Annotated in this window: 64 protein-coding genes, 3 tRNA genes, 2 rRNA genes and 5 pseudogenes (2 of these 74 only partly in view); 17 read left to right on the top strand and 57 right to left on the bottom strand. The window is 34.0% G+C overall.

What is annotated here, in order from left to right; all coding sequences use genetic code 11:
• Both OPR42_RS02225 and OPR42_RS02230 read right to left on the bottom strand, forming a co-directional pair.
• Window positions 1–184, bottom strand: the 5' portion of a protein-coding gene (locus OPR42_RS02225) for a hypothetical protein (protein WP_010405208.1). Its footprint begins 83 nt before the window's first position; the window shows 184 of its 267 coding nt (coding positions 1–184); it begins with the start codon at window positions 182–184; its stop codon lies off the left edge, out of view.
• Window positions 185–344: 160 nt separating this feature from the next.
• Window positions 345–668, bottom strand: coding sequence for a hypothetical protein (locus tag OPR42_RS02230; protein ID WP_139686411.1), 324 nt, complete (start codon window positions 666–668; stop codon window positions 345–347).
• 449 nt (window positions 669–1,117) lie between these two features.
• On the opposite strand from OPR42_RS02230, the gene OPR42_RS02235 reads away from it, so the two are divergent.
• The 3 genes from OPR42_RS02235 to OPR42_RS02245 all read left to right on the top strand — a co-directional run bounded on the left by OPR42_RS02235 (window position 1,118) and on the right by OPR42_RS02245 (window position 3,159).
• On the top strand, window positions 1,118–2,071 hold the full coding sequence (locus OPR42_RS02235; RefSeq protein ID WP_039833309.1) for a D-alanine--D-alanine ligase: 954 nt from the start codon (window positions 1,118–1,120) through the stop codon (window positions 2,069–2,071).
• On the top strand, window positions 2,052–2,810 hold the full coding sequence (locus tag OPR42_RS02240) for a cell division protein FtsQ/DivIB (protein WP_010401947.1): 759 nt from the start codon (window positions 2,052–2,054) through the stop codon (window positions 2,808–2,810). Before OPR42_RS02235 ends, OPR42_RS02240 begins: the two co-directional genes overlap by 20 nt.
• Before the next feature lie 226 nt (window positions 2,811–3,036).
• Window positions 3,037–3,159 carry a hypothetical protein gene (locus tag OPR42_RS02245; protein ID WP_264375462.1) on the top strand — a complete coding sequence of 41 codons (123 nt, stop codon included), beginning with the start codon at window positions 3,037–3,039 and terminating at the stop codon, window positions 3,157–3,159.
• A gap of 123 nt (window positions 3,160–3,282) precedes the next feature.
• Here OPR42_RS02245 and OPR42_RS02250 read toward each other — a convergent pair whose 3' ends face one another.
• Window positions 3,283–4,305 carry an IS110 family RNA-guided transposase gene (locus tag OPR42_RS02250; RefSeq protein WP_264375440.1) on the bottom strand — a complete coding sequence of 341 codons (1,023 nt, stop codon included), beginning with the start codon at window positions 4,303–4,305 and terminating at the stop codon, window positions 3,283–3,285.
• Window positions 4,306–4,524: 219 nt separating this feature from the next.
• On the opposite strand from OPR42_RS02250, the pseudogene OPR42_RS02255 reads away from it, so the two are divergent.
• Window positions 4,525–5,060 (top strand): annotated as a pseudogene (locus OPR42_RS02255) (transposase); the annotation flags it as partial.
• Window positions 5,061–5,141: 81 nt separating this feature from the next.
• Window positions 5,142–5,953: pseudogene (locus OPR42_RS02260) on the top strand (IS630 family transposase).
• Between the two features lie 50 nt (window positions 5,954–6,003).
• Here the strand turns inward: OPR42_RS02260 and OPR42_RS02265 are convergent.
• The 3 genes from OPR42_RS02265 to ppdK form a co-directional block, all read right to left on the bottom strand.
• Entirely contained in the window at window positions 6,004–7,038 is a 1,035-nt protein-coding gene (locus OPR42_RS02265; protein WP_264375907.1) for an efflux RND transporter periplasmic adaptor subunit, read from the bottom strand.
• A gap of 257 nt (window positions 7,039–7,295) precedes the next feature.
• Complete coding sequence (locus tag OPR42_RS02270) at window positions 7,296–8,666, bottom strand: hypothetical protein (protein ID WP_264375908.1); 1,371 nt, start codon at window positions 8,664–8,666, stop codon at window positions 7,296–7,298.
• 184 nt (window positions 8,667–8,850) lie between these two features.
• A complete protein-coding gene (ppdK, locus tag OPR42_RS02275; RefSeq protein ID WP_265042356.1) occupies window positions 8,851–11,505 on the bottom strand; it encodes a pyruvate, phosphate dikinase in 2,655 nt (884 codons plus the stop codon).
• A gap of 547 nt (window positions 11,506–12,052) precedes the next feature.
• Here ppdK and fabG point away from each other — a divergent pair.
• On the top strand, window positions 12,053–12,787 hold the full coding sequence (fabG, locus tag OPR42_RS02280) for a 3-oxoacyl-[acyl-carrier-protein] reductase (protein WP_264375910.1): 735 nt from the start codon (window positions 12,053–12,055) through the stop codon (window positions 12,785–12,787).
• 95 nt (window positions 12,788–12,882) lie between these two features.
• Window positions 12,883–13,218, top strand: coding sequence for a TrbC/VirB2 family protein (locus OPR42_RS02285; RefSeq protein ID WP_265041683.1), 336 nt, complete (start codon window positions 12,883–12,885; stop codon window positions 13,216–13,218).
• 1 nt (window position 13,219) lies between these two features.
• Here OPR42_RS02285 and OPR42_RS02290 read toward each other — a convergent pair whose 3' ends face one another.
• The 36 genes from OPR42_RS02290 to carA form a co-directional block, all read right to left on the bottom strand.
• Complete coding sequence (locus tag OPR42_RS02290; RefSeq protein WP_265041684.1) at window positions 13,220–14,509, bottom strand: M48 family metalloprotease; 1,290 nt, start codon at window positions 14,507–14,509, stop codon at window positions 13,220–13,222.
• 71 nt (window positions 14,510–14,580) lie between these two features.
• Entirely contained in the window at window positions 14,581–15,225 is a 645-nt protein-coding gene (gene ribB, locus OPR42_RS02295; protein ID WP_007302560.1) for a 3,4-dihydroxy-2-butanone-4-phosphate synthase, read from the bottom strand.
• Between the two features lie 3 nt (window positions 15,226–15,228).
• Window positions 15,229–15,723: a transcription elongation factor GreA gene (gene greA, locus OPR42_RS02300; RefSeq protein WP_007302559.1), complete on the bottom strand. Its 495-nt coding sequence runs from the start codon at window positions 15,721–15,723 to the stop codon at window positions 15,229–15,231.
• 9 nt (window positions 15,724–15,732) lie between these two features.
• Complete coding sequence (atpA, locus tag OPR42_RS02305) at window positions 15,733–17,274, bottom strand: F0F1 ATP synthase subunit alpha (protein ID WP_007302558.1); 1,542 nt, start codon at window positions 17,272–17,274, stop codon at window positions 15,733–15,735.
• Window positions 17,271–17,819, bottom strand: coding sequence for an ATP synthase F1 subunit delta (atpH, locus tag OPR42_RS02310; protein WP_265041685.1), 549 nt, complete (start codon window positions 17,817–17,819; stop codon window positions 17,271–17,273). Before atpH ends, atpA begins: the two co-directional genes overlap by 4 nt.
• Window positions 17,820–17,857: 38 nt before the next feature.
• Entirely contained in the window at window positions 17,858–18,211 is a 354-nt protein-coding gene (locus OPR42_RS02315; protein ID WP_127464124.1) for a YraN family protein, read from the bottom strand.
• 11 nt (window positions 18,212–18,222) lie between these two features.
• Window positions 18,223–18,651, bottom strand: a complete 429-nt coding sequence (gene rplQ / locus OPR42_RS02320) for a 50S ribosomal protein L17 (RefSeq protein ID WP_010404731.1) — start codon at window positions 18,649–18,651, stop codon at window positions 18,223–18,225.
• Between the two features lie 7 nt (window positions 18,652–18,658).
• A complete protein-coding gene (locus tag OPR42_RS02325) occupies window positions 18,659–19,726 on the bottom strand; it encodes a DNA-directed RNA polymerase subunit alpha (RefSeq protein WP_264375913.1) in 1,068 nt (355 codons plus the stop codon).
• Window positions 19,727–19,746: 20 nt separating this feature from the next.
• Window positions 19,747–20,133, bottom strand: a complete 387-nt coding sequence (rpsK, locus tag OPR42_RS02330; protein ID WP_006012273.1) for a 30S ribosomal protein S11 — start codon at window positions 20,131–20,133, stop codon at window positions 19,747–19,749.
• A gap of 24 nt (window positions 20,134–20,157) precedes the next feature.
• Window positions 20,158–20,526: a 30S ribosomal protein S13 gene (gene rpsM, locus OPR42_RS02335; RefSeq protein ID WP_010404723.1), complete on the bottom strand. Its 369-nt coding sequence runs from the start codon at window positions 20,524–20,526 to the stop codon at window positions 20,158–20,160.
• 59 nt (window positions 20,527–20,585) lie between these two features.
• A complete protein-coding gene (locus OPR42_RS02340) occupies window positions 20,586–21,227 on the bottom strand; it encodes an adenylate kinase family protein (RefSeq protein WP_264374634.1) in 642 nt (213 codons plus the stop codon).
• The gene (gene secY, locus OPR42_RS02345) at window positions 21,224–22,552 is read right to left on the bottom strand and encodes a preprotein translocase subunit SecY (protein ID WP_265041686.1); all 1,329 of its coding nucleotides are present in this window, start codon (window positions 22,550–22,552) and stop codon (window positions 21,224–21,226) included. The genes OPR42_RS02340 and secY overlap by 4 nt, the downstream gene beginning before the upstream one ends.
• A gap of 3 nt (window positions 22,553–22,555) precedes the next feature.
• Window positions 22,556–23,026, bottom strand: a complete 471-nt coding sequence (gene rplO, locus OPR42_RS02350) for a 50S ribosomal protein L15 (RefSeq protein WP_006012263.1) — start codon at window positions 23,024–23,026, stop codon at window positions 22,556–22,558.
• A 3-nt stretch (window positions 23,027–23,029) separates the two neighbouring features.
• A complete protein-coding gene (gene rpsE, locus OPR42_RS02355) occupies window positions 23,030–23,542 on the bottom strand; it encodes a 30S ribosomal protein S5 (protein ID WP_010404712.1) in 513 nt (170 codons plus the stop codon).
• A gap of 12 nt (window positions 23,543–23,554) precedes the next feature.
• Entirely contained in the window at window positions 23,555–23,926 is a 372-nt protein-coding gene (gene rplR, locus OPR42_RS02360; RefSeq protein WP_052265059.1) for a 50S ribosomal protein L18, read from the bottom strand.
• Between the two features lie 5 nt (window positions 23,927–23,931).
• Window positions 23,932–24,477: a 50S ribosomal protein L6 gene (rplF, locus tag OPR42_RS02365; protein ID WP_010404706.1), complete on the bottom strand. Its 546-nt coding sequence runs from the start codon at window positions 24,475–24,477 to the stop codon at window positions 23,932–23,934.
• 16 nt (window positions 24,478–24,493) lie between these two features.
• Window positions 24,494–24,889, bottom strand: coding sequence for a 30S ribosomal protein S8 (rpsH, locus tag OPR42_RS02370; RefSeq protein ID WP_007302546.1), 396 nt, complete (start codon window positions 24,887–24,889; stop codon window positions 24,494–24,496).
• A 22-nt stretch (window positions 24,890–24,911) separates the two neighbouring features.
• Complete coding sequence (rpsN, locus tag OPR42_RS02375; RefSeq protein ID WP_007302545.1) at window positions 24,912–25,220, bottom strand: 30S ribosomal protein S14; 309 nt, start codon at window positions 25,218–25,220, stop codon at window positions 24,912–24,914.
• Between the two features lie 12 nt (window positions 25,221–25,232).
• On the bottom strand, window positions 25,233–25,769 hold the full coding sequence (gene rplE, locus OPR42_RS02380) for a 50S ribosomal protein L5 (RefSeq protein WP_052265060.1): 537 nt from the start codon (window positions 25,767–25,769) through the stop codon (window positions 25,233–25,235).
• Window positions 25,770–25,775: 6 nt separating this feature from the next.
• Window positions 25,776–26,093 carry a 50S ribosomal protein L24 gene (gene rplX / locus OPR42_RS02385; RefSeq protein WP_010404700.1) on the bottom strand — a complete coding sequence of 106 codons (318 nt, stop codon included), beginning with the start codon at window positions 26,091–26,093 and terminating at the stop codon, window positions 25,776–25,778.
• The gene (rplN, locus tag OPR42_RS02390) at window positions 26,093–26,452 is read right to left on the bottom strand and encodes a 50S ribosomal protein L14 (protein WP_007302542.1); all 360 of its coding nucleotides are present in this window, start codon (window positions 26,450–26,452) and stop codon (window positions 26,093–26,095) included. Before rplN ends, rplX begins: the two co-directional genes overlap by 1 nt.
• 18 nt (window positions 26,453–26,470) lie before the next feature.
• A complete protein-coding gene (gene rpsQ, locus OPR42_RS02395; protein WP_265041687.1) occupies window positions 26,471–26,701 on the bottom strand; it encodes a 30S ribosomal protein S17 in 231 nt (76 codons plus the stop codon).
• A complete protein-coding gene (rpmC, locus tag OPR42_RS02400; protein WP_007302540.1) occupies window positions 26,694–26,897 on the bottom strand; it encodes a 50S ribosomal protein L29 in 204 nt (67 codons plus the stop codon). Before rpmC ends, rpsQ begins: the two co-directional genes overlap by 8 nt.
• Before the next feature lie 11 nt (window positions 26,898–26,908).
• Window positions 26,909–27,322: a 50S ribosomal protein L16 gene (gene rplP, locus OPR42_RS02405; protein WP_006012233.1), complete on the bottom strand. Its 414-nt coding sequence runs from the start codon at window positions 27,320–27,322 to the stop codon at window positions 26,909–26,911.
• Between the two features lie 11 nt (window positions 27,323–27,333).
• Complete coding sequence (gene rpsC, locus OPR42_RS02410) at window positions 27,334–27,954, bottom strand: 30S ribosomal protein S3 (RefSeq protein WP_265041688.1); 621 nt, start codon at window positions 27,952–27,954, stop codon at window positions 27,334–27,336.
• Window positions 27,955–27,993: 39 nt separating this feature from the next.
• On the bottom strand, window positions 27,994–28,344 hold the full coding sequence (rplV, locus tag OPR42_RS02415; RefSeq protein WP_007302537.1) for a 50S ribosomal protein L22: 351 nt from the start codon (window positions 28,342–28,344) through the stop codon (window positions 27,994–27,996).
• Between the two features lie 9 nt (window positions 28,345–28,353).
• Complete coding sequence (gene rpsS / locus OPR42_RS02420; protein WP_010404687.1) at window positions 28,354–28,638, bottom strand: 30S ribosomal protein S19; 285 nt, start codon at window positions 28,636–28,638, stop codon at window positions 28,354–28,356.
• Window positions 28,639–28,641: 3 nt separating this feature from the next.
• Window positions 28,642–29,466, bottom strand: a complete 825-nt coding sequence (gene rplB, locus OPR42_RS02425; protein ID WP_264682342.1) for a 50S ribosomal protein L2 — start codon at window positions 29,464–29,466, stop codon at window positions 28,642–28,644.
• Window position 29,467: 1 nt separating this feature from the next.
• The gene (locus OPR42_RS02430) at window positions 29,468–29,755 is read right to left on the bottom strand and encodes a 50S ribosomal protein L23 (RefSeq protein WP_015588346.1); all 288 of its coding nucleotides are present in this window, start codon (window positions 29,753–29,755) and stop codon (window positions 29,468–29,470) included.
• Entirely contained in the window at window positions 29,752–30,366 is a 615-nt protein-coding gene (gene rplD / locus OPR42_RS02435; RefSeq protein ID WP_006012216.1) for a 50S ribosomal protein L4, read from the bottom strand. Before rplD ends, OPR42_RS02430 begins: the two co-directional genes overlap by 4 nt.
• 2 nt (window positions 30,367–30,368) lie before the next feature.
• Complete coding sequence (gene rplC, locus OPR42_RS02440) at window positions 30,369–31,091, bottom strand: 50S ribosomal protein L3 (RefSeq protein ID WP_265041689.1); 723 nt, start codon at window positions 31,089–31,091, stop codon at window positions 30,369–30,371.
• A gap of 9 nt (window positions 31,092–31,100) precedes the next feature.
• The gene (rpsJ, locus tag OPR42_RS02445; protein ID WP_012482004.1) at window positions 31,101–31,421 is read right to left on the bottom strand and encodes a 30S ribosomal protein S10; all 321 of its coding nucleotides are present in this window, start codon (window positions 31,419–31,421) and stop codon (window positions 31,101–31,103) included.
• A 14-nt stretch (window positions 31,422–31,435) separates the two neighbouring features.
• The gene (tuf, locus tag OPR42_RS02450) at window positions 31,436–32,608 is read right to left on the bottom strand and encodes an elongation factor Tu (protein WP_265041690.1); all 1,173 of its coding nucleotides are present in this window, start codon (window positions 32,606–32,608) and stop codon (window positions 31,436–31,438) included.
• 77 nt (window positions 32,609–32,685) lie between these two features.
• Window positions 32,686–32,756 (bottom strand) — tRNA-Gly (locus OPR42_RS02455).
• Window positions 32,757–32,760: 4 nt separating this feature from the next.
• Window positions 32,761–32,842: transfer RNA gene (locus OPR42_RS02460), tRNA-Tyr, on the bottom strand.
• A gap of 109 nt (window positions 32,843–32,951) precedes the next feature.
• A complete protein-coding gene (carA, locus tag OPR42_RS02465; RefSeq protein WP_265041691.1) occupies window positions 32,952–34,040 on the bottom strand; it encodes a glutamine-hydrolyzing carbamoyl-phosphate synthase small subunit in 1,089 nt (362 codons plus the stop codon).
• Window positions 34,041–34,242: 202 nt separating this feature from the next.
• On the opposite strand from carA, the gene OPR42_RS02470 reads away from it, so the two are divergent.
• Window positions 34,243–34,959 carry an SDR family NAD(P)-dependent oxidoreductase gene (locus tag OPR42_RS02470; RefSeq protein ID WP_265041692.1) on the top strand — a complete coding sequence of 239 codons (717 nt, stop codon included), beginning with the start codon at window positions 34,243–34,245 and terminating at the stop codon, window positions 34,957–34,959.
• A 132-nt stretch (window positions 34,960–35,091) separates the two neighbouring features.
• Window positions 35,092–35,559, top strand: coding sequence for a hypothetical protein (locus OPR42_RS02475; RefSeq protein ID WP_265041693.1), 468 nt, complete (start codon window positions 35,092–35,094; stop codon window positions 35,557–35,559).
• Window positions 35,560–36,333: 774 nt separating this feature from the next.
• Here OPR42_RS02475 and fsa read toward each other — a convergent pair.
• Window positions 36,334–36,978, bottom strand: coding sequence for a fructose-6-phosphate aldolase (gene fsa / locus OPR42_RS02480; RefSeq protein WP_007302527.1), 645 nt, complete (start codon window positions 36,976–36,978; stop codon window positions 36,334–36,336).
• 408 nt (window positions 36,979–37,386) lie between these two features.
• On the opposite strand from fsa, the gene OPR42_RS02485 reads away from it, so the two are divergent.
• Window positions 37,387–39,669, top strand: coding sequence for a coiled-coil domain-containing protein (locus OPR42_RS02485; protein WP_265041695.1), 2,283 nt, complete (start codon window positions 37,387–37,389; stop codon window positions 39,667–39,669).
• Window positions 39,670–40,007: 338 nt separating this feature from the next.
• On the opposite strand, the gene OPR42_RS02490 is transcribed toward OPR42_RS02485, so the two are convergent.
• From OPR42_RS02490 to pstC, 3 genes are all read right to left on the bottom strand, one after another.
• Window positions 40,008–40,349: a F0F1 ATP synthase subunit epsilon gene (locus tag OPR42_RS02490; protein WP_012482002.1), complete on the bottom strand. Its 342-nt coding sequence runs from the start codon at window positions 40,347–40,349 to the stop codon at window positions 40,008–40,010.
• 5 nt (window positions 40,350–40,354) lie between these two features.
• Window positions 40,355–41,791, bottom strand: coding sequence for a F0F1 ATP synthase subunit beta (gene atpD, locus OPR42_RS02495; protein WP_265042358.1), 1,437 nt, complete (start codon window positions 41,789–41,791; stop codon window positions 40,355–40,357).
• Window positions 41,792–41,885: 94 nt separating this feature from the next.
• Window positions 41,886–42,974, bottom strand: coding sequence for a phosphate ABC transporter permease subunit PstC (gene pstC, locus OPR42_RS02500; RefSeq protein ID WP_265041697.1), 1,089 nt, complete (start codon window positions 42,972–42,974; stop codon window positions 41,886–41,888).
• 107 nt (window positions 42,975–43,081) lie between these two features.
• On the opposite strand from pstC, the gene rpmH reads away from it, so the two are divergent.
• From rpmH to OPR42_RS02515, 3 genes are all read left to right on the top strand, one after another.
• Complete coding sequence (gene rpmH, locus OPR42_RS02505; protein WP_010404613.1) at window positions 43,082–43,216, top strand: 50S ribosomal protein L34; 135 nt, start codon at window positions 43,082–43,084, stop codon at window positions 43,214–43,216.
• Window positions 43,200–43,577 (top strand): ribonuclease P protein component, encoded by a 378-nt coding sequence (gene rnpA / locus OPR42_RS02510; RefSeq protein ID WP_080589533.1) that lies wholly within the window; start codon window positions 43,200–43,202, stop codon window positions 43,575–43,577. Before rpmH ends, rnpA begins: the two co-directional genes overlap by 17 nt.
• A gap of 73 nt (window positions 43,578–43,650) precedes the next feature.
• Window positions 43,651–43,860: a hypothetical protein gene (locus OPR42_RS02515; protein ID WP_264686664.1), complete on the top strand. Its 210-nt coding sequence runs from the start codon at window positions 43,651–43,653 to the stop codon at window positions 43,858–43,860.
• A 32-nt stretch (window positions 43,861–43,892) separates the two neighbouring features.
• On the opposite strand, the pseudogene OPR42_RS02520 reads toward OPR42_RS02515, so the two are convergent.
• From OPR42_RS02520 to OPR42_RS02530, 3 genes and pseudogenes are all read right to left on the bottom strand, one after another.
• Window positions 43,893–44,703: pseudogene (locus OPR42_RS02520) on the bottom strand (IS66 family transposase); the annotation flags it as partial.
• Between the two features lie 190 nt (window positions 44,704–44,893).
• Window positions 44,894–45,000: ribosomal RNA gene (gene rrf / locus OPR42_RS02525) — 5S ribosomal RNA — on the bottom strand.
• 67 nt (window positions 45,001–45,067) lie between these two features.
• Window positions 45,068–47,832 (bottom strand): 23S ribosomal RNA (locus OPR42_RS02530).
• A 331-nt stretch (window positions 47,833–48,163) separates the two neighbouring features.
• Between OPR42_RS02530 and OPR42_RS02535 the strand changes: the two genes are divergently transcribed.
• The 3 genes from OPR42_RS02535 to ruvX are packed head-to-tail and all read left to right on the top strand — an operon-like array spanning window position 48,164 to window position 51,592.
• Entirely contained in the window at window positions 48,164–49,234 is a 1,071-nt protein-coding gene (locus OPR42_RS02535) for a class I SAM-dependent DNA methyltransferase (RefSeq protein ID WP_264375925.1), read from the top strand.
• A 48-nt stretch (window positions 49,235–49,282) separates the two neighbouring features.
• Window positions 49,283–51,067 (top strand): ribonucleoside-diphosphate reductase subunit alpha, encoded by a 1,785-nt coding sequence (locus tag OPR42_RS02540; RefSeq protein ID WP_264336922.1) that lies wholly within the window; start codon window positions 49,283–49,285, stop codon window positions 51,065–51,067.
• A gap of 57 nt (window positions 51,068–51,124) precedes the next feature.
• Window positions 51,125–51,592, top strand: a complete 468-nt coding sequence (gene ruvX, locus OPR42_RS02545) for a Holliday junction resolvase RuvX (RefSeq protein WP_265041701.1) — start codon at window positions 51,125–51,127, stop codon at window positions 51,590–51,592.
• A gap of 25 nt (window positions 51,593–51,617) precedes the next feature.
• Here ruvX and ruvC read toward each other — a convergent pair whose 3' ends face one another.
• The 5 genes and pseudogenes from ruvC to OPR42_RS02570 all read right to left on the bottom strand — a co-directional run.
• Window positions 51,618–52,106: a crossover junction endodeoxyribonuclease RuvC gene (ruvC, locus tag OPR42_RS02550; protein WP_264336920.1), complete on the bottom strand. Its 489-nt coding sequence runs from the start codon at window positions 52,104–52,106 to the stop codon at window positions 51,618–51,620.
• Window positions 52,107–52,934: a cytochrome c oxidase subunit 3 gene (locus OPR42_RS02555; RefSeq protein WP_265041702.1), complete on the bottom strand. Its 828-nt coding sequence runs from the start codon at window positions 52,932–52,934 to the stop codon at window positions 52,107–52,109. It abuts the gene before it with no gap.
• 47 nt (window positions 52,935–52,981) lie between these two features.
• A complete protein-coding gene (locus OPR42_RS02560; protein ID WP_265041704.1) occupies window positions 52,982–53,641 on the bottom strand; it encodes a TenA family protein in 660 nt (219 codons plus the stop codon).
• A gap of 15 nt (window positions 53,642–53,656) precedes the next feature.
• Window positions 53,657–54,358 (bottom strand): TenA family protein, encoded by a 702-nt coding sequence (locus OPR42_RS02565; RefSeq protein WP_265041705.1) that lies wholly within the window; start codon window positions 54,356–54,358, stop codon window positions 53,657–53,659.
• A gap of 110 nt (window positions 54,359–54,468) precedes the next feature.
• Window positions 54,469–54,954: pseudogene (locus tag OPR42_RS02570) on the bottom strand (methionine adenosyltransferase domain-containing protein); the annotation flags it as partial.
• Window positions 54,955–55,177: 223 nt separating this feature from the next.
• Between OPR42_RS02570 and OPR42_RS02575 the strand changes: the two are divergent.
• Entirely contained in the window at window positions 55,178–56,122 is a 945-nt protein-coding gene (locus OPR42_RS02575) for an IS110 family RNA-guided transposase (protein WP_264336326.1), read from the top strand.
• Window positions 56,123–56,369: 247 nt separating this feature from the next.
• Here the strand turns inward: OPR42_RS02575 and OPR42_RS02580 are convergent.
• From OPR42_RS02580 to rpmA, 3 genes and pseudogenes are all read right to left on the bottom strand, one after another.
• Window positions 56,370–57,050 (bottom strand): annotated as a pseudogene (locus OPR42_RS02580) (S-adenosylmethionine synthetase N-terminal domain-containing protein); the annotation flags it as partial.
• A 39-nt stretch (window positions 57,051–57,089) separates the two neighbouring features.
• Window positions 57,090–57,166, bottom strand: a tRNA-Ile gene (locus OPR42_RS02585).
• A gap of 8 nt (window positions 57,167–57,174) precedes the next feature.
• Window positions 57,175–57,281, bottom strand: the end of a protein-coding gene (rpmA, locus tag OPR42_RS02590) for a 50S ribosomal protein L27 (RefSeq protein WP_006012184.1). Its footprint extends 163 nt past the window's final position; 107 of the gene's 270 nt are visible here — the last part of the coding sequence; the start codon falls outside the window, past its right edge — the gene reads right to left on this strand; it ends in the stop codon at window positions 57,175–57,177.

Consider the following 57,281-nt stretch of genomic DNA (forward strand, 5'->3'; position numbering starts at 1 on the left):
TGTCTATTAATTTCTCACTAATTTGTGAACGAAGTTCAGGCACTGGAAAGAAAGTATCACATCTAGCCTTGCACAGAGGTTTGTCTGTTTCATTGAACGCCTCTTCACAGTTTTTATGGCAAATATGAGATAGGTTGCGTGCCTGAAACGTTAATGAATTCGAGTTTTGTGTAGACATAACCATAATATACTCCTAAATTAAAAAACTAACTCCACGGTAGCATTTATGTGTTAATAAAATTGTAATATTTATATTAGCATAATTACTTTTCAGATACGTTTATTACTTTATTGAAAAGTTCAGAATAAATAGAGAGTACAAAAGAAGCCTCACATCTTTTTGGTTAAATAGACATTGAATCGTAAATGTGCGTTTCATCAGAAAATATATCAGCAGATGATATATTACTATCAATATTGTCTGGTTTAAGTTCATTGTTCAGATTCTCGAAATCTTTTTGAATTGTTTCAATTGTCTTCTTTAAATTACCATACTCTCCCCATAACTTGGTATTGGTTAAATGAATATTATTGCTTAGATTCTTGAAATCTTCTTTAATTGTTTCAATTGTCTTCTTTGAGTTATAATGCGCTCCCCATAACGGTCCAGTGATTGATTTAATACAAACTTCACTTAATGAACATTGATTATTATCTTTTTCTGACATAATATTCTCCTTAATTAATATTATATTTAATATAGTATAAAAGTATTAATACTATATTAAATATGGAATCAAAAGTAAATAAAGCAATACAGGAACGTCTTACAGTTGATTCAGTGAATCTTGCACCATAGCTTTAAAGGGTTTAGAAGACTAAGAGTTGGCGATGTGTATTATACAGACACCAAAAACATGAAGTAACTATCGTTACAATAGGATATAGGGACACCATTTACGTTTGAAGGAAATATGTTTTGCAATAACCCTATTCTATAATGCAAAACCCAATGTATTACTTGCAATCTGGTGTCTGATCACAAAGGAACCAGTTTACATAAAACTACTTGCCACCTGCAAATTGCAATATCTGTACAGCTGTGGAATTTTTCAAAGCGTTTTTTCTATTGAAGATAAAAGTATCTTTTATATATGATATATAGCAAAATATTAGGGTGCTTATGGTTCCAACTATAGCAATTTTAAGTGGTGGATTTTCTTGCGAAAGAGAAATATCGCTTATGAGCGGAAAAGCAGTAAAGAAGGCGCTTGATAGCCTTTCATATAATGCAATAGAAATAGATGTTGATAGCAACATTGCTCAAAAGCTTAAAAAAACTAATCCCGCTCTTGCTTTTATTGCTCTACATGGACCTTATGGTGAAGATGGCTGTATTCAAGGTTTACTGGAGATTTTAGGTATAAAATATACACACTCAGAAGTTATGGCTTCGGCTGTTGCTATGAATAAAGTGATGTCAAAGCATATATTCCATTCTCTTAATATCGACACTCCAAGAGGTTATGTAATTAGTCGAGAAGATGTGCTAAAAAATAATATTAAAGTTGATTATCCGTACGTCTTAAAACCGATTAACGAAGGCTCAAGCATTGGAGTACACATGATTTTCTCACATGAGGATTACTTAGAGCTGAAAAATAACAGTTCTACTATAATGGAAAAGATGATCATAGAAGAATACATACCGGGTATAGAGTTACATACTGCTGTGTTGCTGAATGAAGCAATTGGCACTATGGAAATACGACCAAAAAATAAATTCTATGATTATGAAGCAAAGTATACAGATGGATTTGCAGAACATATATTTCCTGCTAAAATTCCTGACAACATATATAGAATGACCTTGGAACACGCACTAAAAGTTCATCAATTTTTAGGATGCAAAACTGTTTCCCGCTCAGACTTCCGTTATAATCCCCAAAATAACACTTTAAAAATGCTTGAGATTAATACACATCCTGGCTTTACTGAATTATCGTTAGTACCAGAAATTGCAAAATTGACAAAAGGAATTGATTTTAATGAATTAATTAAAATTATTGTCAAAGACAGTTTACACCACAAGAATATTAGAGATCAAGCCGATGTTGAACAATGTTACTAGAAGCCAAAGGAGTTTTTTGCGCAAGTGTGCTTTCATGATTATAACTGCACTTTTCCTTACACTAGTACTTTATAGTTCACTTGATAAAATAACAAATCGATTCAATTACTACTTTACTTGGTGTAACGATCGCTTATCGAGCTTATTAATTAGCAATGGATTTTCAATCGACAAAGTAACCGTTACTGGAAACAAATTTACAAATGAACAGGACATTCTAAGTTTAGTAGATAGAACACAACCTATCATGTATGTATCACTCTCAAAACTAACAGATAATATACAATCTGTAAGCGAATGGATAAAACATGTAAGAATTTATAGGATTTTACCCAACACCTTACGCATTGATGTAAATGAACACAAACCTTTTGCTCTTTGGAAAGATGATAACAGAACTTCAGTAATTGACTCTGAAGGTAAAGTAATCGTAGATGATTACCAGATAGATAACCTCGTTATAATCAAAGGACAAAATTCGTTATCAAGCCTAAAATTCATTAAAGATATACTAGAGAGGAAAACTCAATTAAGTGATCATATTTCTTCTTGTGTTTATGTAGGCAATAGAAGATGGAATATCATACTCGATAACAGTGCCACAGTAAAATTGCCTGAAGATAATCCTTATAGCGCATGGGATTATTTAAGCCACTTGCAAAATACAACCGACTTTACTTTTAGCAATTGGAGCATAATTGATATGCGTGTTGCTGATAAGATCTTTGTGAAGAAGTGATCTGCTCGGTGCTCCTTTTCATTTCATGCAAGTAGCCCTTTCTCTGTCATACGAGTAGCTTAAAACTGGAATCCAGATTGCAAGTAATTGATTGGGTTGGGTGAGTATGGGTTTTGCATTATAGAAGGAAGCATTAACCATTACTAAACAAAAAGGGGAGTGTTAAATAAACTGTGTCAAACCGAGAAGTAAAGTAATAAATTGATAAAAAAATGGAGGTTTGACAATGAGTCAAGCAAACACAACTACCGGTTTGGTAGACTATAAAGAATTAGAAACAAATATCTTATCATCTATACGAGAAGGAAGATACCGTCTTGTCAGTCAACAAGAAAATTATAGAAATTGAATCTTAAGCTGTATTACGAAATCAAAAAATACTTTCTATCAACATATACACTAACCAACTACATTAAATAAATTTGTGTAAAATGCTATTTTACATAAGATAGAAAGTACGCATTTTTTGATTTTAAAGTACTAAATTCTCCTCCAACCGCTTTGCCCTGTAATTCTTGATATGGTCAGGATTAAAAGCACTTTTGGATTTTAGAACACCGAAAATGATATGGAGTAGCTTACGCATTGCAGCACCAACGATAGCCATATTATGCTTACCCTTTTCCTTTAATCTCTGGCAAAAACTAATAATGATAGGATTGTGATTCTTAGCTACTATAGCAGGAAAGAAAAGTGCTTTACGTAATGTTTGTGAACCGGATTTACTTAATCTGGGTTTGGCATATACAGAGGAACCTGACGTCATATTTCGTGGTATAACTCCTGTATATGCTGCCAATTGCCTGGCATCTCTAAAAACCTCTATGTCAGGAACTTCAGCTAAAATAGCTATTGCTGATTCTTCTCCTATTCCTGGAATAGTCAATAGAAGTTGAAAATTTTCCAACAATTCTTTATGTTGATTTAATAGTTCACGTACGGAGTTTTTTATTGTTTCTATTTTTTGAGCTATATTCATTGCAAGGTCTTCCCAAGCACTTGCAACTTCTTTAAGCAGTCTCTCTTTTTTTTCTAAGTGGTTATTTACTAATGTTAACTCATCTTTTAACGCAACTGAGCAACGATAAAGATGTTTTAATTTTTTCATTTCAGGAGAAGGTGGTGTCCAACTAGAAGGTTCCTGTCTTTGGCAATAATCAGCAATAACTTCTGCATCGGTCTGATCATTCTTTTGTCGTATCAGCTTACTCCTTGCATAAGATTTTATGCAATAAGGATTTACAACACTAACAGAATGTCCAGCGTTGTGCAGAAACTCAGCCAAAGCTTCGCTATAACAACCAGTAGCCTCCATGCAGGCTTTTACTTCTTCTACATTATGTTTTTGTAGAAAGCTAAGTAAACCTTGAAACCCAGAATCCTCGTTTTTAAAACTCCTTTTTCTAGTTTCACATCTTCCTTTTTTGCTTATGAACGAGAGAAAAACATCAAAGCGATCTTTCGATACATCTATACCTAAAAAGTTGTTGATCATATATAACCCCATGCGTTACCATTAAAAATGAAAAGTAAGGCTAGTCTTGTGAATACAGAATTAGAACCATTTAGGTTTTTCTACGATACCGTCCAGCCTGTACTCTTGAGAAGAGAACTCTTATCTACCTTACAGATTTTATATCTAAGACCACTGACAGAGTTCTTCTCTTCTCCATCTAATGCTTAAGCTTAAAACATTAGATGCTTTTTACAAGATACAAGACCATTGACGGAAAGAGATGGTGCATTAACGCCATTTGTAAAAAGGCTACTTGAAGCAAGCTTGGAGGGTGAAATAGAACATCATTTATCTACTGAAAGCGAAGAAAACAATCGTAGAAACGGAAGGAATGGAAAAACTTTGAAAACAAGTGCAGGTTCATTTGAACTATTGACACCAAGAGACAGAGAGGGAAGTTTTGAACCACAGATAGTGAAAAAAAGGCAAACAACAGAACTTGAAACAAAGATTTTGAGCATGTTTGCCAGCGGTATGGGATATAGAGACATAATGTCACACGTCGAAGAAATTTATGACCATAAAATATCTGCAGCAGAGATATCAAGTATTACTGACAAATTGTTACCGGTAATCAACGAATGGCGCAGTCGTCCGCTGCAATCTGTATATCCAATAGTGTTCATGGTTTTTTAAGGTCAAGGAGGACGGGCATTGTGTAAGCAAATGTATGTATAACATATTAGCAAAATGGCAGAAAAGAAGTTTTGGGTTTTTATTTGGCTGAAAGTGAAGTTCTGGTTGGGAGTACTATAGCCCTTCTCATAATAGTCCAAAAAGAGTAAGATATGGATTGATAGTAGTGGAAGGTAAGGATGCCAGTAGCATATAGTTATAAAAAAGCAATGGAAGCACTAGAAGAAGGAGAAAGCAGGGAAACGGTGGCAGCAAGATTTAAAATTGGAAGAAGTACGTTATGGGAGTGGCAGCAAAGAAGAAAAGAAACAGGAGATTTTCAGTCAAAAAAGCCTGGAAGCGTGGCATAAAATTACCGACTGGAATTCATTTGCCGAATTTGCAAATGAGCAAGGTGGCAAAACTCAGTCAGAGATGCTGGGGCAATATTAGTAGACAAACAATTCATCGAGCACTTAAAAATATAGGATTCACAAGAAAAAAAAGACCTACGGATATAAAGAAAGAAATGAAGAAAAGCGAGCTCAATTTTCAAAGGTTATAGCAACAAAAGAACCTAAAGAATTAGTGTATATAGATGAGTCTGGACACTGAACCTATGGGTATTGCCAGAAAGGACAGCGGTTTTATGCCCTAAAACCTGGGAAGAAAACTCAACGAATTAGCATGGTTGCAGCCTTAAGTGGAAGAAAAATAATTGCTCCGTTAACCTTTGAAGGCCACTGCAATATGGATATCTTTAATAAATGGTTTGAGCAGTTTCTGACACCTATTTTGGAACCTGGACAAACTGTTATCCTTGATAATGCTACTTTTCATAAGTCTAATAAGATTTGCTAAAGGAGTTGGTGCAGAAATTTTATATCTTCCTCCATATTCTCCAGATTTTAACAAAATTGAACATTATTGGTTTGCTATAAAAAACAGAACCAGGAAAAACATTCCTTTATTCAAATCTTTTCGTCATGCTGTCGATTCTTCTTTCTTATGACCTTTTTGGACTATTATGGGAAGGGCTATAACTGATACTGAAGTTATGTCTTAAACCTTATCACCAGGCTTAACAAATAGATGGCCCAATGTTATTAACTTTATAGGCTTATCTTCGTTATTTACCACCACCCAAACACCATCGTTTTCATGATCAACAATTTCTATTGGTGTAAATACTACATAATTATTGTCATCAACAATCTTTATTCCAAGAACACCATCGTCACTTAAGCTCAAGGCTGAAGAAGGAATTTTATATGCAAATTTTTCACCTGAAGGTAGGCTTACACTAGCAGTCAGTCCTTGCAAGGATATAATTTCATTATCAGTTACCTTGACCTCCACTCTATAAGATCCAGTTTTAGGCTCAGCAATTTTACTAATAAAACTCACTTCACCTACTAATTCCCTTCCGTCTAGCAAATTAATTTGCGCTGCACTACCCAGTTTTATTTTATTTACTTCATTTTCTGAAACATACAACACTACAAGAACCTGATCAAAATTAACTATGTCAGTTATCTTATGTCCAAGATTAACAAAATCCCCTTCATTTACGTTGATCTTATCTATATAACCATCAATAGGAGATTTAATCGCAGTGTTTTCTAAATCCAATTCTAGCCTTTTTAGGTCAGCTTTTGCACTCTGCAATGCAGTAAAAGCTGATTCCACTCTTATCTGTGCTCCATAGCCTTTTTTATTCAATTTTCGAGAGGAATCATACTCAATTTCACGCTGATTTAATAAAGCTTTGGCTTTCTCAACTTGTGCAACTCTGTCATAATCTTCTATCTTTAAAATTACATCGCCTCTTTTTACTTTTTCACCATCAGACAAATAAATAGCAATAACTTGACCACTTGTTCTTGAGACAAGGCTGACCCTATGCAAGGGATTTACCGTACCAGAAAAATTTAAATATACAGTGCGATTTTGTGGAGTATAATCCTGAGTTTTTACTGAAAAACTACTAATTGGATTATCACTATGAACCGCCTGATCTTTTTTTAAAAATGTACTGTTGATAAAAAACAGTAGAATAAGAGCAATACCAGAAACGATGATTACTTTGTTTCTCATCCTTAAACAGTAAAATTTATTGACCAATCTTGTTAGAAATAACTGCATAAGTTTTCGAATCAGAAGTGTAAGTATAACACAGCTATTGTCACTCTATAAATAGTTTTATATGAGCAAGTTTTCTTACAATAAATAAGTTTTTATTGCAAAAATGCAATTTTTAATCAAATAAAAAAGTTGTGCATAAAATTTCCATCATATTATATGATGAAAATAAGAATATTGTAACAAAACTAAATATATATTTAAACAGAGCTTTAGCCCATCACTAAACCAACACCCAATTGCTCAACACTATCAATTTTAATTTGTAAAGTGCCCTTTATAAATTTATTAGCCTGGTCTGTACTCATAAAAACTGTATGTTTATTGGGCATTAATTTTTCCATATCTGCTCTATTTTTTTTATCTTGCAAATGAGGTTCGCAAATATAGCTATACTTTTTAAAATCTAGAAGTTTAGCAAAGCCATCACGATCATTCTCATGGTGAAAAGCAACATTTATACCTACTATTTCGTCCGTTTCTTGCAGCTTTCCATCTTTATCTATTACCTGTGCCTTAGCAAGCGCAACTGTAGGCTTATGGCCATAATTTGCTCCAATAACCCTTCTTATTGAATGTTCTATTGCTATTTTTTGCACTTCAGGACTTTCATCAAACTCTTTCAAAAAATTAAGGTGTAAGTTAATATATTCAGAGTATTTCAATCTGTGTTTTTTATGTATAGTTGGTTTGTAGGACAGTTCATTTGTAGGTGACTTATAGTTTGCAAGAAGCAATTTTTGTTCATATTGCTCATTAAATTTCTTTATCTTTTCAAAATGTCTTTCATATTGAGTCAATCCATCTTTCCCTTTTTTCTCCATCCTTTTCAAGAATTCCTCTACTGGCTCTCGTTTGGCTAGATTAATTTTGCGTGTAAGCGGAATTTGTTTTTTCAAGCTAATCCAATATGGTAAGCAAACAACTTTCGCATCTTTCGAAAATAGACCTTCTAACTTTTTCACTGCATTGTATAAGTTTGCTGATTCTGGTTTATAATGCCCGCTATTATTGTCTATATAAGTTATTTTACCATTTACCACTTTCATTAAACCAGAACATAAAATCGGCTTACCGCCTGCAAGAGTTGAATGACGATAAGCCCATTCGCTTTTGTTAACATTAATATGTTCATGAGTTACTAATTTTCCATCAAGCGTGATAACATAAGCTACACAACCTTTTTTACCCTTACTAATTTTATCAGTTGTATCATATAATTTGCCCTCTAAGTTGTATAACTTAAGTTCCCCATCTTGCTCGCCAATAAATTTTCTTTGATCAAATTGTTCATCAGAGTTAAAATACTTAACCCTTGTATTAGTTCCAGGAATTTTTCTTCCTTCAACTCCAACTTCTGGAAACAAATTATATCGTGGAAAAAAATAAGTAAAATTATTCTCTATCCAATACAGAATCTTATTTATGATACCAAAAACTTTTCTATTACCTAAATCAATAGAGAGTTGCTGTTCCTTTGGTACTGCTAGATGATTGGACTTTGTACCAGACTTGCCAAATTCTTTGGCAGCATATTTAAACTTTTCTAGTAAATATTCCTTACGTTCTTTTGATATTGACATTTTTACCTCACTCACTATTATTTTATCCTATATTATTTTAGACAAAAAGTCAATCTTTCTTAAGATATTAAGAAAAGAAAAAGCAGCAGCAAAATAGCTAAACTGACTTAGATTTATCGACAATTTGAAAAATCATCATTCCGCTACTTGTTAGCGGAATCTATGTTCGCACAGTTAGTTATCGCTATTTACCCAACAAACTTATGCTAAGCTGTGCTGCCACTAATTTTGCAACCAGTACTCTATAAGGCGAGCATGACACATAATCAACCCCTGATTTGATGAAAAACTCTATGGACTGTGGATTCGCTCCATGCTCTCCACATATACCAAGTTTAATTTCTTTTCTGGTTTTTTTGCCCCTTTCGATAGCTATTCTGATTAATTCCCCTACCCCTTCGACATCTAGCACCTCAAAGGGATCGTTTTTGAATATGTTGCTTTCCTTATAAGAATCGAGAAAATTAACTGAATCATCTCGTGAAAGTCCCATAGTTGTTTGTGTTAAATCATTAGTGCCAAAACTAAAAAATTCTGCGTGTTTTGCGAGTTTGTCAGCAATAAGTGCTGCTCTTGGCAGTTCTATCATCGTTCCAATTGAATAGTTCACATCGAAATTTTCGGCTTCTTTCTTTATTAACTCGCATATCAGAATAAACTCTTTCTCACTCATGATAAAAGGAATCATGATTTCAGGTTTCACTTCTATCTTCTTTTCTTTCCTTAATTCACTTGCAGCACTGAGTATTGCCCTAATCTGCATTTTATATATTTCAGGATGAGAAATAGCAAGTCTACAACCTCGATGGCCAAGCATTGGATTTTTTTCTGATAACTGTGCTATTTTATTTTTTACTGATTCAACTGACTTATTCAGTGATTTGGCAATTTTCTCTATAATAGATTGATTGTGGGGCAAAAACTCATGTAGAGGTGGATCAAGTAAACGTATAGTAACCTCCCTGCCCTCCATAATAGAAAATATTTCTTTGAAATCAGACTTTTGCATTTCTTCGAGTTTATTTAATGCATTTGTCCTTTCATTTTCATCATCAGCTATTATCAACTTTTGAATGAATTCGATTCTATCACTAGCAAAAAACATATGTTCTGTGCGACATAATCCTATACCTTCTGAACCGAATTCTTTTGCAATTTTTGCATCTTTTGGAGTATCAGCATTCGCTCTCACCTTCACTGTTTTGATTTCATCTACCCAGTTAATTATCGTTTTGAATTCTTGAGATAATTCAGGCAAAATTGTAGGAAGAATACCAAGCATAACCTCTCCTGTTCCTCCATTGATGGTGATTGATTCACCTTTATTTACTTTTATATCCCCTATAGAAAGAAATTTTTCATCTTTATCAATATAAAGTCCATTTAGACTACAAATGCATGGTTTACCCATTCCACGAGTTACAACAGCGGCATGCGAGGTCATACCTCCTCGCGCTGTTACTATTCCACTTGCAGCATTCATTCCATTAATATCTTCAGGGCTCGTCTCTGATCTTACCAAAATTACTTTTTTACCCTGCTCTGCAGCTTTTTTAGCATCACTTGCACTGAATACTACATATCCAGAAGCAACACCTGGAGAAGCTGGCAGTCCTTTGCCTATTACTTCTTGATCGATTTTAACATCAAGAACTGGATGCAATAAATTGTCAAAAGTTTTTGGATCAATTCTCAATATTCCTTCCTCTTTTGTAATCACTCCTTCGTTTACCATATCAACTATTATGCGAATAGCAGCTTCGGCTGTGCGCTTGCCAGACCTAGTCTGCAAAATCCATAACTTACCGTCCTGTACAGTAAATTCGATATCCTGCATGTCCTTATTATGACTTTCAAGTTTTTCACATACCGCGCATAATTCTCGGTAGACACTTGGTAGCAACTTCTCCATGGTACTTTCTTGCTCCCCGTCAATTGGCATAGGAGTATAAACACCAGAAACCACATCCTCACCCTGAGCATTAACTAAAAACTCACCAAAAAGCTTTTTTTCTCCAGTTGAAGGATTACGTGTAAATATCACGCCGGTTGCAGAATTATCATTTAAATTACCAAAAACCATTGCTTGCACGTTGACCGCTGTTCCAAGGTTTTCAGGAATATTATGTATTCTTCTATAGGAAACAGCCCTATCATTTTTCCAAGAGGCAAATACTGCATTAACTGAGTTTAACAATTGCTCTTCAACGTTCTGCGGGAAATTTTTTCCTATTTTCTCACATACTATCTCTTTAAAATCATTAACAATTTTCTTTAAAACATTAACATCAAGATCAGCTAAGCTTTTTACTCCACTCTTTTGCTGCTCATTATCAATAACATCTTGAAATAGGTGATGATCAAGCTGTAGTACAACATTGGAGTACATCATGATGAAACGGCAGTAGCTATCGTAAGAAAAACGTTCGCCACTTTTTTTTGCAAGCCCAACAACGGTTTCATCATTTAGACCAACATTTAAAATAGTATCAAGCATGCCCGGCATTGAATTCACACTACCAGAGCGTATGGAAACTAATAAAGGATTATTTGAATCCCCGAATTTACAACCGATGTCACTTTCGAGCATCGCCATGTAGTTTTTTATCTCGTTACGTAGATCACAAGACAATTCATTATCTTGACAATAGGCCTGACAAACAGCAGTGGAAATTGTAAAACCAAGTGGAACAGGAATGCCAATGTTACACATCTCTGCCAGATTTGCTCCCTTCCCTCCTAGTAGATTTCTCATTGCTGCATTACCTTCACAGTTGCTTTGGCTAAAGTAATATATTAACTTTTCTTGCATTTTTTTCGGATTTTCACTAATAAACATACTATACATACTATTCTAATAAATTTGTCAGGCAGGAGTAATAAATTTTGTAAAATTCAGCACAATTAAATAGCCTCTTTTCCTTTCATTCTAGTGTCCCTATTGTCATTCAAGTATTCTTTCCTGTCATCTCAATGACCTCTATGATGTCATTCCTGTTGGAGTATGAATGTAGCCTTATCTCACACTCCTGTCATCCCAGTGCCCAGACACTGGGATCCAGAAGACTGATCAAGTAATAAGAACTAGTCACGCGCTGGCTCTCTTAAATTACTTTAGCTATAAGTGTTAAGAAATTTACCAGTCAAAAAAAGGCAAAAGAATCCACATGGTGCTGATTTTATTACTGTAATTGATAATGTGCTAACGCTTAAACGAAGCGTGTTTAGGCTGAATAGAAAAAAATAAAAAAAGGCATGCAGCCGCCATAATTTCGCCAATAAACACAAGATTTGTCAAGAATCTTCTATTAAATGAAAGTTATGAAAAAAATCTATTGCAAGTCTTTTAATATTCTGTTAAGAGCTGGGATAATATAAAAATTATCATGTTCGGATTAGAAGACAGGAAATTTCTGATTACTGGTGCATCAGGCGGAATAGGGCAGGCAATTGTAGAGGTTATGCATAAAGCCGGAGCAACTTTATGTATCTCTGGCACAAAAAAAGAAGTACTAGAAGAAGTTGCTAAAAAATATGAAAAAAACATTCATGTACTTCCTTGCGACTTATCAAATCCTGAAGAGGTAAATCAACTAATAAATAAAGCAAGTGAGTTGATGAAAGGCTTTGATGGGCTCATATGCAATGCAGGCATTACACAAGACAGTTTATTACTGAGAATGACAGATGAATCATGGCAAAAGGTGATTGATATTAATTTGAGCTCTACATTTACACTAAATAGAGAAGCATGCAGGAAATTAATTAAAAATAGCTGGGGAAGAATTATAAATGTTTCCTCAATAGTAGGTTTAACAGGCAATGCCGGGCAAGCAAATTATGCAGCTTCTAAAGCTGGGATAATAGCCATGAGTAAATCTATAGCAAAAGAAGTTGCAAGTCGCGGTGTAACAGTAAATTGCATTGCTCCTGGGTTTATAGATACTAAGATGACTGAAGTTTTAAATGAAAAACAAAAAGAAAAAATATTAGATAATATTCCAATGCAAAGAATGGGAACAGGGAAAGAAATAGCAGCAGGGGTATTGTTTTTAGCAAGCGACGAAGCAAGATATATAACGGGGCATGTGCTTAACATCAATGGTGGGCTATTTATGTAGCAACACTTATTTATGGACAAACTATGAGTTTTACCTTAAAATAAATATATATATAAATTTAGATTCACACTAGTTTATTACTTGGAGGCAAAACAATGAGCTATATAATAAAAAAATTTTTTAATGCTTTATGTATAGTGCTGTTTCTCTCTTTTTCAGATTACGCAAATGCTGCTACTGATATAGATGATACAACTGCCCAAGTAATATGCAATATTATTGGTTATATTTGGGGAATAGGTGGGCCACTTATGACTGTAGTCATAATAGGTGCAGCTTTGCTTGCAATATTTGGTAGAATGCCATGGCCAGCTCTCTTTGCCCTAGGTATGTTTTGTGGTGTATTTTTTGGTGCCAAAGCGATTATAATGAAAATTATACCCGATAGCATTAAACAAGGTAGTATGTTGAGCAAGTGTGGGGAAAAATAACTTAAAAATCAGGATATTTTTGTGTGTATTGTTCCTTCATGTCTTCAATCTGTAACAAATAATGACTGTCTTTCGGTAAAGTTTTAACAGCTACCTCAGCGTATTTCATAAATTTCTCTAAATCACCTTCAATACAAGCCTTCTTTGTCAAAGCAAAGTAATACATTGCCATATCAGCGCTACGTTTATATGCAATACTTAAATACTTCCAGACAAAAGCGTTATTTGCTTCTACGCTTGCAATCTGCTCCAGGTAAAAAATTGCCTTCTCTACGTCACCGTATAACAATAAAGTATGAGATAATGCAAGTTTCACTAAATAGTTATTCTTCTCAGATAAATATCTAAGTGATTCTTCATACATTTTTATTGCTTCACTTAAATTTCCAGCTTTGTATAACATCTCCGCTTTTAATTCATATAAATAAGGATCATTGCGTGACTCTTGAATCAATGAATTAACTTTAGTAATAGCCTCTTCTATCTTTCCTTGCCTATAGTGAATTACAGCATTTACATACTTAGAACTACCTTCATATTTATTAGATAACACATGAATAGGAGCAAAGAAAGAGTCTAGCTTTGCAACCATACGCTCAAACTTCAGCAATTTATCTGCAAGGATTGGTTTTATATTGTTTTTAACCTTATAATTCTGTACAGCAAATATACGCTTATCACTAAGTGGGTGAGTGCGGAAATACTCTTCAGTGTTTTCATGCTCAATACTCTTAAAATAGTCAAAAATCTCTTTCATACCTAAATTATCATAGCCAGATTCATCTAGGTATCTTAAAGCATAGCTATCTGCTACACTCTCTTGCTCTTGAGAATAGTTAAAAAACAACCTTGAACTAAGCGTTACACCACTAAGCAAGATTGCACTCGCAACCTGAGGGTTAATGACAATACTAGAAACTAATCCTACCATATAACTAATCATTGCTATTGATTGAAAATAACCTACAGCACTACTCATTTGTAATACATGACCAGCAGATATATGAGCAATTTCATGTGCTAATATACCAAGTAAGACATAAGGTTCAGTCGAATATTGTAAAAGCCCTAAATGAATGAAAATGCTATTATTGTTAATTACAAAAGCATTAATCGATCTATCATCAACTATAAAAACTTTTATTTTATCATTATCAATACCCGCAGCAGAAAATAAAGGTTGCGCTAGATCCTTAACTACCGCTTCCACTTCACTATCTCTAATAATACTAACAGAGTAAGCGCTATTACAGTATACGAAAAAAAATAGTAAAACAAAAAGCTTAGACATGGAAATTCCTTGTTTGTATAACTTTGAGGAATTTTATATTTTAACACTTAAACTATACGAATCTATAAACGCTAGTTTAAATTTTGAACGTAACTGATAAGTTTATCAATGGTAGTTAACTTAATATTATGTTGTTCAGCAAATTCAAGCAACTGGGGTAAGCGCATCATAGAGCCATCATCATTCACTAATTCACAAATAACTGCAGAATGATTACATCCCACTAACTTAGCTATCTCAACACTTGCTTCAGTATGACCAGCACGTTGCTCTACTCCACCCTCATGTGCAATCACAGGAAAAATATGACCGGGAGTTATAATGTCATCCTGAGTTCTATTTTTATCAATAGCAACATGTATAGTTTTTGTTCTATCCTCAGCTGAAACACCCGTAGTAATACCATAACGTGCATCAATTGATGTAGTAAAAGCAGTATGATTTTCACCAACATTTTTTTTTTCCATGAAACTAAGGCCTAACCTTTTCATGTGAACTTTAGTCATTGCTAAACAAACAATCCCTGTACCGTATCTAACCATAAAAGCCACATGTTCTGGCTCTAATTTCTCAGCTAATACAATCAGATCACCTTCATTCTCTCTGTTTTCATCGTCAACTAAAATGAATAATTTACCAGAACTAGCATCCCTCAATACATCTTCCACAGAAGAAATACCGGGTAGACTAATTGAAGGATAAGTTACTTGTACCATGATTTACTTAAACTCAATCTTAACTATTTTATACAATTTCTCTCCATTTGGCACTATCACTTCCACATACTCACCAACTTTTTTGCCAATTAAAGCACTACCTAGTGGTGAATCCGTAGAGATCAACTGCTTTGAAGCATCAGCTTCATACCCACCTACAATCTTATAAACATATTCTATTTCACTGTTATCATCACCGAGCATGCTTACCGTAACAGTTGCACCAAACATTACTGTATCACCAGACAAATTTTTTACTTCTATCACTTCTGCATGTGAAAGTTTACTCTCTACCTCAATTATGCGGCCTTCAATAAAACTTAATCTTTCCCGTGCTGCATGGTATTCTGCATTTTCAGATAAATCGCCTTGATCACGAGCATCAGAAATAGCCTGTATGATAGAAGGTTTTTCTTCCTTTAATTTCTCAAGTTCGACTTGCATACTCTCAAAACCTTCCCTTGTAATAGGAAACTTGTTAACAATGGATGAAGTCATAATCACCGCCTAAACGCAATTGAATTGAGTGACAAAATCACTCACAATACCAAGAATATCATCTTTTATATCATCATTCATGTCACCTGACAACTTTTTTAAAACTCCAGGGTGAACAGTTTGAAAATAATTGATAAGATCACACTCGAACCTATTGATGTTGCTCACCTGTACCTTATTTAATTGACCATACAGATTAGAAAAGATATACATAAGCAATACTTGCTCTTCTATTTGCATAGGTGAATACTGTTTTTGCTTTAATAATTCAATAAGGTATTTACCTTTGTTTAAGGACAATTGAACAGTAGCATCAAGATCAGAACCAAATTTAGCAAAGTCTTCCAGTTCTCTATATTGGGCCAAACTCAGCTTTATAGAACCAGCAACTTTTTTCACAGATTTCAATTGTGCAGCAGAGCCAACCCGAGAAACCGATAAACCTATATTCACTGCAGGGCGAAATCCTTTGTGAAATAATTCAGACTCAAGAAAAATTTGTCCATCGGTAATTGAAATCACATTAGTTGGAACATATGCAGATACATCACCAGCCTGAGTCTCAATAATCGGCAAAGCAGTCAAAGATCCCTGTCCTTTTTCATCAGACATTTTGGCAGCTCTTTCAAGCAAGCGAGAGTGTACATAGAATATATCTCCAGGATAAGCTTCACGACCAGGAGGACGTCTGAGCAATAAGGACATCTGCCTATATGCCACAGCATGCTTAGATAAATCATCATATACCACCAAGCAATGCATTCCATTATCACGGAAAAATTCTCCAATAGTGCAACCGGTATAAGGTGCTAAAAATTGCATAGGCGCGCAGTCAGATGCGCTAGCCACAACTACGGTTGTATACTCTAATGCTCCACTTTCTTTTAGCTTATTCACCACTTTTGCTACTGTCGAAATTTTTTGTCCAATAGCAACATAAACACAGTAAATTTTTTGATTTTCGTTTACCTCATCATTAATCTTCTTCTGATTGATAATAGTATCAATCGCAATAGTGGTTTTACCAATTTGTCTATCGCCAATAATTAATTCACGTTGCCCTCTACCTATAGGAATCAACAAATCTATAATTTTAATTCCTGTCTGCAGAGGTTCATGCACAGATTTACGGTCAATAATACCTGGCGCTTTAGATTCTATATACATTTTGTTCTTGGCTCTAATTTCTCCACCATCGTCTATAGGATCGCCTAATGCATTTACAACTCTCCCTAATAATTCATGACCTACAGGCACCTGTACAACATCACCACTACATTTTACAACGTCCCCTTCTTTTACATCACGGTCATTGCCAAGCACAACTATTCCAGCTGTATCATGATCTAAATCAAGAACTATTCCTTCTACACCGCTTGCAAAAGATACCTTTTCACCAAACTTTGCTTTTTCCAGCCCATAGACCAATGTGATACCATCCGTTACTGAAATTACTTCACCTATATTTTCTCGTTTTATAGGATTATCAAATGTCTCAACCTTCTCTTTTATTATGTTTACTACTTCAGAGGCATTTATGCTATTCTTCATATACAATTCCTTATTTTCAACATTTCCATTTTACTCAAATCAACCAATCTATCCAAATAACTCTTAAGCGAAGCATCAATCAAGTTAAAACCATACCTAACTACAAAGCCACCTAGTATAGAAGGATCAACCACATGACTGACTTTTATTATTTTACCAAGAAAGTTCAAAGATTCAGTAATTATTTTTATATCAGGTTCCTTTAAAACCTCTGCTGATTTTATAGTAATTTCCAATTCATTTTCACTTTCCCTTACAAGATTTAAGAATTTTTCTAATATAAGGATTAATAAACGGGAGCGCTTGTTTGCAAGTGTAACCATAATAAATTTGACTAAGTTTTCACTCAAGTTCTCCTTTATAGAAAGTATCGCTTCTTTTTTGTGCAAAAGAGAAACCATAGGATGAGATAGATACACAAAAACATCTTGATCTTTAAAAAAAGCTAACAAAAATTCTACTTCTTTTCTTATAATACCTAATCTGCTTCCTGAGACATGAAACAGTGCTCTAGCATAAGATGAAACTAAATTATTGTTTTTCATATTCAATTACCTGTTCTAGTAAATCTAAATTATTTTAGCTACCATTGTTCAATCCAAGCATTTTTTATATAAATAGGTCTTCTCCTTAAGGAAAGAAAACATAAATCATATCTGACTGAATAATCTAAAAAATCAAGATTTTTACTTAAGAAATATTTAGAAGAATTTATAATAGACTGACACTGAAAATGAGATATCGGTACTTCTTTTCCAAATAAACTTGTTTTAACTTCTATAAAAATCAGCTCCCTTTTTTTAGATACAATTAAGTCAATTTCACCCAACTTACAACGGAAGCGACGTTTTATAACATTATAGAATTTCAGCTTTAAATATATCGAAACTAACAATTCTCCAAAGTAACCTACAAAATAGCGTAACCTACTTATCATAAAAAGAATAATTAGCTTTGTGTAACTACTTTGCTTCCTTTTTTATTTTTACTATAAATCTCACCTTTTGCTGAAATATCTCTATCAACTAGCTCTATCACTGCCATTGGAGCGCAATCACCCTTTCGAGTACCAAATTTTATTATTCTAGAATATCCACCTTTACGGTCTTGATAACGATTAGCTAGAACGCTTAATAATTTATCAACTACTAACTTACTATTATGAAGACGTGAAAGCAAAAGCCTTCTACCATGTAAAGAATCGTTATTCTTAGCAATTGTAATAAACTTTTCCACATATGGACGAAGTGCTTTAGCCTTTGGTAAAGTAGTTACAATCTGCTCATGATTAATTAACGAGATAGATAGATTCTTTAACATTGATAACCTATGCTCGGTACAACGAGACAGTTTATTTTTCTTTATTCCATGTTTCATATACTACCTAATCCTCATCAGTATGTTGTTTAGCCAGTTCATCTATATCCTTAGGCGGCCAATTTGGTATATTCATACCCAAAGACAAACCTGAATTATTTAAAATTGCCTTGATTTCATTCAAAGACTTTCGGCCAAAATTAGCAGTTCTTAACATTTCAACTTCCGTCTTTTGCACAAGATCACCTATATAAGTGATATTTTCATTTTTCAGACAGTTATGAGATCTAACAGATAATTCCATTTCATCTACTTTACGCAATAGAACAGGATCATAGCCCAAATCTTTAGCACCACTAGACAAAGAAACCTGCGATTTTTTATAACTCATATCAGAACTAATAAAAGGCTGAAATTGCTCCTGTAATATTCTTGCAGCATAGTCAACAGCTTGACTTGGAGAGATTGTACCATCAGTTTCAATTGACAATATTAGCTTATCTTTATCAGTAACTTGACCAACACGACTATTCTCTACTCTATACGAAACCCTCTCGACAGGACTATATAAAGCATTAACTGGAATGAAACCAATTAAATCTTGTTCATTCATAAGCTTTAAAAATTCATTTTCTTTATATTTATTTACAGGAAGATAACCTTTTCCGCTAGCAACATATATAGTAATGTTAAGCTCCACATCTTGACCTAGTGTACATATCACCAAATCTTTATTAACAATAGAGCATTGGTCATCAGTTTCTATCATTCCAGCTAATACTTGACAAGGCCCTTTAGCGCTCAAATTTAAGCACTTATTAGACGTGTTATTTAGCTTACATCTCAACATGCCCATATTTAATGCTATATCAGTTATGTCTTCCCTAACTCCTTGGATCGAAGTAAATTCATGATTCACGCCTTCAATTTTTATTCCATAAACAGCACTACCGCGAAGAGAAGACAACATTACACGCCTTAATGCATGACCCAACGTTAAAGCAAAACCACTTTCCAAAGGTTCTAGAACTATATCACCTTTTTTACTTGAATCACCTGATATTACCTTAATCGCATTAGGCTTAGTTAATCTATCTAAATTTCCACAGAAAGAGACATTATCACTATAATACATACAAAAACCTTCCAAATATCCTATACTCTTCTTTTTTTCCTTAGTCTACACCCATTATGAGGTATCGCCGTTTTATCTGCAATTGAAGTGACAGTCAATCCACAATTCCTAAGTGCTTTAACTGCAGCTTCTGCACCAAAACCAGGACCACGAATTATTACAGAAACAACCTTCATACCAAATCTCTCTATTACTTTCTTCGCAGCAGAATCGGCAACCTTACCTGCAGCATAAGGTGTGGATTTTCTCGAACCAGAAAAACCACATGCACCAACAGAAGTCTGGTAAAGCGTATTACCACAAACATCAGTCACATTTACAAAAGTATTATTAAAAGTTGCACGAATATGGACAATACCAGTAATAAACCTTTTTGTATTCTTACCAACCGTTTTAACTTTTTTCATAAAAACTCACGATAATAACAAATTTTATTTTTTTCCAGCAATAGGCAATTTAGATCTGCCTTTACGAGTTTTAGCATTAGTATGGGTTCTTTGTCCCCTCACAGGCAAACCTTTTCTATGCCTTAATCCTCTATAGCAACCGATTTCTATTAAAGATTTTATATCCATAGCCACTTTTTTTCTGAGCTCACCCTCTATGACATATTTTTGCCTAATAAAACTACTAATTTTCTCTATATCTTCATCTTGTAATTCTGAAACACGCTTACGCTCATCAATTTTACAGCTACGACAAATTATATTCGCAGTAGTAATACCTATACCATGTATATAAGTTAATGCAAAAGGAATACACTTCTTCACCGGAACATTTATGCCTGCAATACGTGCCACTGATACCTCGATACTTTATTAATAATAACTCTTAATTTATACCATAAAACAACTTATAGTCAAATCAAATTACAAGAAATTTTACTTTCAATCTCTTGCATTACTCTATCAACACTCAAATTAGCGTTAATTGTTAACAACTTGCCCTTATAATACTCGCGCAAACCCTTTATCTGAGAATGATATTCTCTTATCCTCTTATTAATTGCAAGCATATTAGCATCATCAATTCTCTTCTCCAATCTCGTACTTTTACATTTAGCACAAGTAGTATTCTTAAAAGAAGATATACTATATATACTTTTACAATCCAAACAAGTAAGACGATCTTTTAATCTATCAATTGCAATATTATCGTCAAGCTGCAACTCAATTACAAGATCAACATCCCTATTGCATCTTTTTTGCAAAACTTGAGTTAAAAAATGAGCTTGATTTAAATTTCTTGGAAAACCATCTAACAAAAAATCACCATCTATTAATGCAAGCTGGTCACACAATAATTTACATATAACTTCATCTTGAATTAAATTACCAGATTCAACAGTATCCTTTATTCCTTTACCTAATTTACTCCCACTAGATATAATATTCCTTAATAAATCTCCTACTGAAACTAATTTAAAATTATACTTTGCTATTAACAAACTGGACTGAGTACCCTTACCAGAGCCAGGAGGACCAAAAATTGTAATAATCACTTTAGTCTCCTTGTTTTAGACTCATATTTCTTTATCCAACTATCGTACCTATTTGAAAAAACATAAGATTGTACTTGCATAATAGTATCAGTAATAACGTTAACTATAATCAGCAAGCTCGTCCCACCAAAAATAAATGGTATATCATAATGATACCTCATAATTTCAGGTATAGTACATATTACCACCAAATACGCAGACCCAATAAATGTTAATTTAAAAACTATATCTTGAAGATAATCAGAAGTATGTTTTCCAGGCCCTCTACCAGGAATAAAACCACCATTTTTCCTAAGAAAATCAGCATTTTCCTCTGGATTAAATATAAAATTGGTATAGAAAAAATTAAAAAGTACTATGAGTATTAAGTAAGTTATAATGTACATCACTTTATTTGCCATAAAGTAGTTTAAAATAAAATCAGCAATGGCATGACCTTTATAGAAATTTGCAATTGAAATAGGCGTTAATAGAATTGCGTTAGCAAAAATAGTTGGTATTACACCAGATAAATTGATCTTCAATGGAATGTAAGTAAAATCATCATTATGTAATTTTTTAAACTGTTTTTTGGGATATTGAACAATTACCTTTCTATAAGAAGATTCTGTAAAAATGACTAAAAGGAGCAGTAAAAAAAACAATGCTATAACAAAAAGGGTAATGAAAAACGACATACTACCATTTTTATTTAATGTTAGCAGAGATGATAAAGCATTATGTAATTCAGATGTTATGCCAGTAAAAATGATTAATGAGATACCATTGCCTATACCGCTCACACTGATCCGCTCACCAAGCCATATTAAAAATATAGTTCCACCTAAAAGGCTAAAGACACCTATAGTACGAAACATAATACCAGGTTCAATTACAACTAATACCCCTTCCCTATTCATTCTTTCTAACCCTATTAAGATCGTAATTGATTGAAAGATACAAAACACTATAGTCATATAGCGTATATAAGAGTTCATCTTTCGACGTCCTAACTCTCCTTCATTTTTAATTTCATTGATTCCTTTAACGGCAGAAGATAATAATTGCATAACTATGGATGCAACTATGTATGGCATAACGTTTAACGCCAAGATCGTCATTCTAGCTAAAGCGCCACCAGAAAATAAATTAAATACTCCAAAAACACCAGAACTCTCTTTTGGAAATATATCATTGATTATATCAAAATTAACTCCAGGAATAGGAACATAAGTGCCTAAACGATAACAAACTAAAGCCATTAGCGTAAAAAATATACGCTTTAGTAAATCACTTTTATATAACAACGTAGAATCCAAACTATTAAATGCAAATTTACTGCTCATGATTTACGATAGTATTTCTACACTACCACCAACTGAAGCTACAGATCTTTTTGCAGCTTCTGATGCAAAATCAACATGAAACACAAATTTTTCGCTTAATTTACCCTTATTAAGAAGTTTGATTTTACTTTTAACAGATCTGATAAAACCTAATTTATGCAGTAGCTCCTTATCTATGATAGAATCCTTGACTATTTTTTTAGCTTCCATTAAGCACTGTACATCACCAACATTAAATATAGAGTATAAGTTTTTGCGTATAGGCTTAAAACCTCTTTTAGGTAAACGAGTATATATAGACTGCTGTCCACCTTCAAAACCATTTATAGAAACGCCACTTCTCGCTTTTTGCCCTTTATGCCCCCTACCGGATGTTTTACCTTTACCACAACCAATACCTCTACCTAATAATTTAGGCTTCTTTTTCTTAGATAATTTGGTAAACACAGAATTTAATTTTACAGCATCATTCATACTTTACCTATTTCCAACTATCTCACTAATCTTTTTACCCCTCTTACCTGCCACTTGGCGAGGAGATAACATAACATCAAAAGCCTTAAATACTGCACATATAATATTATGGGGATCATTTGATCTAGTAGACTTAGCTACCACATCCTTTATACCTAATACCTCAAAAACCGACCTCATTGCTCCACCAGCAATAATACCTGTTCCAGTTCTTGCAGCTCTTAAAACTATCTCACCAGAACAAAATTTAGCTTTAATATCATGATGTAAAGTTCTACCTTCACGTAAGTACACCCTAATCATCGACTTCTTTGCAGCATTTACAGCTTTCACTCTTGCTTCAGCAACCTCTGCGTGTTTACCTATTCCACATCCTACCCTACCCTTACCATCACCAACAACAACTAAAGTTGAAAATGAAAATCTTCTACCACCTTTAGTAACCGTTGTTACCCTTCGCACTGAAACCAAAAGTTCTGATAAATCATTATTATTTTGTAAATTCTTTACAGCCATATTTAAAACCTTCTAAAATTTAAATCCAGAGCTTCTTAAAGCCTCAGCAAATTGAGAAATCAATCCTGTATACTTATATGCTCCACGATCAAAGACGAACCGCTGCTGCAATTTTGTACTAGGCAGACGCTCAATCAATAAAGAAGAAACCTGTTTTATAGTTTCAGCATTGACCCTACCTTTACATACATTCCTAATTTTATCATCCAAAGTAGAAGCAGAAGCTAGGGTTATTCCTTTTGCATCGTTAATCAACTGAACGTAAAAATGTTTATTAGACTTAAATACGGATATACGTAAACGTCCAGCGCTCTTATCGAGCTTCGCTCTATTACGAAGTTTCCTTTTTTCATAGCTACTTAAAAAATTATACAATCTTTTCATTTTAATTACTTCTTTTTATTTACAACCTTACGCAGCATAAATTTGCCTTTTATTACAATACCCTTACCTTTATAAGGATCATATTTTCTAATTTTGCATATATCAGAAGCCACCATATAGACTTTTTGCTTATCCATACCGCGAATCACTAAATGAGTTGGCTTTATACACTTAATCTCAACGTCTTTAGGCACTTTATACTTAATATTATGACTATAACCAAGATATAAAGTCAAATACTTATCATCACATTCTGCTTTATACCCCACACCATTAATCTCAAGATCAACAGAAAAATCATTAACCATACCGTTAATCATGTTATTAATATTACTTCTATAAGTGCCCCATATAGATTTTATTTTATCATAATCATCCCTGCCTTGATCAACAGAAAGTAACAATTGATTATCAACTATCTGACACAGAATGCCACTACACAGGTTCAGCTCTTTTTCTGCCCTAACACTTCTTATTAATACCCTACCATCATTATATTCAACTGAAAGATCAGCAGGAATATTGATAGGTGCGGCACCTATACGAGACATACATTTCTCCTATCATTTAAAATACACGACACAAAACTTCTCCACCAACTTTTAATCTACGTGCATTATAATCGGTCATCACTCCTTTCGGTGTAGATATAATAAAAATTCCAAGACCATTATATGCTTTAGAAATGTCCTTACACTTAGAATAATAACGACAACCGGGCTTTGATACCCTAGCTATATCATTAATCACAGGTGATTTATCATAATACTTCAACTGCACAACAAGCGAAGGGATACTATCACTCTCTTGCTTTTCATAATTAAGAATATACCCTTCCTCTTTTAAGATCTTCAATATAGAAGAATTCACTTTAGAGAATAGGACTCTTGTTTCCCTATGCATTGCCAATTGAGCATTACGTATTCTTGTTAAAAAATCACCAATACCATCAGATAACGACACTATTACACTCCTTATATCACATTTACCAACTAGATTTTGTAACCCCTGGAACTTGTCCAAAAGAACACAAATCACGTAAAACAATCCTACATAAACCAAATTTTCTATATACTCCTCTCGGCCTACCAGTTAAAGCGCATCTATTCCTAATTCTGATTTTAGAAGAATCTCTAGGCAATTTTTTAATCAGCTTACTTTGAGCTGCAAACCTTTTTGCAATAGATAAATCCTTATTATTCATTATAGATTTTAATTCTTCCCTTCTCTCCCTATATTGATCGCATAACTTTATTCTACGAAGATTCTTCTGTATCATGGATTTTTTTGCCATATATATTTTCTCTCAATTATCAAAAAAAGGGAATTTAAGAGCCAGTAATAATTCCTTTGCTTCCTTATCACTAACTGCACTTGTTATAATATTAATATCCATACCTCTAATTTTACTTATTTTATCATAGTCTATTTCTAAAAATGATATATGCTCCTTGATACCAAGGGAAAAATTACCATGACCATCAAATTGCTTCACACTAAACCCTCTAAAATCTTTTTCCCTTGGCAAAGCAATATATATTAATCTTTCTAAGAATTCATACATTTTATTTCTACGCAAAGTCACTTTACAACCTACAGTTGCACCTTTTCTAATTTTGAAACCAGAAATAGATTTTTTTGCAAAGGTTAACACAGGCTTTTGCCCAGTAATCAAATGTAGATTATCAAATGGCTCATTTATCGCTTTATTGTCCGTAGCAGCATCTCCAACGCCCATATTGATACACACCTTGACAAGTTTAGGCACTTGCATTACATTGCCGTAATTAAACTTATCCTTTAAGGATTTTACTATATTATCTTTATACAATTGTTTAAACATATCAACCTAATCTATCACTTCTCCAGAAACTTTTGCAAAACGCACTTTTCTACCATCTATAATCTTAAATCCTACTTTAGTTGGAGTTTTACACTTAGGATCCAATATTGCAACATTGGATACATCAATAGCTAACTCTTTATTCAATATACCACCACCACTACCAGCTCTTGGTTTAGTATGTCTCTTACACACATTTACGCCAGAAACAACTACTTTCTTTTTAGCATCACGTATTATAACTTTGATTACCTTACCAATTTTTCTCTTATCTTTACCAGTTAAAACTATAATATCATCACCACTTTTTATTTTAGCACTCATTATAAAACCTCATCAGCTAATGACATTATTTTCATAAAAGAACCAGATAACAACTTTTTTACTGGACCAAACACCCGAGTGCCAAGTGGTTCACCTTGATCATTAATTAAAACCACAGCATTGCTAGAAAAACGAATTACAGAACCATCAGATTTCTTAACACTATTTTTTACTCTAACAACAACTGCTTTATATACTTTTCCTTTTTCAACTTTACCTTTTGGGTTAATAGACTTAGTAGATATAATAATCGTATCACCTACAGATGCAGATTTCCTACCACCTAACAAGCCAATACAAAGCACTGCACGCGCACCAGAATTATCAGCTACTTCTAACAATGTATTTTTTTGAATCATATAAATACCTATTCCTTTTTAGCTATTGATAACAACCCATTTTTTAGTAACAGAAATAGGCTTATGTTCCTGTATTAAAACCCTATCTCCCTTTTTGGAACTATTATTCTCATCATGTGCTGTATACTTCTTGTATTTTTTAATAACTTTTTTATACAGCCTATCCTTATACACTTGTAACACCGAAACCTTTACAGTCTTATCAGACTCAGCATTAGTTACGACACCACAAAAAACCTTCTTAGGCATTTTTTCCCTCTCTCTTTCTTCTATTTAATACAGTTAGACTACGAGCTATGCTCTTTCTTATTAAGCTAAAACGCGAAAAATTGTTGCACTGGCCCAGCTTTTTTTGAAAAGCCAAATTAACAAATTCTTTCCTCAAATTCACAAGAAGTTCATGTAATCCTTGTGAAGATTCTGATTCAAATTTAACTATATCCATTGCAACTCCATTCAATTATGATTAGATATAAATTTACACTTCATAGGAAGCTTAGCAGTCGCTTTTTCAAGCGCCAATCTTGCTAAATGCATGGGAACATCACTACTAATTTCAAACAAAACCCTACCGGGCTTAGCTTTAAATACCCAAAATTCAACACTACCTTTCCCTTTACCCATACGTACATCTGCTGGCTTTTTACTAACCGGGGTATCAGGAAAAATTCTTATCCACACTTTACCAGAGCGTTTTAACGTTCTAGATATTACGCGCCTTGCAGTTTCAATATGCTTAGACTGAACCTTACCTACTTCCATAGCTTTTAATCCATAATCTCCAAAAGACAGTGTGCTACCACCCTTAGCATTACCCTTGATTCTCCCCTTAAATACCTTTTTATATTTACTCTTTTTGGGAACAAACATTTCAATATACCTTAACTACCAACATAAACCCAAACTTTAACTCCTATAATACCACATATAGTCTTCGCTTCACAAAAAGCATAATCTATATTAGCACGCAAAGTGTGTAAAGGCAAACGACCTTCTTTGTACCATTCAGTACGAGCTATTTCAGCTCCGCCAAGACGCCCAGAGCAACTTACTTTAATACCCTCAGCACCCATCTTCAAACAATTTTGAATAGCTTTTTTCATCGCTCTTCTACATGAAATCCTTTTTTCTAGCTGATGTGTAATACTCCTTGATATTAAAACTGCATCTATTTCAGACTTTTTAACTCCTACTACATTCACTTCGACACTACTTTCTACTTTTTTAGCTATTTTTTGCTTTATCTTCTCAACATCCAAACCTTTCTTACCTATTATAACTCCAGGCTTAGAAGAATGTATTATTACAGACACTAAATTAACTGTACGCTCTACAGTTACTTTAGAAATACCAGCATGCTTAAAGGATTCATTTATATAACTGCGAATAAATAGATCTTGATGCAATTTCTGTTTATAATCGTCCGTAGCACACCAAACAGAATCCCAGGTATTACTATTTATTTGCAATCTAAATACTTTAGGATTAACCTTCTGTCCCATATTTTTACACTTTCCTTATTAATTTTCCATTTCTATAAATCATACAATTTCTTTCAATTTTATAGTTATATTACTATAAAATTTGCTCATTCTATTAGCCCTACCCATAGCTTTTGGATATACTCTACGCAAAGTAAGTGACTTACCTATTAAAATTTCCTTTATATATAAATTATCAACGTTCAATCCATAATTATTTTGAGCATTAGCAATTGCAGAATTCAACACCTTCATTATAAAACCGGCAGCCTTTTTTTCACAAAATCTTAATTGTACATTAGCAAAAGAAACTTTTTTATTACGCACTAAATCAGCAACCAAATTTAATTTGCGAGGAGTTGATCTTAAAACCTTAGAACCAGCCTCAACTATTATATCCCTATTTTTCATATCAATTGCCTACCTTCTTGTTGCCTTTTTATCACCACCATGCCCAGTAAATTTACGAGTAGGTGAAAATTCACCAAATTTATGACCTATCATATTCTGATTATCAACACTAACAGGAATGTAATCTTTACCATTATAAACAGCAAACTTTAAACCCAAACAATTAGGAAGAATTACAGAAGCCCTGGAATGAATTTTTATCACCTTATTAATAGAACCCTCTTTTAAAGCTCTCTGAACTAATCTTAGTACAGATGGATGTAAAAAAGGTGGTTTCCATACAGATCTACTCATAAATTAACCTTTCAATTTTTTTATATACTTATCACTAGATTTATTTTTTTTCCTAGTTTTCTTTCCTTTTGTTGCAACACCCCAAGGAGTAACAGGATGACGACCGCCAGAAGTTTTTCCCTCTCCACCTCCATGAGGATGGTCAACCGGATTCATTGCAACTCCACGTACAGTAGGTCTAATCCCAAGCCACCTACTTCTCCCAGCTTTACCCAACTTTCTATTCTTATGGTCAGGGTTAGATACTACACCAATAGTAGCCTTGCAAGAAGATAAAATCAACCTAATTTGACCAGACCTGAGTCGTAATAAAACATATTGGCCATCACGACCAACGATTTGTGCATAACAACCAGCAGCTCTAGCAATCGCAGCACCATTACCTGGCTTCAGCTCAATATTATGAACGAAAGAACCAACAGGTATATGCTTGAGTAATAAACAATTCCCTGGCAAAATATCAGCATCATCTCCAGCTATCACAACATCACCAGGCTTCATACCTTGAGGAGCTAATATATAAGATTTAGCATCATCTTCCTTATATGATACTAATGCTAAAAACCCACTTCTATTTGGATCATACTCTATTTTCTCAACTATACCCTGATCACTTCTATTACGTTTGAAATCTATAACTCTATACTTCTTCTTGTGACCACCACCTCTATGACGAGTTGTAATTCTACCATGATTATTTCTTCCACCACTGGATTTTTTACCAAATACAAGAGACTTCTCCGGCTTATCTTTTGATAAACCAACTTTACTTATTAATACAGTCCCACGAGAAGACGGAGTAACAGGATTAAAAAATTTCATACCCATATTAAACGCTCATTATATCTAATTTTTGACCATCTATCAAAGAAAAATAAACCTTTTTTCTCTGTTTTTTACAACCAATCACACCCCTAAACCGTCTATATTTAGGTTTAACTCTAATAACATTTATAGAAGAAATTCTGACATTAAATAAAGACTCTATTGCCGATTTTATTTGACGCTTATTTACATTTACAAAAACATACAAAGAGTATTTATTAAACTTCTCTCTTAAAAGAGAAGCCTTTTCTGTGATTACAGGAGATTTTATTATATTATTATATTTAATCATAACAATCTACCTTCAAGATGCTTTAAAGTGTCTTTTGTTAACATCACGCATTCATGATTCAATATATCAAAAACATTTAACCCAATAGGTTTGATTAAATCTACATAATGCAAATTTTTAGCAGCACGTAACAAATCATCTCCATAATCACCAACTATTAAAAAAGAAGAAAATTTAAAATTTTTAATATATTCACACATTTTAGATGTTTTCTTCACATCAACATTTAAACTATCAAGAACAATAACTTGATTATTTAAATATTTTAGAGATAAAGCAATTTTCAAACCAAACTTACGTACTTTTTTATTAAGAGAATAAGCATGACTCCTCACAACAGGACCAAAAATAATTCCACCACCTCTAAACTGAGGAGATCGCAAGCTCCCCTGTCTCGCCCTACCGGTACGTTTTTGACCATACGGCTTAGCTGTTGTACCAGAAACATCACTGATACCCTTTGTTTTATGAGCACCAACTCTTCTCTTTGCTAATTGCCATCTCACTATATCATGCAAAATACTCAATTTTTGCTTGGCAGAAAATATCAAGGGATTAAGCTCAACACTACCTACATTATTATTAGATAGATCAACTAATTCACATTCCATAACTAACTCACCAAATTATTAGCATCATCACTCATATTCAACAGCAGACCTGCTGGAAAAGGAACATCTTTATGTAAAGGCTTTTTAACTGCATCTCTCACAAAAACATAAGAGTTTTTAAACCCAGGAACATTATTACCCTTTACAGCAATTATGCTATTTTCATAATCAATGGATAATATTTTCATATTCTGTACAGTTATTCTGCTATTACCTAAATGACCAGCCATTTTCTTCCCCTTGAATACTCTACCAGGATCTTGACATTGACCAGTAGAACCTTGTGATCTATGAGCAATAGAAACGCCATGAGATGCCCTAAGCCCACTGAAGTTATGCCGCTTCATCACACCAGCAAACCCTTTGCCTAAAGAATAACCCGTAATGTCAAGATATTGACCAACCACAAAATGATTGATTCCCACTTTTTTACCACATTCTATTCCCGACAGGTCATTTAATCTACTTTCGTATAACTTACATTTATTATTTATACCCTTTTTCTTTAAATATTCCAACTGAGGTTTTGCTATATTTTTAAAATCTCCTGTGCCTAAAATGACTGAATTATAACCACATTTATCTTGTCCTTTTATATCAATAATATAAGTTTCGCTGAGATGCAATAAGGTTACAGCCATGCGACTATTATCAAAATACATAGCAGTATGGCCAACATTCGTCATTAACAAACCAATTCTCCTAAGCGAATTTATTCTCTTCATTTCCTTTTCCTAAATATTAACTTCCTTAACCTTTAAATCCACTTCTACACCAGCAGAAAAAGATAAATCTGCAAGCATCTTCATCATAGTAGAAGTAGGATTATGTACAATAATTAACCGCTTAGAAATTCTCATTTCAAATTGCTCACGAGATTTTTTATCAACATGAGGAGACCTATTAACAGTAAATTTAGAATCTTTTCTTGGCAACGCAATCGGACCAGATAAATCTGCATTAAACTGCTTTAATTGATCAATAAACTCGCGAATACACTTTTCCAATAAAGAACAATCGAAAGCTTTAATTCTAATATATATATCTTGCTTCATCTTAGTTACTATACTCATTCTAAAATTTCCGAAACAACGCCAGAACCAACAGTTCTACCACCTTCCCTTATCGCAAAACGCAATCCTTTATCCATTGCTATTGGTACTTGCAATTCCACTTCTATACTTACATTGTCCCCTGGCATTACCATCTCCTTTCCATCTAGCAATTTTATGCTCCCAGTTACATCCGTTGTCCTTAAATAAAACTGTGGCTGATAATTTCCAAAAAATGGTGTATGCCTTCCTCCTTCTTCTTTCTTCAATATATACACCTCCGCATTAAATTTCTTATGCGGGGTTATTGTCCCTGGTTTTGCCAATACTTGCCCTCTCTCCACTTCTTCTCTCTTTGTTCCTCTTAGTAGTATTCCTACATTGAGTCCTGCACTTCCCTTATCTAGCAACTTCTTAAACATCTCAACACCAGTACATATCGTCTTTTGCGTCGCTTTCAGACCTATTATCTCTATCTCATCCCCTGTCTTTATCTCCCCCTTCTCTATTCTTCCTGTTACTACCGTCCCTCGGCCCGATATTGAAAATACATCTTCTATTGGCAACAAAAACGGCAAATCTATAGGCCTTGGAGGTACTGCCACATACTCATCTAACTTCTCCATCAATTTATCTATTGATTTCTTTCCATACTCACTACTATCATCCTCTAATGCTTTTAACGCAGACCCAACTATCACAGGCACTTCATCACCTGGAAATCCATACTTACTCAGCAACTCTCTCACTTCCATTTCTACCAAATCTATCATATCAGCATCAGCAACATCAGCTTTATTTATATATACCACGATATATCCAACACCCACCTGTTTTGCCAGCAATATATGCTCTCTCGTTTGTGGCATCGGCCCATCAACCCCTGACACTACCAATATCGCTGCATCCATCTGTGCTGCACCTACTATCATATTCTTTACATAATCAGCATGTCCAGGGCAATCAACGTGTGCATAGTGTCTCTTTTCTGTTTGATATTCAACATGCGCTGTTGCTATTGTTATACCTCTCTTTCTCTCTTCTGGCGCTTTATCTATTTGATCATATGCTACAAAATTACCATAATGCTTTGTTATCGCCGCTGTTAACGTTGTCTTCCCATGATCCACATGTCCTATCGTTCCCACGTTTACATGCGGCTTTCCAAATGCTTCTACTATCGCTGTCATAATTTTAACTCTTCTACCTAAAATACAAATACATCAATAAATAATATGTTGATTTTATATGAATACAACAAAAAAAGAGCGGATAGTGGGAATCGAACCCACGTCACTAGCTTGGAAGGCTAGAGCTCTACCATTGAGCTATACCCGCACAATGGAGGAGGTAGGATTCGAACCTACGTACGCAATGCGGACAGATTTACAGTCTGTTACCTTTAACCACTCGGTCACTCCTCCACAAAAATCTGTTAAGAGAACACTACCTTAACTTAAGTTTTATTATTCCTAATATTAAACATCCAAATCCAAAAGATCAAGTAATAAAAGCTAATCTAACTGATTTCAGTTAGATTTTACTTTTATATAACAAAATATTGTCAATAAAACGCCCAAACAAGTAATGTGAATCATGTGTACCTGGCGCTTCTTCTGGATGGTATTGAGTAGAAAAGACTGGGTAATCCTTCATCATTATCCCCTCTACACTATTATCAAATAGAGAAATATGAGTAACTTCAACGTTACTTGGAAAAGAAGCTGAATCAACAACAAAACCATGATTTTGGCTAGTTATCTCAACTTTTTTACTCTCCAGATCATAAACTGGATGATTACTCCCTCGATGACCAATATCCATCTTGACAGTCTTTGCTCCCAAAGTAACTGCAAGTAATTGATGGCCCAGGCATATTCCAAAAACTGGTATTTTAGATTTCACAATAATTTCTATTTCTGAAATTACACTCTCTCCTATCTCTTGTGGATCACCAGGGCCATTTGAAAGCACTATACCATCTGGATTCATGCTTAATATTTTGTGAGCAAAACCTGTATCTGGTTTGACTAATTCAACCGTACAATCAAGTTCTACTAAGCGTGAGATTATACTATTTTTTACACCGAAATCAACAATTACAACCCTATATTTTGCATTAAGAGCGCTTTGAAAGTTATTACTTAAACTGACTTTCTTAGTTATTTCTATTCCATTTACAGATTTGTATTTCTTCAATTCATCTAATATATGTGCCTCACTTGACGGACATATCATTCCATTTTGAGATCCATGTTTTCTCAAATATCTCGTCAAAGCTCTAGTATCAATTCCCGATATCCCAACTACATTATTTTTCTCCAACCAATCATTTAAACTAATATATGAAGAAGAGTGAGACATAGGAGAAAGTTCACGCATAACCACACCACTTGCAAAAACTTTTTCTCCTTCATTATCTTTGTGATTTATTCCAACATTACCAATATGAGGAAAAGTGAACGCTATTATTTGATCAGCAAAAGAAGGATCGGTTATAGTATGCTGATAACCTGTCATACCAGTGGTAAAACAAACTTCACCTATACATTTGCCTCTTTTACCTACCGATTTTCCCAAAAAGCACTTGCCATCTTGTAAAACTAAAGCTGCATCCTGCATTTAATTCTCTCAACTCATTTAAAATATTATATAAGAATTTTAAATTACAAGTAAGCAAATACTAAACTTCCCTTTAAGTTTATATAAAATTCAAAATTATAAGTAGCTTTCTTTTTTTATTATTTAGCAAAATTATAGCAAACTTAACTTGTGTGAATAGGCAATAGTCATTACATTCATACTTCACGTTATGTAAATTCACATGGATAGAAAAACTTGTCTCATTACAGGAGCATCATCTGGCATTGGAGAAAGTCTAGCACGGTTGCTCATTAAAGATGGATGGTTTGTGGTTGGCATTGCAAGGCGCACTGAAAAACTGGAAAAATTAAAAGAAGAATTAGGTAGTAATTTTTTACCTATAACATGTGATGTAAGCAAAAGTGAAAATATTAAAAACTCGTCTGATTTTTTAAAAAAGCAAAATATTATACCAAATCTCTTTTTTCTTAATGCAGGATGTGGCGAAATAGAAGATAAGTTTCATACCAACATTCATAGAAAAACATTTGAAACCAATTATTTTGGAGTTATCAACTGGATTGAAGAATGGATTCATCATAATTCCTTGGCAACTTTTGCGGTTATATCTTCTCTTGTTGCTATGCATGCAACACCACATGCTTCTGCATACTGTGCCAGCAAAGCAGCACTAAAAAGTTGTTTTCAATCACTAAAAATCCAATATGCTAACAGTAGCACAAAGTTTATCACCATAATGCCAGGGCCAGTAAAAACAGATATGTTTAAGTCTAATAAACCACTTCCCTTCATATGGGAGCCAGAAAAAGCTGCAGCATATATTTTAAAAAGTATATTTAAAGGAAAGAAAGTTATAGCGTTTCCAATTTTCTGGCGGTTATTTTTTCATATTTTACAAATTCTTCCCACTAAAATGACTGCAAGAATCTTACGATAATCACCAAATCTACCATCTTGTAAAGCTAAAGCTCTTCAAAACTCAATCGCAAGCTTCTCCACACAAAAACATCTTGACTATCGCATGTTTCATATTATATGAATAAACTGTTAATGAAAGTGGAGGGTTGCAATGCCTAATAATACAGATCAGTCTAAAAAAATAAATGAGAAATGGTTATTTATAGGAGGTGCTTCACTGTTTCTTGTAATAATGCTACCATCAATTTTTCTCTTAGCAAAAATAGCTATGATGTTTGTTATAATCTCAACTACAGCAATAGCAATAAAAATTGCCTCAAAAGCAATATCAAACGTTTTAGAGGATAAAGAGCATCAATCAACACAAAATAAAATTATAAACCTAGCTATTGGAGCAGTGTCCATACTTGCAGGTGGGATATCATTACTTATTACAGCAAAAGTTGGTTTCATCGCAATATGTTCAACTATAGCTATTTTAGCTCTGTATGAATATATTAAAGATGAAAAAATAGGTAAGGATATAAATGATAAATTCGATGAAATAGCTAATAATACAACTGAGTTTTGCGTCAACAGCATTGAAAAACTTATTCCATCACAAAGTTGTGAAGTGTAATCTTTTGTTTATAAATTTTTAGATGCATGGCTAACGTATAAACACTGAAATCAGCACTTCCTTTCTTGTTATCCTAGTAATGGCTTCCATCATCAAAAATGTTGTATTACTTTTATACTCGCAAATCTAACTGGATTCCAGTGCTGGAATGACATTACCTTGAATGGAAATCGGTGCGTGATGTACATCTGTATAGAGATTAAATATGTCATTCAGTTTGTTATCATTCTAGTACTGCCATTCTATAGGTAACAGCTGTACCTGGAACTCCTCTCTTGTCATTCCAGCACTGGAATCCAGAAAACTTAATTTCAAACCAGTACTTTCCCTCTTTTCATCCCAATTTCCAAAATGTTACTCCAGTACTGAAATCCAGCTTTTTTATAACTATCGAAAACACTGTATTACTTTACAAATTTAACTAGATATAATTACTGGCATGGCACGTTCGTAAAATTACGATAAAAAATTACTTGACAAACTCTAATAGTTTTGTTACCATGCACAGTGAAGGTGTTCTAGAGCTCGGAATCTATCTTCGTCTGCAGACTTTTCAATTCAATTAATCTATAATCTTCAGTTAAAATATATTTTAGCTATACTTCGGTCGTAGCTGTATACATTTTTCTCAATCTTTTTTATTAGTGGAGGACTATCATGTTTAAAACACTGAATTACGCATATCATTGACCTACATGTCTTTAAAGGACAGATGGTACCTATGTCCTTTTTATATAAATTATTGTGTTTTTATGTCTTTTTTAGCAATGTCATTTATTGTTTTACGCCCCAGTCTTTTTCAAATATTGCGAGCCCTTGATCAGTAAGTGGATGATTAATTAACTGTCTAAGTATTTTTGCTGGCACAGTAATTGAATGAGCACCGAGCCGTGCAGCTTCTATTACATGTGCTGGACTTCTTACTGATGCAACAAGAACTTTTGTCTTAAAATTATAATTAGAATATATAGTGCATATATCTTCTATTAGCGATAAGCCATCATAGCTTATATCATCAAGGCGACCAACAAAGGGAGAAATAAAACAAGCACCGGCCTTAGCGGCAAACAGTGCTTGTCCAGGAGAAAAACATAATGTGATATTAGCAGGTATTTTATGTTCTGTCCACAACTTTTTACAAGAAATTAATCCTTCATGTGTAAGGGGTAACTTTACTACGATATTACTAGCGATTTTCGCTAACTTAAGGCCTTCCTTAACCATATCTTCATGGCTATCTGCAACAACTTCAACACTAACAGGCCCTTTTATAATAGAGCATATTTCGCTTACTAAATCTTCGTACTTATCTTTATGTCCAGATTTTGCTATTAAAGAAGGATTAGTTGTTATGCCATCAATGAACTCTTTTAGCTCCTTAATTTCATTCAAATCAACACTATCAAGAAAAATTTCCATATTATTGTCCTATTAAAAACCTATTTTTACAAAATATTGTCATCTTTGAAAAGTATTAAATAAAATCGGATTTTTAACTCAACTCAATTTTCAGTCCGTTAGGAAAGAAAATATTGCACTGAGACACAGTATAGCGCTTTCCTTAATTGGTTGCATTTTATTAACAAAATTAGCATAACCAATTTCTGAAGTTTACTAGCTTTACGTTCAATAGAAATTCTTGCATAGCCTAAAACTTAGTGCTACTATTAGTATAGTAACACAAATAGGTAGTGAGGAACAATAAACAAAATGACTAAGTTCGAGTTTAACGCTCGCAATTAAATTCAACTAAAAAGGTTAATATAAAAGGAGTTAATCACTCCTAAAGTAAATATATTATCAGAACAATAGTAATAGGGGTATACTATGTCAACAAATTTCCCGACATTGAAAAACATATTAGCAGAGCTGAAAAGAAAAAATAGCATTACTGTTTTAGAAGAACATTGTCAGGAAAAATGGGAGGTTTATGACTTGCTCATGGATTTAACAAATGATGAAAATTTTAAGCAAGCATATATAGATCTATCTTTCAACAAGAGCTTTAAAAAAAACTTTATAGAATTAGCAAATCAGGCAAAAAAAGCTGTAAGTAAGTATTTTAGAGACAAAGACATAGACCTTCGAGCTTTTTATGTAGAAACTAACAATTCTGATAAAGTGTTAAACATTAATCTTATTAATTACAATAGAAGTGAGCCAATAAGAATTAGTGATATCTTACAGCAAGAAAGGGATATTAGCACATTGAATATCTATTGCGATAAAAAGCATGACATATACGCTTACCGAAAAGGTAAGGAAAGACATTATGAATTTAAAGAGGGTGCATATTATGAAATGACAAGCACTTGGCCTGTGCAGGACAAGGATGGGAAAACTTTTACCTGTACTATGGTTATGAATGTAAGTAATTCTGGTATAACTAAAGTACTACAGTTTAATGGTAAAGATTTTGAATCGCCACCTGAGGAGTTTTTGGAATTAATAAGACAAAATGAAGAATTATATATTCAAGGTCTCTCTCTACATGACGCTGTCAAAGCATTATTGAAAAAGAACAAAAATGCTAACATTGCACCGGCTGTTAGTAATCTGCAAAATAACGAACATATCGTAATCAATCAAGACGAAAAGATGAAAGATCTTGAAAATGATGCTAAAAGCAATCCTATTCTTTCTTTCACTAGCAACAATGTATCAGAGGTTAATCCACAGCAGATTGCAACTCAGGCAATTGCAACTCAAACAGAAGTTAATTCACAACAACTAGATCAAAAGCTTACAAAAGCTGAGCAAGAAATTAGAGAATTAAATGAGCAGAGGAACAATTTACAGCATAGGCTCGAAGAGGCCAAGCAAGAATTTGAAGAGCATAATAGTGATTTACAGAATAAACTTGGAGAAGAAAAGCAAAAAAATGCAAAATTACAAACTGAACTGACACAAAAAAATGAAAAGCTAGCAAATATGTCAACAGAGCTGCAAGAAAGAGCGCAAGAACTTGAAGGTGCATATGAAGAAAAGAAAGACCTGAAGAAAAAGCTGGAAGTTGCCAATGCAGGAAAAGAAGAGTTGATAAGTGAGTTAAGAAAATTGCACGAGGAATTAAATCAACTGAAAGAAGAAAAGTATAGTTTGGAAGACAAGCTTGATCAATTAGAACACTATAGCAATAGTACAAAAGAAAGCAGTGAACAACAAATATCAGATTTGAAAGAAGAGTTATTATTACTGAAAGAAGCAAATCAAATGTTAAAAGCAAAGCAAGTAGAATCAGAACAAGAACTCGTGGAGGCTAAGCAAAAAATTGAGGAATTGGAGGAACAGTGCAATGATTTACAAGTTGAGTGTAAAGAAAAGGAACAAAGACTTGAGAAAGAAATGAGTAAAACAGATGAGCGAATAATCCAGCTCAATAAGGAGCAAGAGCAGAAAATTCAAGAAATTTATGGAAAAAATAAGGAACTGGAAGAAAAGGTAGAAGAACTGAAGGAAAAGCTAAAAACTGCTAATGCAGAACAAGAGAAACTACAAGGTAAATTGAACCAGTTTAAAAAAAAAGAGGAAGAGATAGAGGAAGCAGAACACATGATAAGTGCAAGGGATAAGTGTATAGCGAGTTATAAATCTCAAATACAAAATTTAGAAAATGAGCATAACGCACATTTGGAATCTGATGAACAAGAGGCAGATCAGCTAACGTGGGATTTTGAAACGTTAAAGAACGAGCTAGAGCTTAAAGATGAGCAGATCGAGACAATAAGAGGGCAATTACGGCAGGAGATAGAAGAAGAAATAGTTAATAAGTACCGTCCATCACTGGAATTAAAGTTTAAAGAATATGAAGATGAGATTGAAAGATTAATAAGAGAAAAAAAAGAGCTAAACGATAAAGTACAATACTTAAATAGCCAAGTAGAACTGTTAAGTCCAGTAATTGATCAAGTACTTGTTAATAAAAAGGAAGTTTTTGATAATAATTCAAAAATGTTTTACCAGCTTACAGAGAAAATTGATGATTCAGAAAAAAAATCTAGGTCTTTAAGCCTTGATAGCGCATTTCATAGCGATCACTGTAATTCACTTCTAGACTTAATCAGCAGTCCCTCAAAGGTGTGTAGCCAAAGTCAGCGTGGAAATGTTTAAAGATGCACATGAGACCAGCGGCTTCTTTATTCAAGTAGCCCCTCTTGTCATCCGAGTAGTGTGACACATAGCTGTACGAACATTGCAATACGGCACATAATAAATAATGTCATGCCAGTGCCTAGACACTGGAATCTAGTTTTTGGACATTGTTTTTGACATATGTCCTTAAGAACTATTGTTTACTGCATAATTTGCAAATACTTTTTATATCTGGATCCCAGTGTCACGCACTGGGATGATATCCTTCTAATGTTCGTACAGTTGTGTGTCAGCTACTTGAACGACAAACATTGAGATGACAAGAGTAGACTTATTTCTTGAACAAAAAAGAGCCCCTAAAGAGATTTGACATCAAGATAACTTAAATATATACCAACTCTCTTATCTTTTAATGATTCCTCATCATGAGTCAAATGATCAAAAACCTGAATTTGATTCGTTATAATGCTACAATTATTATTTGCAACCTCTAATATACCATTATCAATTACAACTTTTTCCTTTGTCTGGTTACTCATTTGAGCAGTAATTATACCAGGCAATAAATAAATTAAGTAAGGAGAATGGTAAGCTAAAATCACTAGCTCTCCTTCAAGCCCATTCACTGAAAGCGAAACCACTTCATCGAATGAAATTCGATTATCAGGAGAAAAAAATTGCACCTTAAAAGTGTTCATAATCTTTAATGTCCGGCTCCAACTTCAGCTTTTATTGATTCAGCCTTTTCTATTGCTTCACTTATACTTCCCACCATATAAAAAGCAGCTTCTGGCAGGTGATCATATTTACCTTCAATAATTCCTTTAAAACTAGAAATAGTATCAGAAAGTGAAACAAATTTGCCAGACATGCCAGTAAATACCTCCGCAACATGAAAAGGTTGAGAAAGAAACTTCTGAATTTTACGAGCTCTATCAACAATAATTTTATCTTCATCAGATAGTTCATCCATACCAAGTATTGCGATAATATCTTGCAGCGACTTATAAGTTTGCAATATACGTTTCACTTCAGAAGCCACATTATAATGCTCTTCACCAATGATTTCAGCAGATAAAGACTGTGAAGTTGAGTCAAGTGGATCAACAGCAGGGTATATACCCATTTCAGCTATCTGCCTTGACAACACTGTGGTTGCATCAAGATGAGAGAATGTCGTTGCCGGAGCTGGATCGGTCAAATCGTCTGCAGGAACATATATAGCCTGTACAGAAGTAATAGAACCAGCAGTAGTTGAGGCTATTCTCTCTTGCATAGCGCCCATATCAGTCGCAAGAGTTGGCTGATAACCAACAGCCGACGGTATTCTTCCAAGCAAAGCAGAAATTTCAGAGCCAGCTTGAGTAAAACGGAAGATATTATCTACAAAAAATAGAACATCTTGATTTTCATGATCACGAAAATACTCCGCCATAGTTAGTGCTGTTAAAGCAACCCTAGCCCTTGCTCCAGGAGGTTCATTCATTTGACCATAAACCAAAACGGCTTGAGATTTTTCGTGCTCATTTATATCTATTACATTCGAAGTAATCATCTCGTTATAAAGATCATTACCTTCACGCGTTCTCTCTCCTACTCCAGCAAACACAGAAAATCCTTTATGAGCTTTTGCTATGTTGTTAATCAGCTCCATTATCAGAACTGTTTTACCAACACCAGCTCCACCAAATAAGCCAATTTTTCCTCCTTTAAGATAAGGAGCAAGAAGATCTATAACCTTTATTCCTGTAACTAAAACCTCTTCCTGTATCTTCTGCTCGGTAAAACTTGGAGGTGATCTATGTATAGGTTCTAAATTACACTTTCCTTTTAAAGGACCACACTCATCTATAAGCTCTCCTACAACATTAAAAATCCTTCCTAAAGTTGAGCGCCCAACCGGAACTGATATTGGTGCACCTGTATCAACAAACTCATCACCTCTTGACATACCATCTGTGCTATCCATAGCAATGCAACGAACTATATTGTCACCTATATGTTGTGAAACCTCTAAAACTAGCTCCTTGCCCTTACATTTTAGTTTGCTTTTTAAAGCATTAAATATCTTAGGTAACTCGCCTTCAAATTTTAGATCAACAACTGCTTGAGTTATCTTAACCGTTCTACCTATATTCATCTCTTTCATCACCTAACACTATAATTCTATAAAAGAACTTCTAAAAAATAAATCTTATATTATTAACAGAAATTTTGCAATATTAAAACACTTACTAGTTACGTTTCATTATAAATAGTGCAAATGCATTCAATAGCCAAGTAATAACAAACAGCACCAAACTAAGCGCATAAGCAGCAAGAGTTTGCACACTATTGAAATCCTGATCTCCGGTAAGTAATGTAGCAATTTGTACAGTGATAGTAGTAACTGAATTGAGAGGATTAAAGGTCAAATTTGCATTGATTCCCACAGCCATTAGTACAATCATTGTTTCACCTATCACCCTTGAAATTGATAATAAAACTGCACTTAAAATTGTAGGCATTGCATAAGGTATTGTTATATGCCATATAGTTTCCGCTGGTGTTGCGCCAAGCGCCATAAAACCATAACGTAAACTTTTTGGAACAGATCTTATAGCATCTTCAAGCAAAGAAATAATAAAAGGAAGAATCATTATTCCAATCGATAAACCAGCAATCAAAGCACTTTCTGAGTGTATACTTAGATTAAAAAAATTCGCTACCTGCTTTATAAAAAAAGACAAAAATACAACTGAGAAGTATCCATATACAACAGTAGGAATAGCAGACAAAACCTGTAAGGCTGTATTAATAACATAACGCACTTTTTCACTCGCATACTCACTAATATATATTGCAGAAAATAAACCAAGCGGCACCGCAACTAACATTGCTACAATAGTTATAAGTAATGTCCCCACTAAAAGTGGCGCTATACCAAAACACCCCACCTCTCCTTCACCAATAATAGCTACATTATGCTTCCATTGTAAGCAAAATAAGAATTCTGAAATAGCTACTTTATTAAAAAAAGAAATGGACTGAACAAAAATAGATAGCATTATAAATAAAGTGATAAAAAGTGATATTGCTAAAGCCATAAATAACAAAAATTTTACCATCTTATTTCTTTTACCTTTAAAGATAAAAATCAGCATAAAAAAAAGTAACGCTATAGAAATAGAAGTTATAAAATAACCATCATAGAATGCTAACAAACAAGGTAGCATCCACATACAACTCAAATATATATAAGACTTAACTTTACTTACTGCTTGAAACTTACTCAAACAAAATAAAAGGATTAGTAAAACAGGTACGCCTATAATTAAATTCATTTTTCCATATATCAAATTTTATTCAATAAGAATGCCATAGAAGTTGACCATTATTTGACAATAGAGAAAAATAATTTAAAATAAATAGTTATATTAATATAAAAACAATGAAAAGAACATTTCAACCAAAAAATTTAAAAAAAAAGCACAAACACGGATTTCGTTCACGTATGTCAACAAAAGCTGGAAGAAAAATTCTTAATAAGCGTCGCTCATTAGGGTGTAATAAATTATGCGCATAGTAAGCATAAAAAAAAAGAGTTTTCCTTTGCTTTTAAAAACAGATTAGCACCTGACAGTCTTTTTTATCGAGGGGTATATATATCACTATATGCTATAAAAGAAAGAGAACCTGAAAAGTATATTCATGTTATTAGAGTAGGTCTGGCTATCAGTAAAAAAGTCGGAAAAGCAGCAAAAAGAAATAAAATAAAAAGGCAATTACGAATGCTAGCTAAAGTTAGCATTTCTAATATAAGTAATGTAGGATACTATTACATAATACTAACCCATAAAAACATTATGCAAGCAGGCTATAAAAATTTACAAAAAGACCTCAATATTTGCTTAAAGAAAGATAAAATAAGAAGAAATTTTCACTAAAGTATTTACAGCTATATTTTTTATGATAAGATAAGTAAACTTTTTAAAATAAATTAATAGATGTGGGTGCTTGATGGTAGAGAGTATAAGAAAACAAGATAAAAAGCTCGATACAAATAATGCTGAAGAGAGTTTTTATGAATATAGAAAGTCTAGCTATCGTACACAATGGGGAATGGCATTTGAACAAAGCCAATACTTAGAACAAAATAAGGATAATCCTAGAGGGAAGTTGCTAAATTTGAATATAGAAGCAACTTATTACAATAAGAGAATAGTTTGATAAAAGTAAAAGTACCCGTTCAGGGGAGTGGTTCAAGAAACGATAGGCAGGGGATTGTATAGTTCTCTTTGTTTCCATGTTAAGTATAATGAAATTATCCTTTCAAATTCCTAGCTCTGATTACGTAAAATATGAGCTTTTACAGTAAATGATATAATGCCTAATTTGCTGTTCAGCGCGATAGTGGAATACTTTCTGGTTTACTTAAAAAATTTCACATCATTCTTTCAGATTTTAAAATATTTTTCGCAACTTGAAAAGCTCCAGTTGCTTCAGATAGGTAGCTTCAAGTAATACCTTATACGTTTTGCAACTTTCTTACACTTCTGTTTCATTTTTTAATAAAGCTTTTTTTAGCATAAATAATTCAGTGGATGCGTTTTTTAAGTAACAGCCCAGAATTTTAACTTCAATAGTCCAGCTATGTTTCAAAGTACCTGTCAGCGACTATTACGATTGCAACATACACTGTCTTTTAAATCTTCTTTCCCTTTAAAACTTGCAGTATTGCTTCAGCACTAACCAAGTTTACCTTTATTATAACACGTTGATGCGCAAAACCTCACTTTTCTTATTCGATTTGCTCATACACCTTTTTGCATTTTGAGGGAATTCTATATTCACTATTTGATACGCTTTCAATTCACATTAAAAACATCACTTATAATTTTCACGTTTTGAATTTTTATAAAATCCACTGAGTGCTACAATTATCACCTAACTATTGGACCAAATGTATCTGCTTTTTGGTAGTTTGCTACTTCTTCTTTCTCCTCATCTCCAACAACTTAATTAATATTCAATTATATAAAGTTTGATTTTCGGAAGACCAATTGTTTGATGATTTGTTAAATGTTGCTATCTCTCTCCTCATTTGCAAATAGGTGACAAATTCTACTTTTAAATTTTCTACTTTTATTTTAAAGTTTTCGCAAAGTTCTAAAAGATCAGTTATATTACCTCACAGCTACTCTATGTTTACCTTGTTTCATCGCTCTACTGAACAGATATAAACAAAAAGAAATTTTTATAAACTTGGCAACGACCTACTTTCCCTTTTTAAGTATCATCGGCGCTAAAAAGTTTCACTTCCGAGTTCGAAATGAGATCGGGTGGTTCATTTTTGCTATAGTCACCAAGTCAATAAAAATTTCTGACTTAACAAATTTCAATTTAATATTTAACACTGCATATGCACATATAGAAAGGAAATAAATCAATCAGGCTATTAGTACTAGTTAGCTTCACATGTTACCATGCTTCCACACCTAGCCTATCAACGTGGTAGTCTTCCACGGCCTTAATTGGGAAATCTTTTTGAAGAGGGTTTCTTGCTTATATGCTTTCAGCAATTATCCCATCTATACATAGCTACCCAGCGATGCTATTGGCATAACAGCTGGTACACCAGAGGTATATCCATCTCGGTCCTCTCGTACTAGAGTCAGATCTTCTCAAATTTCCTTCACCCACGGCAGATAGAAACCGAACTGTCTCACGACGTTCTAAACCCAACTCACGTAACACTTTAATCGGCGAACAGCCGAACCCTTGGGACCTTCTCCAGCCCCAGGATGTGATGAGTCGACATCGAGGTGCCAAACGGTGTCGTCGATATGAACTCTCGAACACCATCAGCCTGTTATCCCCGGCGTACCTTTTATCCGTTGAGCGATGACCCTTCCATACAGAATCACCGGATCACTATGACCGACTTTCGTCTCTGCTTGGCTTGTCAGCCTCGCAGTCAGGCAAGCTTATGCCATTGTACTATCAAGCTGATTTCCGACCAGCTCTAGCTTACCTTCGCACGCCTCCGTTACTTTTTAGGAGGCGACCGCCCCAGTCAAACTACCCACCATACAATGTCCTAGTTCCAGATAATGAAACGTAGTTAGATATCAAAAGTGTAAAGGGTGGTATCTCAAGGTTGACTCCATTATAGCTAGCGCCATAACTTCAAAGTCTCCCACCTATCCTGCACATCACACTTTTAATAGCAATGTAAAGCTATAGTAAAGGTGCACGGGGTCTCTTCGTCTAACCGCGGGTACCCCGCATCTGCACGGGGAATTCAATTTCGCTGAAGTGATGTTGGAGACAGTGGAGAAATCGTTACGCCATTCGTGCGGGTCGGAACTTACCCGACAAGGAATTTCGCTACCTTAGGACCGTCAGTGTTACGGCCGCCGTTTACTGGGGCTTCAATTCAGAGCTTGCACCCCTCCTATTAACCTTCCAGCACCGGGCAGGCGTCAGACCCTATACTTCCACTTACGTGTTTGCAGAGTCCTGTGTTTTTAGTAAACAGTCGCTACTCCCTATTTTGTGCCACCTACTCATAGTTGCCTAAAAGCAGGTTACCCTTCTTCCGAAGTTACAGGTATAATTTGCCGAGTTCCTTCAACATCATTCTTTCAACACCTTAGTATACTCTACTCATCCACCAGTGTCGGTTTACGGTACGGCCTCATAAATATAAGTGCTATTTCCTGGAGCTTCTTTTAAGCATAGATCAATCCAATAAGACCTATACAAATACAAAACCCGTCACACTTAAGAGGTTTAGGAATATTAACCTAATTGCCATCGACTACTCCTTTACGGACTCGCCTTAGGAACCGACTAACCCTACGCAGATTAACTTAACGTAGGAACCCTTAGATTTTTGGTGAGAGTGTTTTTCACACTCTTTTACGCTACTTATGTCAGCATTCTCACTTCCGATATCTCCAGCAGTTTTCACAAACCGCCTTCACAGACTTACGGAACGCTCCGCTACCGCGCCTATTAATCGAAATTAATAAGCACCCACATCTTCGGTATACAGCTTTAGCCCCGGTACATTTTCGGTGCAGAAAAACTTATTTAGACAAGTGAGCTGTTACGCTTTCTTTAAAGGATGGCTGCTTCCAAGCCAACCTCCTAGCTGTAATGGTTTTTCCACTTCCTTCCCCACTTAGCTGTAATTTTGGGACCTTAGATAGTGATCTGGGCTGTTTCCCTTTCCACCACGGACTTAGCACCCGTAGTGTGTCTGCTGTATAATTAATTGTTGGTATTCGGAGTTTGGTTAGATTTGGTAAGATGATGAATCCCCCTAGTCTATCCAGTGCTCTACCCCCAACAACATACATACAACGCTCTACCTAAATAGATTTCGCGGAGAACCAGCTATTTCCAAGTTTGATTGGCCTTTCACCCCTAATCACAACTCATCCAATAATGTTGCAACATTAACTGGTTCGATCCTTCAGTATGTTTTACCATACCTTCAATCTGGTCATGACTAGATCACTTGGTTTCGGGTCTAATCCATAAAACTAAACGCCCTATTCAGACTTGCTTTCGCTACGCCTACACCTACCGGCTTAAGCTTGCTTCATAGATTAACTCGCTGACCCATTATGCAAAAGGTACGCTGTCACTCTAAATATCAATAAATTGATATAGAGCTCCAACTGTTTGTAAGCACTTGATTTCAGATTCTATTTCACTCCCCTCCCGGGGTTCTTTTCACCTTTCCCTCACGGTACTTGTTCACTATCGGTCGTTAAGGAGTATTTAGGCTTGGAGGATGGTCCCCCCATATTCAAACAGGATTTCACGTGCCCCGCTCTACTCAAGGATTTAAAAACTTTCTATTTATACAGGACTATCACCTTCTATGGTTACCATTTCCAGAGTATTCTAATTCTTATTTTTAAATCACTAGCCTTTTCCGCTTTCGCTCGTCACTACTAACAGAATCTCGGTTGATTTCTTTTCCTTTGGCTACTTAGATATTTCAGTTCACCAAGTTTGCTTTATATACTTAGTATATAATAACTAGCTAAGCTAGTTGGGTTTCCCCATTCGGAAATCTGCGGATCAAAATTTGTTGACAATTTCCCACAGCTTATCGCAGCCTGCCACGTCCTTCATCGCCTCTTAACGCCAAGGCATCCATCAAGTGCTCTTAATAATTTATTTATCTGACTATATGTAGAATATGCAGAGTTAAATATTAACTTACAATTGAATTGAGATTAAATAATCTCTACCATAAAACTTTTCAAACATCTAAAAACTAATCTTTTATATGTTACAATCTGATAAATCATATGTCAACGCCTTTTTACACAAAACATTTACCTATTATTATCAACAACAATATATCAGCAATCTTAAACAGTACAATCTGAGAAATATTCGACAAATTGATATGTACAGAAAAATTAATGAAAAAGATATTTTGTAAGATAAAATGTGTTAAAATTAGTTACCTAAAAATGAAAATGAACATTTGGAGTATTTCTAATGTATGAAAAGTAATCTATCTTTTATAAAAAACTTTGCTTTAAATTGTATATCTAAGCTCACTGGCTTATTAAATATTAAAAAAGTAAAAAATTTCATTATGGATAAATACAATACTCTCCATAAAGAAATTGTAGTGTTTCTTGAAAAATCTAAAAACCTGTTAAATACCAACATTGAAATCGGGTTATATCACTTCTATAAAGGTAATATATCAGATGCAAAGTTAAGATTTTGGTTAATTAGCATATTCTACCCCAATTTACCTCTAGTCTGTTATAATATTGGAAGATGTCATTTTGCAGTAGGAAATACTAATAAAGCTTATAATTATTTAACAAAGACACTAAAATTAGATAGTAGTCACAAAGAAGCTTCTTACTACTTAAAAAAAATAACAAACACATCAGATATCGTAGAATTGCCTGAAAATCTCATAAAACAATATTTTGATTACACAGGTGAATATTTTGTTGAGCATTGGCTAATTGCCAAACAATACAGAGGGCATGAACTAGTACACATGATAATTACAAAAGTCTTTAACAACTCCACTTCTAAACTGAATATACTCGACCTTGGTTGCGGTACTGGAATATGTGGTCACTTCCTAAAAATAAGTAATATTAGAAGTCGCATAACAGGAGTTGACATCTCAAATAGAATGCTCAATATTGCAAGAGGATGCCTTATAAAAGGTAAACCTGTTTACGATGAGTTAATACATACAGAAATGAAAGAGTTTCTTAAACAAGAGAAGAACCAGCAGTATGATGTAATTATCTTTGCTGAAGTGCTACACTATCTACATGATTTTCTAGCAGAATTGGAACTAGCAAAAGGATTGACAAACAAAAAAGGGGTTATTGTATGTTTAGTAAGAAGAAAGGAAGGTAAAGGTATTGACTTTGTAAACAAAGGAGATTATTTTCGTCATTCAGAAGATTATATTCAGCATGTTGCAAAAGAAACAAATATGCAAATAAGTCAAATGAGTTACTGTAAAATATATGGCAGTCAGGTTGATGGTATCTTATTTGCATTACAACATCCACAAACAAATTCAACAACTTAATCGAGAAATCGCTCAAATAAATTTCTATATTATCATAAAAGGAGCCTTATGAATTACATTACTATTAATTACGCAAAAGATAGTAAATTAACCGATTTTGGAAAAGCAGTTCTATTGGATAGGTATTTAATAGAAAATGAAAGTTATCAAGATCTCTTTATACGTATTGCTAATTACTATTCTGATGATAGAAAACATGCACAACGTCTTTATGATTACATGAGCAACTTGTGGTTCATGCCTTCAACACCAATACTTAGTAACGGCGGTACCAAAAGAGGATTGCCTATTTCCTGCTTTCTTAATGAAACTGAAGATAGCTTGAAGGGAATAGTTGATCTATGGAATGAAAATGTTTGGCTCGCTGCACGTGGTGGTGGAATAGGTAGTTATTGGGGAAATTTACGTTCAATTGGTGAAAGTGTCAAAGGTAGCGGTAAAACATCAGGAATTGTGCCATTTATCGTAGTACAAAACGCTCTGACGCTTGCAATCAGCCAAGGATCCTTAAGAAGAGGAAGCTCAGCAGTTTATCTTCCTGTATGGCATCCAGAAATAGAAGAGTTTCTAGACTTACGTAAGCCAACTGGTGGTGACCCAAATCGCAAAGCATTAAATATACATCATGCTGTAATAGTAACAGATAAGTTTATGCAAGCTGTTGAAGATGATCAAGAATGGGATTTAATAAGCCCTCATAACAATAAAGTTATTTCAACAGTAAAAGCACGGGATATATGGATTAAAATATTAACAGCAAGAATTGAAACTGGAGAACCTTATATTATCTTTCTTAATGCAACAAATAACAATAAACCAGAACCTTACAAAAAGCTCAATTTAGATATCAAAATGTCAAACCTATGCAGTGAAATAACTTTAACTACAGGTTACGATCACCTGAAAAAGTCACGCACTGCTGTATGTTGTTTATCATCCGTAAATCTTGAATACTACGAAGAATGGAAAGATAATGAGCTTTTCATAGAAGATATAATGCGTTTTCTTGATAATGTATTAGAGGATTTCATAAACCACGCACCAAATGAAATACAGCGAGCAAAATATTCCGCAATAAGAGAGCGTAGTATCGGTCTTGGTGTGATGGGCTTTCATTCATTTTTACAAAGTAAAATGGTTCCTTTTGAATCAGTAACAGCCCAACAATGGAATAAAAAAATATTTAAGCATTTGCGCGAGCAAGCAGATGTAGTTTCTAAAAAATTAGCAGAAGAAAAAGGGCCATGTCTTGACGCTAAAGAAATCGATCTAATGGAAAGGTTTACACATAAGCTCGCTATTGCTCCAACTGCCTCAATTTCGATTATCGCAGGCAACACTTCTCCTGGAATAGAGCCGTATGCAGCAAACGTATTTATACAGAAGACACTTACAGGTTCATTTGTAGTACGAAATAAATTCTTGCAAAAACTACTAGCAGAAAAAAATCAAGACAATGATGAAACATGGTCCTCAATTTCAACAAATGAGGGTTCTGTTCAGCATTTAGATTTTCTTAGCAAGCATGAAAAACTGACATTTAAAACAGCATACGAACTTGATCAACAATGGATCATAGAACATGCAAGTGATAGAACTCCTTATATTTGTCAATCTCAATCAGTAAATCTGTTCTTACCTGCCAATGTGCATAAACGTTACTTACACAAAATACATATGCTTGCTTGGAAAAAAGGATTAAAAAGCTTGTATTATTGCAGATCACAATCAATGCAGAGAGCTGACAAGGTCTCACATGACATATTCAAAAAAAGTGAAATATTGCAACAAAAAACAGATATTAATTATGATGAATGTCTATCATGCCAGTAGACTGTACATAACTTACTGTCACAAAAATACAATTGTACAAAAGTTATGTTTTCATAGATGCTACATAGAAATCCAGATGAATTTCTAAAGTCTATTCCAAGAGATAAACGTATAATGTGCCTTGATATGGGAGAAAAACAAATAGGCATATCATTTAGTGATAAAACACAGCTTATAGCTACAGCTCATAGTATATATTATAGAAGAAATATGAGCAAAGATTTAGGTTATCTAAATAGAGTGCTTAAAGAAAATGAAGCTGGATCAATGGTAATAGGACTACCATTCACAATAGATGAACAAGAGACCGAATGGTGCAAAGTAATAATCCAGTTTGCAAATAAAATAATAAAAAAATGCAAAGTACACATATACCTACAAGACGAAAGTCTATCAACATCTCTTGCAACTCACGCACTAAAAATTACTGGAATATCAATCACAAAATCAAAAAAAATAGATGATAAAATTGCTGCATGTATTATTCTACAACAAACATTAGATAAGATAAACGCCATCAAATAGTTTTTTAAACTGAATTCATGTAAAACTACTCAATAAAACAAAAATTTTTCGTATAAGCATGACAAATTGCTGTAGCAAGAGCATCAGCAGTATGGTGACATTTTATATTTGAGCTTTTAACTATTTGCTTGACCATAAATATAATCTGACCCTTATCAGCATGACCATTTCCAGTAATGCTCTTTTTTATATAGTTTGCATCATATTCATTCATGGGTAAATCCGTCATTCGTAATATTAAAATTGCAATTGCTCTTGCATATCCTAAAGTTAGCGAAGATTTTGGATTCTTATTAATAAAAATTTTTTCCACAGCAGCTTCATTTGGAGAGTATAGGAAAATTACTTTCTTTAATTGTTCAAAAATTATATGTAGACGTTCACCTACACCCAATTTACCATCAGTTGATATGGTACCGCCACCCAAAAATTTAATATTATTCTTTTCTTCCAGTCTAATAATGGCCCAACCAGTCTTACTCATCCCTGGATCTAGGCCTATTATTTTAATCACTTAATAAAGGCTTAACCAATAAATAAACAGAAATAAAAATATCCAGACTAGATCGACAAAGTGCCAATACCAAGAAGCAAACTCAAAGCATAAGTGATCTTGAGGTGTAAATTGACCTTTTCGAGCTCTAAATAAGCATACTGACAAAAATATTATTCCTATTATAACATGCACACAATGAAAACCAGTAATCATGTAAAAGTTGGATGTATAAATAAGTTTTTCTCCTGTCTCTCGCAAAGAAAAACTTGCTTCATGATATTCGATTGCTTGCACTATTATAAAGAACATCCCAAGCAATATAGTTATAGACAGCATTTTAATCATGCTTTTTTTATCATTTTCAAGTAAAAAATGATGTGCTGAAGTAATTGTTGTACCAGAAAGCAATAATATTAGTGTATTCATAAATGGTAACGACCACGGATCCGGTGGTAAAATCCCTTCAGGGGGCCATTCAACTTTTTTTGTAGGAGAAAACGCTTCAAATAAAAAAACCGGATCAAGCCAGGCTTTAAAGAATGAACAAAAGAACGCTATAAAAAACACAACTTCCGAGAGGATAAATAAGTACATTGCAAGCTTGAGTCCATGTTTTACAATGGCAGTATGGCATTTATCATAAATTGCTTCTCTTATTACATCTCTCCACCAATAAAACAGCACTCCTGATACCGCAGAGATTCCAAAAACTAAACCAAATATTCCAGAAATTTGTTTATGGAGTGCACCAACTAATCCAAGTGCAAGAACAAGAATTGCTGCTGATATAGCAATTGGCCAGGGACTTGGGTCTACTAAATGAAAATCATGTCCTTTACTTTTCATATCATCTTCAAAAATACGTACCAAGCATACAAATTAGCTTAAAATTGTCAATATTTCTTAAAATCTTGATCAAATTCTGAAAAATTATATGCGCTATTCCAAAAATCTAACTCAAATTGTGCGCTTATCCTAAATAACTCAAGCATTCTACTTCTTTCTTTTTCTCCTACTTTTTGGCAATACTCATCAACAATATGTTCTAAAGTAGTGCACCCATACTCCATTAAACTACCACTATAAAAATCAAACCAATCCTTATACCTGTTATTTTCCTTGAACCCACTTTTCATACTATCAGTAACAGTTTTGTATATAAACATGCAAGAATATAAAACTGTTACAGTTTCATAGATATCACTATATGAGACAGACAAAAGAAAATTGGTAAAATTAAAACATGTAGGAGATTTTTTTCCGCGTCTCACACCGTATATAGTAAAGTAGTGATCACACAAGAACTTATTAACAGCTATTGACCCTTGCGCTACTTTGGCAAGTGGAATTACATTACTACAATCTTCTATTCTGGACGCAATAATCAATATGGTACGAATGTAATCGTCTAAAAACAACGTGTCTTGCTGGATATAGAATTTAAAGTTCTCTATATTTAAAGTACCTTCCATCAACTCAACATTAAAAGGATGATTAGTTAAATCTCTTAAAAGATTTGATCCATAGCAATTCTTAATTATATTACTAAACATGCAAAACACTCAAAATCAAGGTTCTGACACGAGTAACTCTATATTAGATTCTAAGTCGCGACCTGCATTATAGTATATCTCATTCCAAAATTCCATTTCAAGCTGCATCCCACTACGAAAGAATTCTAACATATTCCTTTGCTCATTATCATTGGATTTTTTATATAGACTGTTCATAATGTTAGTTACATCATCAATCATGGTATTTGCTGCATCAGAGTTAAAAAAATCTATCCATTTTTGATATTTGTTATCAGCAACAGTTTTACCTTTCGCAATATGACGTACAACTATTTGATATATACAAAAGCACGGGTAAGAAGCTGCTAAACCTTCAGCAACAGAATTGTGATGTGCAACACGTACAAAGAAGTTAGTAAAAGCTGAGCAAGACTTCGACTTTTTGTGGCTATCAGACAAATCGCAATCTGCAAAATGTTCTCTATAGTAATCTCGTGTGGCAAAAGTACCCACAGCTACACAAACTAGTTTATTCATTATTTCAACGTCATTAAATTTAGCTGCAATAATCAATAAAGCACGAGTGCAGTCTACTACATACAAAAAATCCTGCTGAAGATAAAATTTGAACTTTTCATAATCTAGCGTATTATTCATCAATTCAACATTGAAAGGATGTTTTATTATTTTTTCAATAAGGCCAGATGACTCTCTTACAGCAATATCGTAAAATTCTTCTTTTGGTTTGTCGGACATCTTGTAAGCCCCATAAATATTAAAACTGGTATAATTACTAAAAAGTTACTTACAATTTAATAATAAGTTATTATATCAGTATCAAGCTAGAAATAAAAGAGTTTAATAGTTTAAAGAAATTCTCTCTTTTTTTCTTCTATATTAAATTCTTTACAAAAATCAGTAGATAAGTCCACACCTTCCCAAGAAAATCCACCATCACTTTCCGATTCTTTACCAAAATGCCCATAGCAGGCTGTACGTTTATATATAGGACGATTAAGTGATAAATGTCTTATTATGCCTTTAGTTGATAAATCTATGTTACCTTCAATAAACCCTTTAATCCTCTCTTCATCTATTGTATTCGTGCCAAATGTATCAATGTAAAATGAAGTAGGTTTTGAGACACCAATTGCATAAGAAAGCTGCACAAGACAACGTTCAGCTAAACCTGCAAAGACAATATTTTTAGCAAGGTATCTCGCCATACAAGCTGCGGATCTATCAACTTTTGTTGCATCTTTTCCAGAAAACGCTCCTCCACCATGTGGAATATAGCCTCCATAAGTATCAACCATAATTTTTCGTCCGGTTAATCCACAATCACCAACTGGTTGTAAGTTAAAAATATGATATAAAGGAGATAAGAGGGAAGATAACCCTACTCACTATAGGAATAGAGTTATCACGGGCGTGTGCGACCGACCAACTGTTGGTATTATAACCGTTCGGATCAAGGTACACTAGCCCATCTCTCGATACGTTTGAATAGTTGCATGGGACATATGTATGCACCCGTTTACAATCTTAAATTAATTAAAACTAATCGAGGTTATTATGATTACATCTTATCAAAATTTTATTGGCATTGATATTGGAAAATTTAAAAATGTTGTTGCAGTTCACAAACAGAAGAACGCTGTCGAATTCGACAATGATACTGCTGGCTGGCAACAATTGTTTCAAGATTTTTCAAATATCTTACCTAATTCTTTAGTAACTCTGGAAAACACTGGAAAATATGAGCTTGGCTTAGCACATTTTCTTGTTGATAAAGATATTGCTGTACATCGAGCTAATACTCGCAAAGTAAAAAGCTTTGTTCTATCTCATGGAACTTTAGCAAAGTCTGATCAATCAGATGCAAGAGCCCTTGCTCAGTATGGGTTTGAACGCTATAGTACTCTATCTCTATTTGCACCTATGTCAAAAGAACAAACAACCTTAGTTGCACTTTGTCAACGTCGTGATGACATTACAAAAATGAGAGCTCAAGAGAAATCTAGGCTTGCAGCACCTGAAAACGACCATATAAAAGAAAGCTGTCAGAAAACTATTGAATTCTTTAATAGCCAGATAGATGAGCTCAACAATACCATACAAAAAATTATTGATGAGAATCCAGAGTTACAAAAGCGCCAAAAAATCCTTAAAACAGTTCCAGGAATAGGTGCAAAATTATCTCAAGATTTTCTGTGTCTAATGCCAGAACTTGGTTATGTAAGTAGGGGAGAAATTGCAAGTCTTGCTGGAGTTGCACCTCATCCGAAAGAAAGTGGTAAAACTATTGGTTATCGCAGAATAAGTGGTGGCAGAAGCAACGTTCGTGAAAAGCTTTTTACAGCTGCGATGTCTGCTTCAAGGTCTAAGTCTGCGCTTGGTGCCTTCTATTCAAGGCTTGTTGGTAAAGGTAAAAAGAAGATGGTGGCTATGACAGCTCTAATGCGTAAAATCATAGTAATTGCCAATGCGAGGCTTAAAGAAGCAGTCAATGTGAATTAAAAAAATCTGCATAGAAAATAGGTTAACGAATATGTGGATAAATACGTCTACACACATTTAAAGTATTTATACACATATTCGTTAACCATAAGATCTAAGCAGTAACTGTTGTTTGATACAAAATTTTTCTATGATTAAGTTAGGGTTTTTATTGTCAAAAATGCACTTTTTACTCGAATAAAAAACAAAATTACAAACAAAAGTTGTAATGAAACTAAATTCAAAAAATTTTAAAAAACATAGTTGATCCGCCAATAACAAATCTACCTGTTGGATTGACTAAGAGATTTTCTTTAGGGCACATCCACCCTTCAGGTAAAGATGAAGCTATGTAAGGATAAATTATTTCCTTCACTTTCGATTGACTCAGATCCTCAAGATGCTGTATTGAAACAACAATACTTTCAGCACGCACTGGAAGGTTATTCTCATACGCCAAAGTGATTTGCGATTTTGCATCCGGACCAAGCTTTACCTCTTTGACCATACTCATGATATTTCTCAGAATCGAGTGTGCATAAAAAATGGGTGCTGGCATGAGGCTTTCTGTCTCTATTGTTGCATAGCCATACATTATGCCCTGATCCCCAGCACCTTGATCCACACCTATTGCAATGTCATTTGATTGTTCATGTAGTAATATATTTACTTTCACTGTTTCCCAGTGGAAACCATCATGCTCATAACCAATATCTTTTATTGTATTCCGTACAATACTTTCAATCTTGCTATTTTCAATGTTCGGCCCAAATACTTCCCCAGCTATAATAACATTATCTTTAGTAACTAAAGTCTCTATTGCAGTACGAGAGGAAGAGTCATTAAAAAGGTATTCGTCAAGTATTGCATCTGAAATCTGGTCTGCTACTTTGTCTGGATGACCGGCTGCTACTGATTCACTGGTTACTGAATTCTTATGTAAAACCATCGCTTAGTTACACGATATCAAAACTATTGCAAATTTAAATGGTGGGTCTGGGAAGAGTTGAACCTCCGACCTCACGCTTATCAGGCGTGCGCTCTAACCACCTGAGCTACAGACCCGTATCTATTCAAGCCAAGGCTTGCATATCATCTGTAGGCACAACATCAATAAACGTCTTTTTATTTGCTGATTTTCTAAAACTCACCCAGCCTTTCGTTTTAGCAAAAATCGTAT

The sequence above is a fragment of the Wolbachia endosymbiont (group B) of Melanostoma mellinum genome (assembly GCF_947251465.1).
Lineage (GTDB): Bacteria > Pseudomonadota > Alphaproteobacteria > Rickettsiales > Anaplasmataceae > Wolbachia.

What these genes read in the sequence shown, in the direction of transcription:
- OPR42_RS02230 (WP_139686411.1), bottom strand. Translation starts at nt 668, where the DNA reads ATGTCAGAAAAAGATAATAATCAATGTTCATTAAGTGAAGTTTGTATT.
- OPR42_RS02240 (WP_010401947.1), top strand. Translation starts at nt 2,052, where the DNA reads ATGTTGAACAATGTTACTAGAAGCCAAAGGAGTTTTTTGCGCAAGTGT.
- OPR42_RS02245 (WP_264375462.1), top strand. Translation starts at nt 3,037, where the DNA reads ATGAGTCAAGCAAACACAACTACCGGTTTGGTAGACTATAAAGAATTA.
- OPR42_RS02250 (WP_264375440.1), bottom strand. Translation starts at nt 4,305, where the DNA reads ATGATCAACAACTTTTTAGGTATAGATGTATCGAAAGATCGCTTTGAT.
- OPR42_RS02265 (WP_264375907.1), bottom strand. Translation starts at nt 7,038, where the DNA reads ATGAGAAACAAAGTAATCATCGTTTCTGGTATTGCTCTTATTCTACTG.
- OPR42_RS02270 (WP_264375908.1), bottom strand. Translation starts at nt 8,666, where the DNA reads ATGTCAATATCAAAAGAACGTAAGGAATATTTACTAGAAAAGTTTAAA.
- ppdK (WP_265042356.1), bottom strand. Translation starts at nt 11,505, where the DNA reads ATGTTTATTAGTGAAAATCCGAAAAAAATGCAAGAAAAGTTAATATAT.
- fabG (WP_264375910.1), top strand. Translation starts at nt 12,053, where the DNA reads ATGTTCGGATTAGAAGACAGGAAATTTCTGATTACTGGTGCATCAGGC.
- OPR42_RS02285 (WP_265041683.1), top strand. Translation starts at nt 12,883, where the DNA reads ATGAGCTATATAATAAAAAAATTTTTTAATGCTTTATGTATAGTGCTG.
- OPR42_RS02290 (WP_265041684.1), bottom strand. Translation starts at nt 14,509, where the DNA reads ATGTCTAAGCTTTTTGTTTTACTATTTTTTTTCGTATACTGTAATAGC.
- ribB (WP_007302560.1), bottom strand. Translation starts at nt 15,225, where the DNA reads ATGGTACAAGTAACTTATCCTTCAATTAGTCTACCCGGTATTTCTTCT.
- greA (WP_007302559.1), bottom strand. Translation starts at nt 15,723, where the DNA reads ATGACTTCATCCATTGTTAACAAGTTTCCTATTACAAGGGAAGGTTTT.
- atpA (WP_007302558.1), bottom strand. Translation starts at nt 17,274, where the DNA reads ATGAAGAATAGCATAAATGCCTCTGAAGTAGTAAACATAATAAAAGAG.
- atpH (WP_265041685.1), bottom strand. Translation starts at nt 17,819, where the DNA reads ATGAAAAACAATAATTTAGTTTCATCTTATGCTAGAGCACTGTTTCAT.
- OPR42_RS02315 (WP_127464124.1), bottom strand. Translation starts at nt 18,211, where the DNA reads ATGATAAGTAGGTTACGCTATTTTGTAGGTTACTTTGGAGAATTGTTA.
- rplQ (WP_010404731.1), bottom strand. Translation starts at nt 18,651, where the DNA reads ATGAAACATGGAATAAAGAAAAATAAACTGTCTCGTTGTACCGAGCAT.
- OPR42_RS02325 (WP_264375913.1), bottom strand. Translation starts at nt 19,726, where the DNA reads ATGTATTATAGTGATAATGTCTCTTTCTGTGGAAATTTAGATAGATTA.
- rpsK (WP_006012273.1), bottom strand. Translation starts at nt 20,133, where the DNA reads ATGAAAAAAGTTAAAACGGTTGGTAAGAATACAAAAAGGTTTATTACT.
- secY (WP_265041686.1), bottom strand. Translation starts at nt 22,552, where the DNA reads ATGAGCAGTAAATTTGCATTTAATAGTTTGGATTCTACGTTGTTATAT.
- rplO (WP_006012263.1), bottom strand. Translation starts at nt 23,026, where the DNA reads ATGAATGATGCTGTAAAATTAAATTCTGTGTTTACCAAATTATCTAAG.
- rpsE (WP_010404712.1), bottom strand. Translation starts at nt 23,542, where the DNA reads ATGGCTGTAAAGAATTTACAAAATAATAATGATTTATCAGAACTTTTG.
- rplR (WP_052265059.1), bottom strand. Translation starts at nt 23,926, where the DNA reads ATGAAAAGATTGTATAATTTTTTAAGTAGCTATGAAAAAAGGAAACTT.
- rplF (WP_010404706.1), bottom strand. Translation starts at nt 24,477, where the DNA reads ATGTCTCGTATAGGTGCCGCACCTATCAATATTCCTGCTGATCTTTCA.
- rpsN (WP_007302545.1), bottom strand. Translation starts at nt 25,220, where the DNA reads ATGGCAAAAAAATCCATGATACAGAAGAATCTTCGTAGAATAAAGTTA.
- rplE (WP_052265060.1), bottom strand. Translation starts at nt 25,769, where the DNA reads ATGTTTAAACAATTGTATAAAGATAATATAGTAAAATCCTTAAAGGAT.
- rplX (WP_010404700.1), bottom strand. Translation starts at nt 26,093, where the DNA reads ATGAGTGCTAAAATAAAAAGTGGTGATGATATTATAGTTTTAACTGGT.
- rplN (WP_007302542.1), bottom strand. Translation starts at nt 26,452, where the DNA reads ATGATTCAAAAAAATACATTGTTAGAAGTAGCTGATAATTCTGGTGCG.
- rpsQ (WP_265041687.1), bottom strand. Translation starts at nt 26,701, where the DNA reads ATGCCTAAGAAGGTTTTTTGTGGTGTCGTAACTAATGCTGAGTCTGAT.
- rpmC (WP_007302540.1), bottom strand. Translation starts at nt 26,897, where the DNA reads ATGGATATAGTTAAATTTGAATCAGAATCTTCACAAGGATTACATGAA.
- rplP (WP_006012233.1), bottom strand. Translation starts at nt 27,322, where the DNA reads ATGTTTGTTCCCAAAAAGAGTAAATATAAAAAGGTATTTAAGGGGAGA.
- rpsC (WP_265041688.1), bottom strand. Translation starts at nt 27,954, where the DNA reads ATGGGACAGAAGGTTAATCCTAAAGTATTTAGATTGCAAATAAATAGT.
- rplV (WP_007302537.1), bottom strand. Translation starts at nt 28,344, where the DNA reads ATGAAAAATAGGGATATAATAGTTGAGGCTGGTTCTAAGGTTTTAAGA.
- rpsS (WP_010404687.1), bottom strand. Translation starts at nt 28,638, where the DNA reads ATGAGTAGATCTGTATGGAAACCACCTTTTTTACATCCATCTGTACTA.
- rplB (WP_264682342.1), bottom strand. Translation starts at nt 29,466, where the DNA reads ATGGGTATGAAATTTTTTAATCCTGTTACTCCGTCTTCTCGTGGGACT.
- OPR42_RS02430 (WP_015588346.1), bottom strand. Translation starts at nt 29,755, where the DNA reads ATGATTAAATATAATAATATAATAAAATCTCCTGTAATCACAGAAAAG.
- rplD (WP_006012216.1), bottom strand. Translation starts at nt 30,366, where the DNA reads ATGGAATGTGAATTAGTTGATCTATCTAATAATAATGTAGGTAGTGTT.
- rplC (WP_265041689.1), bottom strand. Translation starts at nt 31,091, where the DNA reads ATGAAGAGAATAAATTCGCTTAGGAGAATTGGTTTGTTAATGACGAAT.
- rpsJ (WP_012482004.1), bottom strand. Translation starts at nt 31,421, where the DNA reads ATGAAGCAAGATATATATATTAGAATTAAAGCTTTCGATTGTTCTTTA.
- tuf (WP_265041690.1), bottom strand. Translation starts at nt 32,608, where the DNA reads ATGACAGCGATAGTAGAAGCATTTGGAAAGCCGCATGTAAACGTGGGA.
- carA (WP_265041691.1), bottom strand. Translation starts at nt 34,040, where the DNA reads ATGCAGGATGCAGCTTTAGTTTTACAAGATGGCAAGTGCTTTTTGGGA.
- OPR42_RS02470 (WP_265041692.1), top strand. Translation starts at nt 34,243, where the DNA reads ATGGATAGAAAAACTTGTCTCATTACAGGAGCATCATCTGGCATTGGA.
- OPR42_RS02475 (WP_265041693.1), top strand. Translation starts at nt 35,092, where the DNA reads ATGCCTAATAATACAGATCAGTCTAAAAAAATAAATGAGAAATGGTTA.
- fsa (WP_007302527.1), bottom strand. Translation starts at nt 36,978, where the DNA reads ATGGAAATTTTTCTTGATAGTGTTGATTTGAATGAAATTAAGGAGCTA.
- OPR42_RS02485 (WP_265041695.1), top strand. Translation starts at nt 37,387, where the DNA reads ATGTCAACAAATTTCCCGACATTGAAAAACATATTAGCAGAGCTGAAA.
- OPR42_RS02490 (WP_012482002.1), bottom strand. Translation starts at nt 40,349, where the DNA reads ATGAACACTTTTAAGGTGCAATTTTTTTCTCCTGATAATCGAATTTCA.
- atpD (WP_265042358.1), bottom strand. Translation starts at nt 41,791, where the DNA reads ATGAATATAGGTAGAACGGTTAAGATAACTCAAGCAGTTGTTGATCTA.
- pstC (WP_265041697.1), bottom strand. Translation starts at nt 42,974, where the DNA reads ATGAATTTAATTATAGGCGTACCTGTTTTACTAATCCTTTTATTTTGT.
- rpmH (WP_010404613.1), top strand. Translation starts at nt 43,082, where the DNA reads ATGAAAAGAACATTTCAACCAAAAAATTTAAAAAAAAAGCACAAACAC.
- OPR42_RS02515 (WP_264686664.1), top strand. Translation starts at nt 43,651, where the DNA reads ATGGTAGAGAGTATAAGAAAACAAGATAAAAAGCTCGATACAAATAAT.
- OPR42_RS02535 (WP_264375925.1), top strand. Translation starts at nt 48,164, where the DNA reads ATGAAAAGTAATCTATCTTTTATAAAAAACTTTGCTTTAAATTGTATA.
- OPR42_RS02540 (WP_264336922.1), top strand. Translation starts at nt 49,283, where the DNA reads ATGAATTACATTACTATTAATTACGCAAAAGATAGTAAATTAACCGAT.
- ruvX (WP_265041701.1), top strand. Translation starts at nt 51,125, where the DNA reads ATGCTACATAGAAATCCAGATGAATTTCTAAAGTCTATTCCAAGAGAT.
- OPR42_RS02555 (WP_265041702.1), bottom strand. Translation starts at nt 52,934, where the DNA reads ATGAAAAGTAAAGGACATGATTTTCATTTAGTAGACCCAAGTCCCTGG.
- OPR42_RS02560 (WP_265041704.1), bottom strand. Translation starts at nt 53,641, where the DNA reads ATGTTTAGTAATATAATTAAGAATTGCTATGGATCAAATCTTTTAAGA.
- OPR42_RS02565 (WP_265041705.1), bottom strand. Translation starts at nt 54,358, where the DNA reads ATGTCCGACAAACCAAAAGAAGAATTTTACGATATTGCTGTAAGAGAG.
- OPR42_RS02575 (WP_264336326.1), top strand. Translation starts at nt 55,178, where the DNA reads ATGATTACATCTTATCAAAATTTTATTGGCATTGATATTGGAAAATTT.